This window comes from Streptomyces sp. NPDC057617 (assembly GCF_042800555.1).
Taxonomy (GTDB): Bacteria; Actinomycetota; Actinomycetes; order Streptomycetales; family Streptomycetaceae; genus Streptomyces.
Map to the genome: position 1 here is coordinate 679,734 of NZ_JBHVGV010000002.1, position 55,950 is coordinate 735,683.

At 70.1% G+C, this 55,950-nt stretch carries 52 protein-coding genes, 1 pseudogene and 1 riboswitch (2 of these 54 running past the window's edge); of the genes and pseudogenes, 25 read left to right on the forward strand and 28 right to left on the reverse strand.

Annotated elements, in window-relative coordinates; translation table 11 throughout:
* From ACFU9P_RS08605 to ACFU9P_RS08635, 7 genes and pseudogenes are all read left to right on the forward strand, one after another.
* A protein-coding gene (locus tag ACFU9P_RS08605; protein WP_046500410.1) for a sigma-70 family RNA polymerase sigma factor crosses the window boundary here: on the forward strand, positions 1-91 show its 3' portion. It extends 572 nt beyond the left edge of the window; the window shows 91 of its 663 coding nt (coding positions 573-663); the start codon falls outside the window, past its left edge; its stop codon occupies positions 89-91.
* A complete protein-coding gene (gene rsrA, locus ACFU9P_RS08610; protein WP_376381757.1) occupies positions 88-411 on the forward strand; it encodes a mycothiol system anti-sigma-R factor in 324 nt (107 codons plus the stop codon). The genes ACFU9P_RS08605 and rsrA overlap by 4 nt, the downstream gene beginning before the upstream one ends.
* A 187-nt stretch (positions 412-598) precedes the next feature.
* A pseudogene (locus ACFU9P_RS08615) lies at positions 599-1,954 on the forward strand (HD-GYP domain-containing protein); the annotation flags it as partial.
* Between the two features lie 452 nt (positions 1,955-2,406).
* Complete coding sequence (locus ACFU9P_RS08620; protein ID WP_384078386.1) at positions 2,407-3,699, forward strand: HD-GYP domain-containing protein; 1,293 nt, start codon at positions 2,407-2,409, stop codon at positions 3,697-3,699.
* Positions 3,700-3,809: 110 nt separating this feature from the next.
* On the forward strand, positions 3,810-4,814 hold the full coding sequence (locus ACFU9P_RS08625) for a tetratricopeptide repeat domain-containing protein (RefSeq protein WP_046499352.1): 1,005 nt from the start codon (positions 3,810-3,812) through the stop codon (positions 4,812-4,814).
* A 252-nt stretch (positions 4,815-5,066) separates the two neighbouring features.
* Positions 5,067-5,723, forward strand: a complete 657-nt coding sequence (gene def / locus ACFU9P_RS08630) for a peptide deformylase (protein WP_376381759.1) — start codon at positions 5,067-5,069, stop codon at positions 5,721-5,723.
* A gap of 147 nt (positions 5,724-5,870) precedes the next feature.
* A complete protein-coding gene (locus tag ACFU9P_RS08635) occupies positions 5,871-6,608 on the forward strand; it encodes a D-Ala-D-Ala carboxypeptidase family metallohydrolase (RefSeq protein WP_384078313.1) in 738 nt (245 codons plus the stop codon).
* A 51-nt stretch (positions 6,609-6,659) separates the two neighbouring features.
* Here the strand turns inward: ACFU9P_RS08635 and ACFU9P_RS08640 are convergent, their stop codons facing one another.
* A complete protein-coding gene (locus tag ACFU9P_RS08640) occupies positions 6,660-7,625 on the reverse strand; it encodes a GlxA family transcriptional regulator (RefSeq protein ID WP_376381763.1) in 966 nt (321 codons plus the stop codon).
* Between the two features lie 93 nt (positions 7,626-7,718).
* On the opposite strand from ACFU9P_RS08640, the gene ACFU9P_RS08645 reads away from it, so the two are divergent.
* Both ACFU9P_RS08645 and ACFU9P_RS08650 read left to right on the forward strand, forming a co-directional pair.
* On the forward strand, positions 7,719-7,973 hold the full coding sequence (locus ACFU9P_RS08645) for a hypothetical protein (RefSeq protein WP_384078314.1): 255 nt from the start codon (positions 7,719-7,721) through the stop codon (positions 7,971-7,973).
* A gap of 20 nt (positions 7,974-7,993) precedes the next feature.
* The gene (locus tag ACFU9P_RS08650; protein ID WP_384078315.1) at positions 7,994-9,220 is read left to right on the forward strand and encodes an FAD-dependent monooxygenase; all 1,227 of its coding nucleotides are present in this window, start codon (positions 7,994-7,996) and stop codon (positions 9,218-9,220) included.
* 4 nt (positions 9,221-9,224) lie between these two features.
* Here ACFU9P_RS08650 and ACFU9P_RS08655 read toward each other — a convergent pair whose 3' ends face one another.
* The 6 genes from ACFU9P_RS08655 to ACFU9P_RS08680 form a co-directional block, all read right to left on the reverse strand.
* On the reverse strand, positions 9,225-10,262 hold the full coding sequence (locus ACFU9P_RS08655) for a ribonucleotide-diphosphate reductase subunit beta (protein ID WP_384078316.1): 1,038 nt from the start codon (positions 10,260-10,262) through the stop codon (positions 9,225-9,227).
* Positions 10,263-12,725, reverse strand: a complete 2,463-nt coding sequence (locus tag ACFU9P_RS08660) for a ribonucleoside-diphosphate reductase subunit alpha (protein WP_384078317.1) — start codon at positions 12,723-12,725, stop codon at positions 10,263-10,265. It abuts the gene before it with no gap.
* Positions 12,726-12,869: 144 nt separating this feature from the next.
* A riboswitch (cobalamin riboswitch) is annotated at positions 12,870-13,012 on the reverse strand.
* A 35-nt stretch (positions 13,013-13,047) separates the two neighbouring features.
* Positions 13,048-13,584 (reverse strand): GNAT family N-acetyltransferase, encoded by a 537-nt coding sequence (locus ACFU9P_RS08665; RefSeq protein ID WP_384078318.1) that lies wholly within the window; start codon positions 13,582-13,584, stop codon positions 13,048-13,050.
* A gap of 92 nt (positions 13,585-13,676) precedes the next feature.
* Complete coding sequence (gene mctP, locus ACFU9P_RS08670; protein WP_384078319.1) at positions 13,677-15,308, reverse strand: monocarboxylate uptake permease MctP; 1,632 nt, start codon at positions 15,306-15,308, stop codon at positions 13,677-13,679.
* Positions 15,305-15,574 carry a DUF3311 domain-containing protein gene (locus tag ACFU9P_RS08675; RefSeq protein ID WP_376381884.1) on the reverse strand — a complete coding sequence of 90 codons (270 nt, stop codon included), beginning with the start codon at positions 15,572-15,574 and terminating at the stop codon, positions 15,305-15,307. The genes mctP and ACFU9P_RS08675 overlap by 4 nt, the downstream gene beginning before the upstream one ends.
* Before the next feature lie 170 nt (positions 15,575-15,744).
* A complete protein-coding gene (locus ACFU9P_RS08680; protein WP_376381886.1) occupies positions 15,745-16,527 on the reverse strand; it encodes a GntR family transcriptional regulator in 783 nt (260 codons plus the stop codon).
* Positions 16,528-16,816: 289 nt separating this feature from the next.
* Here ACFU9P_RS08680 and ACFU9P_RS08685 point away from each other — a divergent pair, with 289 nt between their 5' ends.
* The 4 genes from ACFU9P_RS08685 to ACFU9P_RS08700 all read left to right on the forward strand — a co-directional run bounded on the left by ACFU9P_RS08685 (position 16,817) and on the right by ACFU9P_RS08700 (position 21,682).
* A complete protein-coding gene (locus ACFU9P_RS08685) occupies positions 16,817-18,115 on the forward strand; it encodes a sugar ABC transporter substrate-binding protein (RefSeq protein WP_376381775.1) in 1,299 nt (432 codons plus the stop codon).
* Positions 18,116-18,258: 143 nt separating this feature from the next.
* Positions 18,259-19,254 (forward strand): carbohydrate ABC transporter permease, encoded by a 996-nt coding sequence (locus ACFU9P_RS08690; protein ID WP_384078320.1) that lies wholly within the window; start codon positions 18,259-18,261, stop codon positions 19,252-19,254.
* Positions 19,251-20,132: a carbohydrate ABC transporter permease gene (locus tag ACFU9P_RS08695; protein ID WP_384078321.1), complete on the forward strand. Its 882-nt coding sequence runs from the start codon at positions 19,251-19,253 to the stop codon at positions 20,130-20,132. Before ACFU9P_RS08690 ends, ACFU9P_RS08695 begins: the two co-directional genes overlap by 4 nt.
* An 8-nt stretch (positions 20,133-20,140) precedes the next feature.
* A complete protein-coding gene (locus tag ACFU9P_RS08700; RefSeq protein ID WP_376381780.1) occupies positions 20,141-21,682 on the forward strand; it encodes a glycoside hydrolase family 3 protein in 1,542 nt (513 codons plus the stop codon).
* 70 nt (positions 21,683-21,752) lie between these two features.
* Here ACFU9P_RS08700 and nagB read toward each other — a convergent pair whose 3' ends face one another.
* Positions 21,753-22,535 carry a glucosamine-6-phosphate deaminase gene (gene nagB / locus ACFU9P_RS08705; protein WP_384078322.1) on the reverse strand — a complete coding sequence of 261 codons (783 nt, stop codon included), beginning with the start codon at positions 22,533-22,535 and terminating at the stop codon, positions 21,753-21,755.
* A gap of 336 nt (positions 22,536-22,871) precedes the next feature.
* Between nagB and ACFU9P_RS08710 the strand changes: the two genes are divergently transcribed.
* A complete protein-coding gene (locus ACFU9P_RS08710) occupies positions 22,872-24,365 on the forward strand; it encodes a sensor histidine kinase (protein WP_376381888.1) in 1,494 nt (497 codons plus the stop codon).
* 213 nt (positions 24,366-24,578) lie between these two features.
* Here the strand turns inward: ACFU9P_RS08710 and ACFU9P_RS08715 are convergent, their stop codons facing one another.
* Both ACFU9P_RS08715 and ACFU9P_RS08720 read right to left on the reverse strand, forming a co-directional pair.
* Complete coding sequence (locus ACFU9P_RS08715; protein WP_004937597.1) at positions 24,579-24,836, reverse strand: WhiB family transcriptional regulator; 258 nt, start codon at positions 24,834-24,836, stop codon at positions 24,579-24,581.
* A 316-nt stretch (positions 24,837-25,152) separates the two neighbouring features.
* Entirely contained in the window at positions 25,153-26,121 is a 969-nt protein-coding gene (locus ACFU9P_RS08720) for a diacylglycerol/lipid kinase family protein (RefSeq protein WP_384078323.1), read from the reverse strand.
* 116 nt (positions 26,122-26,237) lie between these two features.
* Here ACFU9P_RS08720 and ACFU9P_RS08725 point away from each other — a divergent pair, with 116 nt between their 5' ends.
* Positions 26,238-26,669, forward strand: a complete 432-nt coding sequence (locus ACFU9P_RS08725) for a hypothetical protein (RefSeq protein ID WP_384078324.1) — start codon at positions 26,238-26,240, stop codon at positions 26,667-26,669.
* A gap of 132 nt (positions 26,670-26,801) precedes the next feature.
* Here the strand turns inward: ACFU9P_RS08725 and ACFU9P_RS08730 are convergent, their stop codons facing one another.
* The 3 genes from ACFU9P_RS08730 to ACFU9P_RS08740 form a co-directional block, all read right to left on the reverse strand.
* Positions 26,802-27,746: an RNA polymerase sigma factor SigF gene (locus tag ACFU9P_RS08730; RefSeq protein WP_376381890.1), complete on the reverse strand. Its 945-nt coding sequence runs from the start codon at positions 27,744-27,746 to the stop codon at positions 26,802-26,804.
* Positions 27,747-27,788: 42 nt separating this feature from the next.
* Positions 27,789-28,202, reverse strand: coding sequence for an anti-sigma regulatory factor (locus tag ACFU9P_RS08735; RefSeq protein ID WP_217306731.1), 414 nt, complete (start codon positions 28,200-28,202; stop codon positions 27,789-27,791).
* Positions 28,203-28,447: 245 nt separating this feature from the next.
* Positions 28,448-28,708 (reverse strand): UBP-type zinc finger domain-containing protein, encoded by a 261-nt coding sequence (locus tag ACFU9P_RS08740; RefSeq protein ID WP_376381788.1) that lies wholly within the window; start codon positions 28,706-28,708, stop codon positions 28,448-28,450.
* A gap of 35 nt (positions 28,709-28,743) precedes the next feature.
* Here ACFU9P_RS08740 and ACFU9P_RS08745 point away from each other — a divergent pair, with 35 nt between their 5' ends.
* Positions 28,744-30,354 carry a Na+/H+ antiporter gene (locus tag ACFU9P_RS08745; RefSeq protein ID WP_384078325.1) on the forward strand — a complete coding sequence of 537 codons (1,611 nt, stop codon included), beginning with the start codon at positions 28,744-28,746 and terminating at the stop codon, positions 30,352-30,354.
* A gap of 25 nt (positions 30,355-30,379) precedes the next feature.
* Here the strand turns inward: ACFU9P_RS08745 and ACFU9P_RS08750 are convergent, their stop codons facing one another.
* Both ACFU9P_RS08750 and ACFU9P_RS08755 read right to left on the reverse strand, forming a co-directional pair.
* A complete protein-coding gene (locus ACFU9P_RS08750; RefSeq protein ID WP_384078326.1) occupies positions 30,380-31,336 on the reverse strand; it encodes a 1-aminocyclopropane-1-carboxylate deaminase/D-cysteine desulfhydrase in 957 nt (318 codons plus the stop codon).
* A 37-nt stretch (positions 31,337-31,373) separates the two neighbouring features.
* A complete protein-coding gene (locus ACFU9P_RS08755; RefSeq protein WP_376381794.1) occupies positions 31,374-31,964 on the reverse strand; it encodes an N-acetylmuramoyl-L-alanine amidase in 591 nt (196 codons plus the stop codon).
* Positions 31,965-32,206: 242 nt separating this feature from the next.
* Here ACFU9P_RS08755 and ACFU9P_RS08760 point away from each other — a divergent pair, with 242 nt between their 5' ends.
* From ACFU9P_RS08760 to ACFU9P_RS08770, 3 genes are all read left to right on the forward strand, one after another.
* Positions 32,207-33,613, forward strand: a complete 1,407-nt coding sequence (locus ACFU9P_RS08760) for a family 2B encapsulin nanocompartment shell protein (RefSeq protein WP_376381796.1) — start codon at positions 32,207-32,209, stop codon at positions 33,611-33,613.
* Between the two features lie 143 nt (positions 33,614-33,756).
* The gene (locus ACFU9P_RS08765; protein ID WP_384078327.1) at positions 33,757-34,860 is read left to right on the forward strand and encodes a family 2 encapsulin nanocompartment cargo protein polyprenyl transferase; all 1,104 of its coding nucleotides are present in this window, start codon (positions 33,757-33,759) and stop codon (positions 34,858-34,860) included.
* A 365-nt stretch (positions 34,861-35,225) separates the two neighbouring features.
* Entirely contained in the window at positions 35,226-35,672 is a 447-nt protein-coding gene (locus tag ACFU9P_RS08770) for a DUF6304 family protein (RefSeq protein WP_376381800.1), read from the forward strand.
* 41 nt (positions 35,673-35,713) lie between these two features.
* On the opposite strand, the gene ACFU9P_RS08775 is transcribed toward ACFU9P_RS08770, so the two are convergent.
* Positions 35,714-36,385: a hypothetical protein gene (locus tag ACFU9P_RS08775; protein WP_376381802.1), complete on the reverse strand. Its 672-nt coding sequence runs from the start codon at positions 36,383-36,385 to the stop codon at positions 35,714-35,716.
* 112 nt (positions 36,386-36,497) lie between these two features.
* Positions 36,498-37,160 carry a snapalysin gene (gene snpA / locus ACFU9P_RS08780; RefSeq protein ID WP_376381804.1) on the reverse strand — a complete coding sequence of 221 codons (663 nt, stop codon included), beginning with the start codon at positions 37,158-37,160 and terminating at the stop codon, positions 36,498-36,500.
* A 202-nt stretch (positions 37,161-37,362) separates the two neighbouring features.
* Here snpA and ACFU9P_RS08785 point away from each other — a divergent pair, with 202 nt between their 5' ends.
* Entirely contained in the window at positions 37,363-38,334 is a 972-nt protein-coding gene (locus ACFU9P_RS08785) for a LysR family transcriptional regulator (RefSeq protein WP_376381806.1), read from the forward strand.
* Positions 38,335-38,768: 434 nt separating this feature from the next.
* Here ACFU9P_RS08785 and ACFU9P_RS08790 read toward each other — a convergent pair whose 3' ends face one another.
* Positions 38,769-41,801 (reverse strand): BTAD domain-containing putative transcriptional regulator, encoded by a 3,033-nt coding sequence (locus ACFU9P_RS08790; RefSeq protein ID WP_384078328.1) that lies wholly within the window; start codon positions 41,799-41,801, stop codon positions 38,769-38,771.
* 225 nt (positions 41,802-42,026) lie between these two features.
* Here ACFU9P_RS08790 and ACFU9P_RS08795 point away from each other — a divergent pair, with 225 nt between their 5' ends.
* Positions 42,027-44,507: an ATP-binding protein gene (locus ACFU9P_RS08795; RefSeq protein ID WP_384078329.1), complete on the forward strand. Its 2,481-nt coding sequence runs from the start codon at positions 42,027-42,029 to the stop codon at positions 44,505-44,507.
* Here ACFU9P_RS08795 and ACFU9P_RS08800 read toward each other — a convergent pair.
* From ACFU9P_RS08800 to ACFU9P_RS08825, 6 genes are all read right to left on the reverse strand, one after another.
* Complete coding sequence (locus tag ACFU9P_RS08800; RefSeq protein WP_384078330.1) at positions 44,431-44,832, reverse strand: hypothetical protein; 402 nt, start codon at positions 44,830-44,832, stop codon at positions 44,431-44,433. The two genes, ACFU9P_RS08795 and ACFU9P_RS08800, sit on opposite strands and share 77 nt — an antisense overlap.
* The gene (locus ACFU9P_RS08805; RefSeq protein WP_384078331.1) at positions 44,829-46,079 is read right to left on the reverse strand and encodes a hypothetical protein; all 1,251 of its coding nucleotides are present in this window, start codon (positions 46,077-46,079) and stop codon (positions 44,829-44,831) included. Before ACFU9P_RS08805 ends, ACFU9P_RS08800 begins: the two co-directional genes overlap by 4 nt.
* Before the next feature lie 128 nt (positions 46,080-46,207).
* Positions 46,208-46,786: a Clp protease N-terminal domain-containing protein gene (locus tag ACFU9P_RS08810; RefSeq protein ID WP_384078332.1), complete on the reverse strand. Its 579-nt coding sequence runs from the start codon at positions 46,784-46,786 to the stop codon at positions 46,208-46,210.
* On the reverse strand, positions 46,786-46,995 hold the full coding sequence (locus tag ACFU9P_RS08815; protein ID WP_376381818.1) for a helix-turn-helix domain-containing protein: 210 nt from the start codon (positions 46,993-46,995) through the stop codon (positions 46,786-46,788). The genes ACFU9P_RS08810 and ACFU9P_RS08815 overlap by 1 nt, the downstream gene beginning before the upstream one ends.
* Positions 46,996-47,055: 60 nt before the next feature.
* Positions 47,056-48,018 carry a zinc-binding dehydrogenase gene (locus ACFU9P_RS08820; protein ID WP_384078333.1) on the reverse strand — a complete coding sequence of 321 codons (963 nt, stop codon included), beginning with the start codon at positions 48,016-48,018 and terminating at the stop codon, positions 47,056-47,058.
* A 132-nt stretch (positions 48,019-48,150) separates the two neighbouring features.
* A complete protein-coding gene (locus ACFU9P_RS08825) occupies positions 48,151-49,410 on the reverse strand; it encodes an NADP-dependent malic enzyme (RefSeq protein WP_384078334.1) in 1,260 nt (419 codons plus the stop codon).
* 440 nt (positions 49,411-49,850) lie between these two features.
* On the opposite strand from ACFU9P_RS08825, the gene ACFU9P_RS08830 reads away from it, so the two are divergent.
* Genes ACFU9P_RS08830 through ACFU9P_RS08840 form a run of 3 tightly spaced genes read left to right on the forward strand, consistent with a single transcriptional unit; the run spans position 49,851 to position 52,639 of the window.
* Positions 49,851-50,834 carry an ABC transporter substrate-binding protein gene (locus tag ACFU9P_RS08830; RefSeq protein WP_384078335.1) on the forward strand — a complete coding sequence of 328 codons (984 nt, stop codon included), beginning with the start codon at positions 49,851-49,853 and terminating at the stop codon, positions 50,832-50,834.
* Between the two features lie 57 nt (positions 50,835-50,891).
* Positions 50,892-51,851, forward strand: coding sequence for an amino acid ABC transporter permease (locus ACFU9P_RS08835; protein WP_384078336.1), 960 nt, complete (start codon positions 50,892-50,894; stop codon positions 51,849-51,851).
* Entirely contained in the window at positions 51,848-52,639 is a 792-nt protein-coding gene (locus ACFU9P_RS08840; protein WP_384078337.1) for an amino acid ABC transporter ATP-binding protein, read from the forward strand. Before ACFU9P_RS08835 ends, ACFU9P_RS08840 begins: the two co-directional genes overlap by 4 nt.
* Positions 52,640-52,725: 86 nt before the next feature.
* Here ACFU9P_RS08840 and ACFU9P_RS08845 read toward each other — a convergent pair whose 3' ends face one another.
* The 3 genes from ACFU9P_RS08845 to ACFU9P_RS08855 form a co-directional block, all read right to left on the reverse strand.
* Positions 52,726-53,499, reverse strand: coding sequence for a hypothetical protein (locus ACFU9P_RS08845; protein ID WP_384078338.1), 774 nt, complete (start codon positions 53,497-53,499; stop codon positions 52,726-52,728).
* Positions 53,496-53,987 (reverse strand): SigE family RNA polymerase sigma factor, encoded by a 492-nt coding sequence (locus tag ACFU9P_RS08850; RefSeq protein ID WP_376381832.1) that lies wholly within the window; start codon positions 53,985-53,987, stop codon positions 53,496-53,498. The genes ACFU9P_RS08845 and ACFU9P_RS08850 overlap by 4 nt, the downstream gene beginning before the upstream one ends.
* 228 nt (positions 53,988-54,215) lie before the next feature.
* Positions 54,216-54,977 carry a class I SAM-dependent methyltransferase gene (locus ACFU9P_RS08855; protein ID WP_384078339.1) on the reverse strand — a complete coding sequence of 254 codons (762 nt, stop codon included), beginning with the start codon at positions 54,975-54,977 and terminating at the stop codon, positions 54,216-54,218.
* A gap of 148 nt (positions 54,978-55,125) precedes the next feature.
* On the opposite strand from ACFU9P_RS08855, the gene ACFU9P_RS08860 reads away from it, so the two are divergent.
* The gene (locus ACFU9P_RS08860) at positions 55,126-55,758 is read left to right on the forward strand and encodes a CGNR zinc finger domain-containing protein (protein ID WP_376381835.1); all 633 of its coding nucleotides are present in this window, start codon (positions 55,126-55,128) and stop codon (positions 55,756-55,758) included.
* Here ACFU9P_RS08860 and sodX read toward each other — a convergent pair.
* Positions 55,662-55,950, reverse strand: the 3' portion of a protein-coding gene (gene sodX, locus ACFU9P_RS08865; RefSeq protein ID WP_376381837.1) for a nickel-type superoxide dismutase maturation protease. The gene runs 140 nt beyond the window's last position; the window shows 289 of its 429 coding nt (coding positions 141-429); the start codon falls outside the window, past its right edge; it ends in the stop codon at positions 55,662-55,664. The two genes, ACFU9P_RS08860 and sodX, sit on opposite strands and share 97 nt — an antisense overlap.

Sequence of the window (55,950 nt, forward strand, 5' to 3'; positions counted from 1 at the left end):
CGGCATGCTGGAGGATTACGCCCGTGACCGCGGGCTCGTACCGGCGGGTGCGGGAGAGTCGTCGGACGATCGGAAAGGTTCGGACTCATGAGCTGCGGAGAGCCGCATGAGACGGATTGCGCCGAGGTTCTCGACCACCTCTACGAGTTCCTCGACCATGAAATGCCGGACAGCGACTGCGCCAAGTTCGAGGTGCACTTCGAGGAGTGCTCCCCGTGCCTGCAGAAGTACGGCCTTGAGCAGGCCGTGAAGAAGCTGGTCAAGAGGTGCTGCGGGCAGGACGACGTGCCGAGCGATCTGCGGGCCAAAGTCATGGGGCGGATCGATCTGATCAGGTCGGGACAGGCCGTACCGGACCATGACGTGCCGTCGCGGACGGGCGCGGACCTGCCGGGCGCCGCCGCGGAGTGACGAAGAAGTGCGCGAATGCGTGCACGAGCTGGAACATGCCCATAGAACGTGCGAGCGTGCCCAAGCCTCCCCGATAGCGGCTCCTGTCACCCAAAGGTGCTAATCGGTGGTATCGGGCCGCTCCTCGCCGTCCCGCTCGCTAGCCTGACCGTCTGTTTCGGGCCGGTACGGGAAGGGGCGGGGACGCGTGAGGGCCATACCGGGTGCGGCGCGCGCGTACATTCTGGTGGCCGTGCTGTGCGCCGGTGCGTGTGTACGGCCCGCGCTGAGCTCCGGCACTCCCTGGGCGGCGGTCGCGCTGCTCGCGCTGCTGTACGCCTTCTGCGAGACCCCCGCGCGCTGGCGGTTCCTGGGCTTCATGGGGGGCTCGGTCCATGGCGCCTCGCAGGTCGCGGCCGGGTCGTTCTTCCCCGTCCTCCTCGCCGCGGCCTTTCTGCTGCCTCCGTCGGCCGCCGCGCTGGTCGCGGTGCCGGGGGCGCTGTGCGGGCGGGTCGAGCGGCGCCCCAGGAGCGCCCGGCGGATCTGGCGCGCCGCGCAGCTCACCATCGCCACCTGGGCGGCGGCCCGGGCCCAGGCGCTGTTCGGCGGCCCGGTGGCGCTCGGCGGCGGCGGGTACGGGCTGACGCGGCCCGACTTCCCGTACGTCCTGCTGCCCGCGGCGGCCGCGACCCTCGCCTTCTGTCTGGCGCTGGCCATGCTGGACGGCGGCATCCTCGTCACCGCGGAACGCCTTCCCGCGCGTACGGCATGGCGCGGCCTGCTGCTGCGCTCCCTCGCCCCGTACGCCGCCCATGGTCTCGCCGGGCTGATGATGGCGGTCCTGTGGCGCAGTCCGTACGGGCCGATCTCCGCGCTCTTCGTCCTGCTGCCCATGTACATCTCGTGCTGGGTCTTCGCCCAGTACCACCGCGAGCGCGCTGCCCATCAGGCCACCATCAGGGCACTCGTCCAGGCGGTCGACATCAAGGACACCTATACGCGCGGGCACAGCGAGCGGGTGGGGCACGCGTCCGTGCTGATCGCCCATGAGCTGGGCATGGAGCCGAGGCGGATCGAGGTCCTCCGGTTCGCCGGGATCCTGCACGACGTGGGCAAGCTCGGCGTACCGACCCGGGTGCTGCGCAAGGACGGCCCGCTGACACCGGAGGAGCGCCGGGTGATCGAGCTGCACCCCGAGTACGGGCACGAGATGGTGCGCGGCATCGGCTTCCTGGGGGAGGCGCGGGCGGCGATCCTCCACCACCACGAGCGCCTCGACGGCACGGGCTACCCCTGCGGTCTCGAAGGCCGGCGGATCCCCGAGTTCGCGCGGGTGGTGGCCGTGGCCGACGCCTTCGACGCGATGACCTCGACGCGCTCGTACCGCAGGGGCCGTCCGGTGCCGGCCGCGCTGGCGGAGCTGGAACGGTGCGCGGGCACACAGTTCGACCCGGAGATGGTCCGGGCGCTGTCGAAGGCGCTGGACCGCCACGGCTGGTGCACGGAGGTGACGGCGGACGAGGAGTGCTGCCAGACGCCTCCGGCCCCGCACCCGGCGGAGGCCCCACCGAGCGAGGCCCGGGCTGCTTCGGGCCTGTCGACCCAGGCCGGACACCAGACCGCTTCGGGCCCGCCGGCCCGGGCCGCTTCGGACTCGCCGGGCCGGGCCGGGCACCAGACCGCTTCCGGTTCGTCGGCCCGGACCGCTTTGGACTTGCCGGGCCGAGCCGGGCAACAGGTCGCTTCGGGCCCGCAGGCCCAGGCCGGTTCGGGCCTGTCACCCCAGGCCGCGCACCAGGCCGCTTCCGGCCCGCCGGGCCGGGCCGAGGCCCAGGCTCTGGCCGGTCAGGCACAGGTCCCCAGCCAGGCCGCTCGTTCGGGCGAGGTCCCGGCGCAGGCCGCCGGCTCTTCCGACCCCGCCCAGGCCTCGCGCCGAAACGTCCCTCCCCGTGGGGCCCCGGCCCCCGGCCGGTCCGCCCGTGGAGGGCGGAGATGACCGCGGCCGCCGTCCGGGCGATGCCGGGGCCGGGGGCCGGGGCGGAAAAGCGGCCTGGGCACATCGGCTCCACGGCCGTGCTCGTCGGCGTGTACGGCACCGCCGCGGCCGTCACCGTCGCCGGGCTCGGACGGACCCTGTGGCAGGGCCTCAACGAGCCCCGCGCCGCCCTCGCCTTCGGCGCCCTCATCGCCATCGGCGAACTCGCCCGCTGGGGCGCCCCGCCCGGCGAGCGCGAGCCCGCGCCGCTCGGTGCCGCCGGGGCACTCGCGTACGCCCTGCTCGGCGAGAACGCCGGCCACCCGGCCACCCACGGAGTCCTCCAGACCGTCGCCGTCGTCGCCGCGGCCGGGCTCGCCGGCGCCGTACCGCATGTCGTCAGGGGCCGCGGTCCCGGCCTCGGCCACATGGCCAGGCGGATCCTCACCGTCGGCTTCGCCGCGGTCTGCTTCCAGCCCCTCTACAGCGCGGCCGACCTGCGCGAACGTTTCGGAACCGGCCCCGGCTACGCCGTACTGCTCCTCCTCCTGCTCGTCCTCACCGCCCTCTGCGACGCCGTACTGGCCGCCCTGATGGTGCGCGCCCGCACCCGCCATCCCTTCGGCCCCCTCCTCCGCGACGAACTGCGCGCGCTGCTCCACATCGGCTCCGCCGTCTGCGCCACCGGCGCGGTCATCGCCCTCGGTGTCGCGGTCGCGGGCCTCTGGGCGCTGCCCGTGTTCTGTGTGCCGCTGCTGCTGACCCAGCTCTCCTTCCGGCGTTACGCCGCCGTACGGACCACCTACCGCCAGACCATCGCCTCCCTCGCCCGGGCCACCGAGATCGCTGGATACACCCCCCACGGGCACGCCCGCAGGGTCGCCGAGCTGAGCCGCGCCGTCGGCCGTGAGCTGGGGCTCTCGGGACCCGAACTGACCGTCCTGGAGTACGCGGCCCTCATGCACGACATCGGACAGCTCTCCCTCGTCGACCCCGTGCCCGAGGGCGCCACCGCCCTGCTGCCGGTGGCCGAGCAGCGGCGCATCGCCCTGCTCGGCGGTGCGGTGGTCCGCCAGACCGGAGTGCCCGCCGCCGTCGCCGTCGTGGTGGAGCGGCAGGCCGATCCGTACCGGGAACAGCCGCTGCCCGCCCGGATTGTCCGCGCCGTCAATGCGTACGACGACCTGACCGGGGAATGTGGCAATGCGAGTGGCCCGCTCGGCGCGCTGGAGCGGCTCCGGCTCGGGACGGCGTACGACTACCAGCCCGAGGTGGTGGAATCCCTGGCGCGCGTGCTGTCCCGGGGAGGTCCGGCCGCAGGTGGGGCCGGGTAACCCATGGGTAATGAGCGGGCGTCCGACCGGGCATGGTTGGATGCGAAGAAGAGGGTGTCGAGGAAAAGGTGTCCGGGGGCACTGACCCGAGCGACCGGCAGGCGGGAATCGTGAGGATCTTCGGGAAGGTACGGCATCGGCCCTCCGCCTCGTGGCGGCAGGCCACCGACCGCGCGTTCACGCTGATCGGTGACGGCCGGTACGAGGACGCGGGCGCGCTGCTCACGCGCGCGGCGGATCTGGAGCCCTGGCTCTCGGAGTCCTGGTTCAATCTGGCCCTGCTGCACAAGTTCCGGCACGACTGGGAGCAGGCCCGCGCCGCCGGTCTGCGCGCCGTCGCCCTGCTGGACAAGGAGACCGGCGCCCCGGACTGGTGGAATGTCGGCATCGCCGCCACCGCGCTCCAGGACTGGCCGCTGGCCCGCCGCGCCTGGCAGGCGTACGGCCTGAAGGTGCCCGGCAATCCGCACAGCGTCGAGGCCAATGGCGAGCCGGAGGGCATGGAGCTGGGCAGCGCGGCCGTCCGCCTCTCGCCCGAGGGCGAGGCCGAGGTGGTCTGGGGCCGCAGGCTCGACCCGGCCAGGATCGAGGTGCTGTCGATCCCGCTGCCCTCGTCGGGGCGCCGCTGGGGCGAGGTCGTCCTGCACGACGGCGTGCCGAACGGCGAGCGTACGACCGCCGCGGGCCCGGACGGCGCCACCCGCGCCTACCCCGTCTTCGACGAGATCGAGCTGTGGGCGCCCTCGCCCGTACCCACCTGGGTCGTGCTGCTGGAGGCGGCGACCGAGGACGACAGGGACGCGCTGGAGCGGCTGGCCGCCGACGCCGGGTTCGCCGCGGAGGACTGGTCGTCCTCGGTACGGCTGCTCTGCCGGGCCTGTTCGGAGAGCCGGATGCCGAGCGCCGAGGGCGACGGCGAGCACCTCGATCCGCACGACCACAGCGAGCCGGGCCACCCGGGGCCGCTGGGGCACCGTACGGCGGGGGAGCTGTGGGCGCCGGAGCGCGAGTGCGGGATCGCCGCGCCGCCGGGGCTGGTGCGGGGCCTGCTCGACGGCTGGGTCGCGGACAGCCCGGACACCCGTGAGTGGCGCGATCTGGAAGAGGTCTGCTGAGCTCCGGCCGCCGACGGTGCGGTCGCCGGCCGCCTGTCGCGAGGCTGGTTGTCCACAGGCACGGATGTTCGTGAACGGACGATGTCCGGATATCCACAGGACGCCGCTGTCTCCGTATCCCTGCCCTTAGGCTGTACGGGCACATCGCACACAGCACGCGGACCGTTCGGGCAGCAGTCGTACGGACAGTAGTCGTGCGGGCAGTATCGGCGTGCAGGCAGCATCGGGTACCGAGGAAGGCGTACTGCGGACATGGCGCAGCAGGAGACGGACCAGCGGGTCGACAGCGGGACCTCCGTGGCGGAGACGGAGGACGGGTTCGTCGTGGACACGGAGGACACGGAGGCGCGCGAGCTGGCGCACCGCGAGCGCGGCACGGTCCGCCCGATCACCGTCGTCGGGAATCCGGTGCTCCACCGGGAGTGCAAGGACGTCACGGAGTTCGACGACAAGCTCGCCGCGCTGATCGACGACATGTTCGCCAGCCAGCGCGCCGCCGAGGGCGTGGGTCTGGCCGCCAACCAGATCGGGGTGGACCTCAAGGTCTTCGTCTACGACTGCCCGGACGACGACGGGGTGCGGCATGTCGGCGCGGTCTGCAACCCGGTGCTGGAGGAGCTGCCGCCCGAGGCCCGGCATCTCGACGACGCCAATGAGGGCTGCCTGTCCGTCCCGACGGCGTACGCGTCGCTGGCGCGCCCCGACGTCGCGGTGGTCCATGGCCAGGACGCCGAGGGCAAGCCGATCAAGGTGCGCGGCACCGGCTATTTCGCCCGCTGCCTCCAGCACGAGACGGACCACCTCTACGGCCGGCTGTACATCGACCGTCTGTCCAAGCGCGACCGCAAGGACGCGCTGCGGCAGATGGAGGAGAACACCCCGCGCTACGAGACCGTCCCGAACGACTGACCGTTCGCGCGGCCGACCGCTCGCGGAAACCTCACACGAAGATCGTCAGGAGGTCGTCAACCGGGCCAGGCGGGAGCCCGGTTGACGCGCGTCGACCCGTGCGCCACTCTCTGCGTACACCGCCCTCCAGCCTCACGAGGAGACGCAATGCTCCGACGCACCGCAAGACTCCTGGTCAGTCTTGTCATGACCATGTCCTTCGCCTGGGCCGGCACACTCGTCACCGCGGGTACGGCCCAGGCCGACGGCTGTTACACCTGGTCACGCACCCTCTCCCAGGGAGCCACCGGCGCCGATGTCACCCAGCTCCAGATCCGGGTCGCCGGCTACCCGGGCAGCGGCGCCGTACTCGCCATCGACGGCGAGTTCGGACCGGCGACCGCCGCGGCCGTCAAGCGCTTCCAGTCTGCGTACGGTCTGGCGTCCGACGGGGTCGCGGGCCCGGCCACCTTCACCAAGCTCTACTCCCTCCAGGACGACGACTGCACGCCGATCCACTTCAGCTACGCCGAGCTGAACACCTGCAACACCACCTGGGCGGGCGGCGCGGTGGACGCGGCCACCGCCAAGTCCAACGCCCTGCGCACGATGTGGAAGCTGGAGGCGATGCGCCACGCGCTCGGCGACCAGCCCCTCCGTGTCACCAGCGGATTCCGCTCGCAGGCCTGCAACAACGCGGTCGGCGGGGCGTCCAGCAGCCGCCATCTCTACGGTGACGCCGCCGACCTGGGCTCCGGACCGCACTCCCTGTGCACCCTGGCCCAGACGGCCCGTAACCACGGCTTCAACGGGATCCTCGGCCCGGGCTACCCGGACCACAACGACCACGCGCATGTTGACCACCGGCCGAGCCGCTTCTGGTCGGCGCCGAGCTGCGGCATCTGATCCCGGCCCGCCCGGCCGTATCAGCAGCACCAGCACCAGCGGTACGGGGCCTCACGCGGCGTGCGAGGGGCCCCGGAACGTACGCCGGTACGCGTTCGGGGTCGTCCCGAGCGTCCGCAGGAAGTGATGCCGCAGCCCGGCGGCGTTCCCGAACCCGGCGCGCCCCGCGACGCTGTCCACCGTCTCGTCCGTCGCCTCCAGCAACTCCTGTGCCAGCAGCACACGTTGGCGCAGCAGCCAGCGGTACGGAGTCGTCCCCGTCTCCTGCTGGAAGCGGCGGGCGAAGGTCCGCGGTGACATATGGGCCCGCGCGGCCAGCTGCTCGACGGTCATCTCCCGGTCGAGATGGCGCTCCATCCAGCCGAGGACCCCGCCGACCGTGTCGCACCGGTTCCTCGGCAGCGGCCGCTCGATGAACTGCGCCTGCCCGCCGTCCCGGTGCGGCGGCACGACCATCCGGCGCGCGATCGCGTTGGCGACCTCCGGCCCGTACTCCTCCCGTACGAGATGGAGGCAGGCGTCGATCCCGGCGGCGGTGCCGGCCGAGGTGACGACCGGGCCCTCGTCCACGTACAGCACATCCGGTTCGACGACCGCCCGCGGATAGGCGCGGGCCAGGTCCGCCGCATGCCTCCAGTGAACGGCGCACCGGCGGCCGTCCAGCAGCCCGGCGGCGCCGAGCACGAAAACCCCGGAACAGACGCTCAGCACCCGCGCGCCCCGGTCAACAGCGCGGCGCAGCGCGGCCAGCAGCTCAGGCGGGTAGTCGCGGTTCACATACGAGTCACCGGCCGGTACGGCGATGAGGTCGGCCTCCTCCAGCCGGTCGAGGCCGTGCATGTCGCCGAGCGTGAACCCGGCGTGGGACCGCAGCACGGGCCCCTCCGCGGAGACCACGGCGAAATCGGGGACGGGCAGGCCCTCGTCGCTCCGGTCGAGGCCGAAGACCTCGCAGAGAACGCCGAGTTCGAAGGGGTGCACACCGTCGAGCAGCACGACCGCGATGTTGTCCAGCATGGAATCCAGTGTGCCTCACGCATGGCAGTAATTCGATGGTTGATGACAGTCCTGCCACTGCTTGCGCCCGGGCGGAGCGACAACAGTGGGGGCATGGACATCTTCCTCACGGTTCTCGCCCTTATCGCCTTCTTTGTGCTGCTCGGTCTGCCGACGCTGGTCTGGCACCTCAGGGACCGGGCGATCGACGGCCAGCTCCGCCGGGCCGAGCGCGGGGAACGCCCGGAAAGTGCCGCGCGCGGGGCCGACGCACGGCGTGTGACCGGCGGACCGGCGTCCGTGGATCCCGCAGGGGTACATGTCGCACCTGCTACCCTTCGTCGCAAATCGATCACTTTGCGTCACTGAAGTCACCAAAGGGAGCGCGCGTGAAGGTCGCCTGCGTCGGTGGCGGGCCCGCCGGCCTGTACCTCTCGATCCTGATGAAGCGGCAGGACCCGTCCCACGAGATCACCGTCTACGAACGGAACCCGGCCGGGTCGACATACGGCTGGGGCGTGACCTACTGGGGCGGCCTCATCGACAAGCTCCACCGCCACGACCCCGAGTCCGCCCGCGCCATCCGGCAGAACTCGGTGCGCTGGAGCGACGGCGTCGCGCATGTCCGGGACTGCACGACCAGGCACCACGGCGACGAGGGGTTCGGCATCGGACGACGCCGACTGCTCGAACTCCTCGCCGAGCGGGCCGCATCCCTGGGCGTACGCGTCGAGTTCGAGCACCCCGTCGACGCCGCGGCCGGACCGCCCGAAGCCGACCTCGTCGTCGCCTGCGACGGGGTCGGCAGCGCGCTGCGCGAGCGCCACGCGGACCACTTCGGGACCGAGGCGGTGGCCGGGCGGAACATGTACATCTGGCTCGGCACCACCAAGGTCTTTGACTCCTTCACCTTCGGCTTCGTGGAGACCGCGCACGGCTGGATCTGGTGCTACGGCTACGGGTTCAGCGAGGAGCACAGCACCTGCATCGTCGAGTGCTCCCCGGCGACCTGGCAGGGCCTCGGCCTCCACCGGATGAACGAGGCCGACGGCCTGGCCCTGCTGGAGCGGCTCTTCGCCGGGCCGCTCGGCGGACACCGGCTGATCGGGCGGTCCCACGCCGATGGCAGCGCCCAGTGGCTGAACTTCCGTACGCTCACCAACCGGACCTGGCACCGCGGCAACCTCGTCCTGCTCGGCGACGCCGCGCACACCACGCACTACTCCATCGGCGCGGGCACCACACTCGCCCTGGAGGACGCCATCGCCCTGGCCACCGCCCTCGGTGACACCCTCGGCGACACCCGCGATCTCGCCCCGGCCCTGGCCCGCTACGAACGCGAGCGCAGATCGGCCCTCCTCCCCGTCCAGAGCGCGGCCCGCTACAGCGCGCAGTGGTACGAGAACCTCCCCCGCTACATCAACCTCGCCCCGGCCCACATGTTCGCCCTCCTGGGCCAGCGCCACTCCCCCCTGCTTCCGCACATCCCGCCCCAGCTCTACTACCGCATCGACAGAGCGGCGGGCCAGCTCGAACCCCTCCGCAAACTCAAACGCTGGCTGGGCCCCAGACTCGCCACCACCCTCCACCCCCGCTCCCCGTCAACCCGCAGCTAGCGGGTCAGAAGTCGTCGTCGAAGCCGACCGTGCCCTCCACCGCCGACTGATAGGCCGACGGGCGGCGTTCGAAGAAGTTGGTCAGCTCTTGGACGCCTTGCAACTCCATGAAGGAGAAGGGGTTCTCCGTGCCGTACAGCGGGGGGAAGCCCAGGCGCTGGAGGCGGTGGTCGGCCGTGCACTGGAGGTAGGCGCGCATGGAGTCGGTGTTCATGCCGGGGAGGCCCTCGCCGCAGAGGTCCTCGGCGAAGTGGAGTTCCGCCTCGACCGCCTCCTGGAGCATGGCCGTGACCTCGCGCTGAAGGGTGTCGTCGAACAGGTCCGGCTCCTCCTTGCGGACCGTGTCGACGACCTCGAAGGCGAAGTTCATATGCATCGTCTCGTCACGGAACACCCAGTTGGTGCCCGTGGCCGGGCCGTGCAGCAGGCCACGGGAGCGGAACCAGTAGACGTAGGCGAAGGCTCCGTAGAAGAACAGGCCCTCGATACAGGCCGCGAAGCAGATCAGATTGAGCAGGAAGCGGCGGCGGTCCGCGCGGGACTCCAGGCGGTCGAGCGTCTCGACCGAGTCGATCCAGCGGAAGCAGAACTCCGCCTTCTCACGGATCGACGGGATGTTCTCCACCGCCGCGAACGCCGCCGCGCGGTCGTCCGGATCGGGGAGATACGTGTCGAGGAGCGTCAGATAGAACTGGACGTGCACGGCCTCCTCGAAGAGCTGGCGGGAGAGATAGAGCCGCGCCTCGGGCGAGTTGATGTGCCGGTAGAGCGTCAGCACCAGATTGTTCGCCACGATCGAGTCGCCCGTCGCGAAGAACGCGACCAGCCGGCCGATCAGATGCCGCTCACCGGGGGAGAGTTTGGCGAGGTCGGCCACATCGGAGTGCAGATCGACCTCCTCGACCGTCCAGGTGTTCTTGATCGCGTCGCGGTAGCGCTCGTAGAAGTCCGGATAGCGCATGGGGCGCAGGGTCAGTTCGAAACCCGGGTCCAGCAGGTTCTTCGTCGTCATGTCCGTTGTCTCTGTTGTCTCCGTGGTCATTTACTGGCACGCCTCGCAGGACTCGGGGTTCTCCAGGGAGCAGGCCACGGCGTCCTCCGGCGTCGCCTGCGCGGGTACGGCCGCTCGGGCCGCCCCCGCCGCCCCCGCCGCGCCCGCCGCTCTCGCGATCCTGGTCGCCGGGCGCGAGCGCAGGTAGTACGTCGTCTTCAGCCCCTGCTTCCAGGCGTACGCGTACATCGAGCTGAGCTTCCCGATCGTCGGCGTCTCCAGGAACAGGTTCAGCGACTGGCTCTGGTCCAGATACGGCGTACGCGCCGCCGCCATGTCGATCAGCGCGCGCTGCGGGATCTCCCACGCCGTGCGGTACAGCGCGCGGATCTCCGCCGGGACCCCGGCGAGGCCCGCCACCGAGCCGTTCGACTCGCGCAGCGCCTCGCGCGAGTGCGCGTCCCAGGCGCCCAGCCTCTTCAGATCCGCCACCAGATACGAGTTGACCTGGAGGAACTCACCCGAGAGCGTCTCGCGCTTGAAGAGATTGGAGACCTGCGGCTCGATGCACTCGTACACCCCCGCGATCGACGCGATGGTGGCGGTCGGCGCGATCGCCAGGAGCAGCGCGTTGCGCATCCCGGTCGAGGCGATACGGGCGCGGAGCGCCGCCCAGCGCTCCGGCCAGGCCGGCTCCACGCCGTAGTGGTCGGGGTGCAGTACGCCGCGGGCGGCGCGGGTCCGGGACCAGGCGGGCAGCGGTCCTGAGCGCTCGGCGAGGTCGCAGGACGCCTCGTACGCGGCGAGCATGATCCGCTCGGCGATCCGTGTGGAGAGCGCGGCGGCCTCGGGGGAGTCGAAGGGGAGCCGCTTCTTGAAGAAGACGTCCTGGAGACCCATGACGCCCAGACCCACCGGCCGCCACTTCGCATTGGAGTTCCCGGCCTGCTCGGTCGGGTAGAAGTTGATGTCCACGACCCGGTCGAGGAAGGTCACGGCCGTACGGACGGTCTCGTCGAGCCGCTCCCAGTCGAACCCGTCGCCGGACGCACCCGGCGCGTCCCGCTCGCCCGGATCCAGCACGAACGCCCCCAGGTTCACCGAACCCAGGTTGCACACCGCAGTCTCGCCGTCGTCCGTCACCTCCAGGATCTCCGTACAGAGATTGGACGAGTGGACGACCGCGCCGGACTCGCCGGTCTGGTTGGCCGTACGGTTCGCCGCGTCCTTGAAGGTCATCCAGCCGTTGCCGGTCTGGGCGAGGGTGCGCATCATCCTGCCGTACAGCTCGCGCGCCGGGACGGTCCTGCGGGCCAGGCCCGCCGCCTCCGCGTCGCGGTAGGCCCCGTCGAACTCCTCGCCCCACAGATCGACCAGCTCCGGCACATCGGAGGGCGAGAACAGCGACCACATGCCGTCCGCCTCCACCCGGCGCATGAACTCGTCCGGGATCCAGTGCGCCAGATTGAGGTTGTGCGTACGCCTGGCGTCCTCGCCGGTGTTGTCGCGCAGCTCCAGGAACTCCTCCAGATCCGCGTGCCAGGTCTCCAGATACACACAGGCCGCGCCCTTGCGCCGGCCGCCCTGGTTGACCGCGGCGACCGAGGAGTCGAGGGTGCGGAGGAAAGGGACGATGCCGTTGGAGTGCCCGTTGGTGCCGCGGATCAGTGAACCGCGCGAGCGGACACGGGAGTACGGGATGCCGATGCCGCCCGCGTGCTTGGAGAGCCTGGCCACCTGGTGGTACCGCTCGTAGATCGAGTCCAGCTCGTCCAGCGGGGAGTCCAGCAGATAGCAGGACGACATCTGGGGGTGGCGCGTACCGGAGTTGAAGAGGGTCGGCGAGGACGGCAGATACTCCAGCCGGCTCATCAGCCCGTACAGCGCGGCGACTTCGTCCAGCGCCCGTGCCGACTCGTCCTCCGCGAGCCCGGCGGCCACCCGCAGCATGAAGTGCTGCGGGGTCTCGATCACCCGGCGGGTCAGCGGGTGCCTGAGCAGATAGCGGTCGTGGAGCGTACGCAGCCCGAAGTAGCCGAAGCGGTCGTCCGCCGCCGGATCGGCCAGCCGGTCGAGCCGGGCGGCGTGCAGCGCGACAAAACCGGCCGTACGGTCCGCGATCAGGCCCTCGCGGTGCCCGACCGCGACCGACGCCGAGAACGACACCGCGCCCTGGCCCGCCGCCTCCTCCACGATGGCGCGGGCGAGCAGCCGGGCGGCGAGCCGGGAGTACGACGGGTCCTCGGCGATCAGACCCGCGGCCGCCTCGATGGCGAGCCCGCGCAGCTCGGCCTCGTCCGACCGGGCGTTACGGCCCCGGAGTGCGGCGGCGGCCACTCTGCCGGGGTCGGCGTCGGGCAGATCGGCGGTCAGTTCGGCCAGGACCCGCAGCAGCGCGGCGCCCGGTCCGTCGGCCGCTTCACCGATTTGCCCGTCGGTCGGCCCGTCTGCGGGTCCATCAGGCCCGGTGGTTCCCGGAGCGGCTGCCGCCGGATCCGCTGGCGCGATGGTCACGTGGTGCTCTCCCTCGCTCGGCTCCGGGCCGGCGCGAGGGGATACGGGGGCGCGCACCGCCGTACCCCCGGGACCCGGGCAGCACGCGGCGCGGCGTCCACCGGCCCAACCGCGAGGCCCGGACGTCTCGGCGCCCGGATCGGCCGACCCGGACGCACCGTCGGCAGGCGCTCGGACTCGCGGGCACGGCAAAGCGCACCACAGCACACCGTTGCGGGACAGTTCCGGATTCGCACCGGATTCCCCTGCGTCGACAGCGAGGTCGAGCATACATCTGGTGGCTGGAAGCCGCACCACCCCCCAGATGTAGTGTCGGGTATGGTCAGCCGCCCCCGGGCGTACCACCGTCGGCGGCGCCGGGCAGGTCCAGGACATAGGCGAGCAGCGGGAGTTCCGGGAGCGGTTCCCAGTCCCGCTCGGGGGTCCTGACGAAGCCGAGGCGCTCATAGATCCGGTGGGCCTGCCGCATGGACGCCTGGGTCGAGAGGACCAGCCGTATACAGCCCTCCGTGTTCTGAGCGCGCGCCACACAGGCACGGACCAGGGCCTCGCCGACGCCTCTGCCCCGGGCCGCCCGGTCGACCGCCAGCATCCGGAACTCGGCCTCGCCGTCCTGCGCGATGTCCGCCCAGGGCCCGCCGGCCAGGACAACGGTGACCCCGCCCAGCACCGTCCCGTCCGGGTCCACGGCGGCCAGCACCTCCGCCTCGGCCGCCCGCGTGGCCACATCCCGCAGCGTGTACAGATACGGGTCGTCCTCACCGAAGTCCAGGTGCCCGTCCACCAGATACGCCCGCGCGGTGATCTCGCCGAGCCGCGCGTACTCCCCGGGCTCGGCCTCTCTGATCGTGAAGTCCATGCACCGAGTGTGCGCCATGGGTACGACAACGGGCCGCCGCGCCCTCCTCACCAGCGAGGAAGCCGCGGCGGCCCGGTCGGAACACGAGACCCTCAGTGCACCGGATCGCCCGAAGCCGCCTTCGCCGGCTCGACCCGTACCCCCGGATCCCCCGCGTCCGCCGTGTAGTCCGACGGGCTCGTCTCGTCCACGCCCTCGGGCGCCTTGACCGCCCGCATCACGAACGTCAGCACCACCGTCACCACCACATTCAGCACGAACGCCGTCAGACCGATGTAGCCGATCTCGTTGATCCCCGGGATCTCCGCCGACGATCCGCCGAAGTGCTTCTGGGTGGGGCTCGCGACCCCGTACGCCGCGGCCGTCCCGTACAGCATGCCGACGCCCCAGCCGACGAGCAGCGCCCAGCGGTGGAACCAGCGGGTGAACAGGCCGCCGACCAGGGCCGGCATCGTCTGGAGGATCCAGATTCCGCCCAGCAACTGGAAGTTGATCGCCACCGTCTTGTCCATGGACAGGACAAAGACCAGCGCGCCCACCTTCACCAGCAGCGAGACCACCTTCGAGACCTTGGTCTCCTGCGCCGGGGTCGCGTCCGGCCTGATGAAGTCCTTGTAGATATTGCGGGTGAAGAGATTCGCCGCGGCGATCGACATGATCGCGGCCGGCACCAGCGCGCCGATCCCGATGGCCGCGAAGGCCACGCCCGCGAACCAGGCCGGGAACATGTTCTCGAAGAGCTGCGGGATCGCCAACTGCCCGTTGTCCACCTTGATCCCGGCGGCGATCGCCATGAAGCCCAGCAGCGCCAGCAGCCCCAGCATCAGTGAATACAGCGGCAGGATCGTGGTGTTGCGCCGGATCACATCGCGGCTGCGGCTGGAGAGCGTCGCCGTGATGGAGTGCGGATACATGAAGAGCGCGAGCGCGGAGCCGAGCGCCAGGGTGGCATAGCCCCACTGCCCTGCGTCGCCCGGTACGAGCGCTCCGCGTGGCGCGCCCGTCGCCGGATTGGGCTGCGCGAACGCCTCGCCCGCCTTGGCGAAGATGTCGTCGAAACCGCCCAGTTTGATGGGGATGTAGATGATGGCCACCGCGATCACCAGATAGATCAGGGTGTCCTTCACAAAGGCGATCAGCGCGGGCGCGCGCAGCCCGGACGAGTAGGTGTACGCGGCGAGCACTCCGAAGGCGAGGAGCAGTGGCAGGTCCTTGATGAACCAGTTGGTGTTCTCACCGCCGCCGAGGCCCATCACATCGAGCACCGCCTGGATTCCCACCAGTTGGAGCGCGATGTACGGCATGGTCGCGAGGATGCCGGTGACCGCGACCGCCAGCGAGAGGCCCTTTGAGCCGAAGCGCCCCCGGACGAAGTCGGAGGTGGTGACGTACCCGTGCTTGTGCGAGACCGACCACAGCCGGGGCAGGAAGGTGAAGATCAGCGGGTAGACCAGGATGGTGTACGGCACGGCGAAGAAGCCGGCCGCGCCCGCCGCGTAGATCGCCGCCGGGACCGCCACGAAGGTGTACGCCGTATAGAGGTCGCCGCCGAGCAGGAACCAGGTGACCCAGGTGCCGAACGACCGGCCGCCCAGCCCCCATTCGTCCAGGCTGTGCTCGTTCTCGGCCTTGCGCCAGCGCGCGGCCAGGAAGCCCATGACCGTGACGGCCACGAAGAAGAGGATGAAGACGGTGAGCGCCACACCGTTCACGCCGTCGGTCATCGCGACGCACCTCCCGCACGGCCGCGCTGGTCACGCTGCCAGAGCTGGTACGCGATCATGGTCAGTCCGGTCGAGACCACCACCCAGGCCATCTGGTACCAGTAGAAGAACGGGATGCCGATGAAGACGGGTTCGGTCTTCGCGTACGAGCCGACCCAGAGCAGCGCCACAAAGGGCGCGACGAGGCAGAGCGCTATCACCACGCGCACGGGAGTGACTACTGGACGTCTGCTCGCCGCCGGCTTTTCTTCACGAACCTCTGACACTTCTGACACAGCGCATCCGTCCCCTCACTGATCGCCATTGATGAGCGCGAGGAAATCTACGGCAAAGGCATGAGAGGGGGTAGGGCCGAACACCGAGCAGCCTGCGCGAATGCGAAGGACCGGGGTACGAACGCGAAGGAACCGGACCCCGGTTGGTCAGGGCGAGCCGATCAGCGGGCGGGGCGCTTCAGGCGTGCCACGAACTTGTAGCGGTCGCCGCGGTAGACCGAGCGCACCCACTCCACCGGCTCTCCGGCGGCGTCGAGCGAGTGGCGCGAGAGCATCAGCATCGGCAGCCCCACATCCGTACCGAGCAGCCCGGCCTCGCGCGGAGTGGCCAGCGAGGTCTCGATGGTCTCCTCGGCCTCGGCGAGATGGACGTCGTACACCTCGGCCAACGCCGTGTAGAGAGAGGTGTACTTGACGAGCGAGCGGCGCAGGGCCGGGAAGCGCTTCGCCGAGAGATGCGTGGTCTCGATGGCCATCGGCTCACCGCTGGCCAGCCGCAGCCGTTCGATCCGCAGCACCCGCCCGCCGGTGGTGATGTCGAGCAGCCCGGCCAGGGTGTCGTCGGCCGTGACATAGCCGATGTCCAGGAGCTGGGAGGTCGGCTCCAGGCCCTGGGCGCGCATGTCCTCGGTGTACGAGGTGAGCTGGAGGGCCTGCGAGACCTTGGGCTTGGCGACGAACGTGCCCTTGCCCTGGATCCGTTCGAGCCTGCCCTCGACGACCAGCTCCTGGAGCGCCTGGCGCACGGTGGTGCGCGAGGTGTCGAACTCGGCGGCGAGCGTGCGCTCCGGCGGCACCGGGGTGCCGGGCGGCAGAGTCTCCGTCATATCGAGCAAGTGCCGCTTCAGTCGGTAATACTTGGGCACACGCGCCGTACGGGTGGGGGCCCCGCTCTCGGTCTCCGGACCGCTTCCGTTTCCGCTGCCGCCCCCGTCCGTGGCCATGGCCTGCCTTCCCGACTCCTGCGCTGCTGCCGTCACCGGCTCCTCCGTCTGTCGCGGCTCACATGGTGGCACGGTCCGGCCACGGGTCGTCGCCCTCCCTCAGGTGTCGGTCCGATAACGGACACGACTGCCCTTCTTATACACCCTTGACACCCCTAAAGGTCTAGGCCAAGCTCCCCGTACTGGTCTAAACCATTAAAGACCAGGTCCCAGCCCCAGCAGTACTCGTCGTACGTCTTCGCGTTCATCGCGGTGGGCAGGGGTTGCAGGCATCCCTGAGGAGGGTGGCGTGAAGCGCAAGCTCATCGCGGCGGTCGGCGTCGCGGGCATGATGGCCGGTCTTGCCGCATGTGGCTCGGAAGACAGCTCGGCGTCGAAGGATCCCAAGGACCGCAAGGAGACGCTCACCGTCTGGCTGATGTCGGACGCCCAGAGCACCTGGCCGGAGCTGGTCAAGAGCGTCAACGACCAGTTCAAGGCGAAGTACCCGAATGTCAAGGTCAACGTCCAGTACCAGCAGTGGGCGGACAAGGCCAAGAAGCTCGACGCGGCGCTCGCCGGCGACAAGTACCCCGATGTCGTCGAGCTGGGCAACACCGAGACGATGACGTACATCCTCAACGGCGCGCTCGGTGAGATCGACCCGGCCAAGTACGAGAACTCGGACACCTGGATCAAGGGTCTGAAGGACACCTGCACCTTCGAGGGCAAGCAGTTCTGCGTGCCCTACTACGCCGGTGCCCGCGTGGCGATCTACAACAAGGACATGTTCAAGGCCGCCACCGGCTCGGACGTACTGCCCTCCACCGAGGCCGAGCTGACCGCCGCGCTGGACAAGGTCGGCGACAAGTACGGCAAGGACAAGGCCTTCTCGCCGCTCTACCTGCCGGGCCGCTACTGGTACGCGGCGCTCTCGTACGTCGCGGCGTACGGCGGCAAGGTGGCCACGTACGACGAGGGCGCCAAGGAGTGGAAGGCCAGCCTCTCCACCCCCGAGGCCCAGAAGGGCATCCAGCACTTCGTCGACCTGGTGAACAAGTACAACCACGGCGACAAGACCAAGGACGAGGCGGACCACGCCAACGTCATGGCCAACGAGAAGACCGCGCTCCTGTACGGCAACGGCTGGGAGGCCGGCAGCGTCGTCGACTCCGCCGCGAACGGCAACCCGAAGCTGAAGGACAAGATCGGTACGGCCGGTATGCCCGGCCCCGACGGCAAGGCCCTGCCGTCCTTCATCGGCGGCTCCGACCTCGCCACCATCTCCAAGTCCAAGGTCCAGGACCTCGGCGAGGAGTGGATAGCGGCCTTCACCAGCGCCAAGTCGCAGGACGTCCTCGCCTCCAAGAACATCCTGCCGAACAACACCAAGCAGCTCGAACCGCTGAAGGCCAAGCCGGAGACCGCGCCGATCGCCAACGCCGTACCGGACGCCTGGTTCACCCCGATCGCCCCGGGCTGGACCGCCATCGAGAAGAAGGAAACCCTTGAGGTGATGCTGCTCGACATCATCAAGGGCAAGTCGGTGGCCGAGGCCACGAAGGCGGCCGACGCGGAGATCAACGAGCTGATCAACCAGGAGTCCTGACCAGGAGTCACGACCCGTTGATCGCCCGGTCCTGTCCGGCCCGCTGAGGCCGGCCGGACAGGACCCGCGGGGGGTGGCGGGCCCAACCATGGGCCCGGCGCCCCCCGTCCTCCGGTACCAGGTCCGAACGGAAGGCCAGCACAGTGAGTGCCGCCGACATGAAAGCAGCCGATCCGCCGGTAACCGTAGCGCGGGTCTCCGAAGGCAGCGGCCCTCGGCCGCCGAAGAGCGTGCCGCACAGACCGCGCAAGGCGGGCGCCCTGCTGCCGTACCTTCTGATAGCACCCGCGTTCGTCGCGATCGCCGCCGTCTTCGCCTGGCCCCTGGTCAAGACGGTCATCATGTCCTTCCAGGATGTCGGCCGGCGCGAACTCTGGACCGGGGACCCCGCTCCCTGGGTGGGCTTCGACCAGTTCACCAATATCCTCGGCGACGGCGAGTTCTGGGCCGTCGTCTGGCGGACCGTCATCTTCATGGTGGTCTGCGTGGTCGCCACCATGGGCATCGGCCTCGGCATCTCCATGCTGATGCAGCGCATGGACACCTGGGTACGGCTGCTGCTCACCGCCGCGCTGGTCGCCGCCTGGTCGATGCCCCTGCTGGTCGCGACCTCCATCTTCCGCTGGTTCGCCGACTCCGACTACGGCGTGCTGAACATGGTGCTGACCAAGTACCTCGGAGTGGACTCCCAGGGTCACAACTGGTTCCTGAACCCGGTCGAGGGCTTCCTCGTCATCGGCGCGGTCGTCGTCTGGGGCGCCATTCCCTTCGTAGCGGTCACGCTGTACGCGGCGCTCACCCAGGTCCCCCGGGAGCTGGAGGAGGCCGCGTCCCTCGACGGCGCGGGCCCGGCCGGGGTCTTCCGCTATGTGACCTGGCCGGTGATCAAGCCGGTCTTCCAGATGGTGGCCACCCTGTCCGTCCTGTGGGACTTCAATGTCTTCGGCCAGATCTTCCTGATCCGCGGCAACAAGCCCGAGCCGGAGTACACGGTCCTCGGCATCTACTCGTTCGAGAAGGCCTTCGAGTCCAACTCGTTCAGCCAGGGCGCGGCCATCTCCCTCATCACGGTCCTGCTGCTCTCCGGTGTCGCCGTGTACTACCTGCGCCAGCTGCTGAAGATCGGAGAGGTCGAGTGAGCGCCTCCACCCCCCAGGTCCGCCCCCAGGACGGTACGCAGGTCCTCCGCCCGGACCGCAAGAAGAACCGTATCGGCTACAACATCCTCGGCCTGGCCGTCTTCGTCCTCATGGCCTTCCCGGTCTACTGGCTGCTCATCAGCGCCCTGCGGCCCAACCATGAGATCCGCAGCTACGACCAGACCCTCTGGCCCTCGTCGCTCACCTTCGACAACTTCCGGCGGGCCGTCGAACAGCCCAACTTCGGCACGGCCATCCAGTCCAGCCTGATCGTCTGCGGGGTCGCCGTCCTCGGCGGCATGCTGCTCGCCACCATCGCCGCCTTCGCGATCGGCCGGTTCCGGTTCCGCGGCCGCAAGTTCTTCATGATCGTGCTGCTGACCGTCCAGCTCCTGCCGCCGACCGCGATGCTGATCCCCATCTACATCCAGCTCAACGACCTGGGCGGGCTGAACGAGTACTGGGGCGTCATCGTCATCTATCTGGTCTCGACCCTGCCGTTCGCGACCTGGATGATCCGCGGCTTCGTGATCAACATCCCGCCGGAGCTGGAGGAGTCCGCGATGGTGGACGGATGCAGCCGGATGGGCGCCTTCTGGCGCGTGACCTTCCCGCTGCTCGCCCCCGGTCTGGCCGCCGCCGCGATCTTCTCCCTGATCACCGCGTGGAACGAGTACCTCCTCGCCTATGTCGTCCTCCAGGACAACGAGAAGTACACGCTCAACGTGTGGCTGATGAACTTCACCACCTCGCGCGGTATCGACTACGGAGCGCTGATGGCCGCCTCGGTCCTGATCGCCATCCCGGTCGTGGCCTTCTTCCTCCTGGTGCAGAAATACATGGCAACCGGCCTCACCTCCGGTGCAGTGAAGGGTTGATGCCGCCGATGACCACGCTCGTAAGCAGTACGGACACCCTCACCCGCGACGCCCTCGCCGTGCTCCAGCCCGGCTTCCTCGGCACCACCGCCCCCGACTGGCTGCTGCGCCGCATCGGCGAGGGCCTCACCTCCGTGGGCCTCTTCGGCCGCAACATCGCCTCGCCCGGCCAGCTCTCCGCGCTCACCGCGCAGCTCAGGGCCGAGCGGGACGACGTCCTCGTCGCGATCGACGAGGAGGGCGGCGATGTGACCCGGCTTGAGGTCAGGCACGGCTCCTCCTTCCCCGGCAACCACGCCCTGGGCGCGGTCGACGATGTCGATCTGACCCGGCAGGTCGCCAGGGAGCTGGGCCGGCGGCTCGCCGAGTGCGGGGTCAACCTCAACTGGGCCCCCTCCGCCGACGTCAACTCCAACCGCGACAACCCCGTCATCGGGGTACGGTCCTTCGGCGCCGATCCCGCGCTGGTCGCCCGGCACACCGCCGCGTATGTCGAGGGTCTGCAGAGCGCCGGGGTCGCCGCCTGCACCAAGCACTTCCCCGGCCATGGCGACACCGCGGTCGACTCCCACCACGCGATGCCCCGTATCGACGTGGACTTGGACACAGTGCACGCCCGTGACCTGCTGCCTTTCCGCGCGGCCATCGCCGCGGGTTCCAAATGCGTCATGAGCGCACATATCCTGCTTCCCGCGCTCGACCCCAACCGGCCGGCCACCCTCAGCCCGCAGATCCTCACCGGACTGCTGCGCGAGGAGCTGGGCTTCGAGGGACTGATCGTCACCGACGGCATGGAGATGCAGGCCATCGCCTCGACGTACGGAATCGAGCGCGGCTCCGTCCTCGCGATCGCCGCCGGCGCCGACGCGATCTGTGTCGGCGGCGGCCTGGCGGACGAGGACACCGTACTGCTGCTGCGCGACGCCCTGGTCGCGGCGGTACGGACCGGTGAACTGCCCGAGGAGCGTCTGGCCGACGCCGCCGCGCGGGTGCGCGGTCTCGCCGGCTGGACACTGCGGGGCAGGGGGGCCGGGGGGACTTCCGAGCCGGGCGCGGACACACAGGAGGGGACCGCGCCCGGCACCGCGATCGGTCTGGTGGCGGCCCGCCGCGCCCTGCGGGTGACGGGGACGGCCAAGCCGCTCGACACCCCGCCCTATGTCGCCGCCTTCACCCCCGTCGCGAACATCGCCGTCGGGGACGAGACCCCGTGGGGTGTCGCGGCGGAGCTGGAACGGCTGCTCCCGGGTACGGAGACGGGCTCGTACAGCGGCGCGGGAATCGCGGGTACGGAGACGGACGCGCTGGTCACGCGGGTGCTGGCGGCGGCGGGTGACCGTACGGTCGTCGCGGTCGTACGGGATGTGCACCGGCACGCGTGGATGGCCGCGGCCCTGCGCGCGCTGCTCGCGGCGCGTCCGGAGACGGTCGTGGTGGAGATGGGGGTGAACGAGGCGGAGCCCTCGGGAGCCCTGCACATCGCCACGTACGGCGCGGCGAGGGTCTGCGGCCAGGCGGCGGCGGAAGTCATCACGGGCCGCGAAAGCTGAGCCCCCGCATCTCTGTCCTCAAGCGCCGGACGGGCTCGGTCGGCCCGTCCGGCGCTTGAGGATTCGCAGGTCAGATGCCCTGCCAGCTCGGCTTCGCCGAGAACGTGTCACGGAAGTACGGCGCCAGCTTCAGCTTCGACGCCGCCGCCTCGTCCACCACCACCGTCGCATGCGCGTGGAGCTGGAGCGCCGACGCCGGCACCACCGCCGCGAGCGGCCCCTCGACCGCCTGCGCCACCGCCTCTGCCTTGCCCTCACCGGTCGCGAGCAGCACCAGGTGCCGGGCCTCCAGGATCGTCCCGATGCCCTGGGTGATCACATGGTGCGGCACCTCCTCGGGGCGGTCGAAGAACCGCGCGTTGTCCGCCCGCGTCTGCCGCGTCAGCGTCTTGATCCGGGTGCGCGAGGCGAGCGAGGAGCAGGGCTCGTTGAACCCTATGTGCCCGTCCGTACCGATCCCGAGAAGCTGGAGATCGACCCCGCCGGCCTCGGCGAGCGCCCGGTCGTACGCGTCGCACGCCGCCTGGACGTCCTCGGCGGTGCCGTCCGGCCCCATGAAGGCGCTCTCCGGAAGCCCGAGCGGCTCGACGACCTGGCGCAGCACCACCGAGCGGTACGACTCGGGGTGCCCGGCGGGCAGTCCCACGTACTCGTCGAGCTGGGCGATCCGCGCGTGCGACGCGTCCACGGCACCGGAGCGGACCTTGGCCGTCAGGGCCTCGTAGATGGGCAGGGGGGTCGACCCCGTGGCCACGCCCAGCAGGGCGTCGGGCTTGCGGCGCAGCAGGGCGGCGATGCTCTCCGCGATGAGTTCGCCTCCAGCCGCCGCGTCCTGGACGATCACAACTTCCACGGTGGGTCCGCCGATCTGACTCAGTATCCGATGTGGTATAGACCAATCTAGCAGAGCCGCCACGAAATAGGCCCCGCATACGCATGGACAGCACGGAATGGTCTAGTCCACAATGACGCTGTAGAGCCTCCGCCCTCCCCGCACAGGAGGGTGGACCGAGGTACCGGCGCTCTCTGCCCTGACTGCGGCGGAACCTCTCCCACGGCCGTACGGGACCGCACACCCGCCGGCCGGGCTGCTCCGGGCTGCGGTGCCGGACGGGTTGAGGGTCCCGTCGCGGCGCCGCGGCCCGCGGGTGACGAGTGCGCCCCGGGTACGCTCGCCTGTGTGCCCTCCATGAACGACCTCGTACGACAGCACACGGCCCTCAGCGAGTCCGACCTCGAATGGCTGCATCTGCTGGTCTCGGAGTGGCAGCTGCTCTCCGATCTCTCCTTCGCCGACCTCGTCCTCTGGGTGCCCACCCGCGACGGCACCCGCTATGTGTCCGTCGCCCAGATGCGCCCCAACACCGGACCGACCTCCTACCAGGACGACATGGTCGGCCATCTTGTGCCCCGGGGCCGCAGGCCGCTGCTGGACGCCGCGCTGGACGAGGGCCGCATCGTCAGGGAAGGCGACCCCGAGTGGCGCGAGGAGGTGCCGGTACGGGTCGAGTCCATCCCCGTACGGCGCGACGGCCGTGTCCTCGGTGTCATCGCGCGCAACACCAATCTGCTCACCGTCCGCACCCCCAGCCGGCTGGAGCTGACCTATCTCCAGTCCGCCTCCGACCTGGCCCAGATGATCGCTGCCGGAACCTTTCCCTTCCCCGGCCAGCAGGTCGACATGGACGCATCACCGCGCGTCGGCGACGGGCTGATCAGGCTCGACGCCGAGGGCGTCGTCCAGTACGCCAGCCCCAACGCCCTCTCCGCGTACCACCGGCTCGGCCTCGCCTCCGACCTGGTCGGCCACCATCTCGGCAGGACCACCGACGAACTCGCCCCCGCGCGCGGCCCGGTGGACGAGGCGATGGTCCGGCTCGCCAGCGGTTACGCGCCCCGGGAGACCGAGGTCGAGGGCAGCGGCGGAGTCATCCAGCTCCGTGCGATCCCGCTCAAACCGAAGGGCACCCGCATCGGTTCGCTGGTGCTGCTCCGGGACGTCACCGAACTCCGGCGCCGCGAGCGCGAGTTGATCACCAAGGACGCCACCATCCGGGAGATCCACCACCGGGTGAAGAACAACCTCCAGACCGTCGCCGCGCTGCTGCGCCTCCAGGCCCGGCGGATGGACTCCGAGCAGGGCCGTGAGGCGCTCAACGAGGCCGTGCGGAGGGTCGGTTCGATCGCCATCGTGCATGAGACGCTGTCCCAGAATCTGGACGAGCGGGTGGAGTTCGACGACATCGCCGATCGGGTGCTTGCGATGGTCGCCGAGATCTCACCGGGCAAGATCGTCTGCCGCCGTACGGGACGGTTCGGCATCCTGGACGCCGAAGTGGCCACCCCGCTCTCGATGGTGCTCACCGAGATCATCCAGAACGCACTCGAACACGCCTTCGCCCCGGGAGAGCAGGGCCGGGTCGATGTGTCGGTGGTACGCAGTGGGGACTCGCGCAAACACCGCGGGGACAGCGCCCGTTCGGATGCCCGGCTGCTGATCACCGTCCAGGACGACGGGCGCGGTCTGCCCGAGGGGTTCGACCCGCACCGGTCCGGCAATCTGGGGCTCCAGATCGTAAGGACGCTGGTGGAGGGGGAGTTGGGCGGCGGCTTCGACATGGTGCCGGCGCCGGGTCGCGGCACCCGGGTCGCGCTCGACATCCCGGTCGAGCCGCAGAAGTAGCGGAAGTAGCGGAAGTAGCCGTAAGGATGGCGGACTTGGCGCCGCCGCATTGACGTGACACAGCAGCGAGCCCCGGACCGTGGTGACGGTCCGGGGCTCGGCTCGAAGCTCACTGTGCGATGCGCATCGGGGGGTACTGCGCGCTGCGGTTCGGGGGCGGGGCTATGCGTACACGCTGTACGCTCCGCCGGGCTGAGGCTCGTGCAGGGTGGTTCAGGCGGTCGCGTTACGCGCCCGGTTGCGAGCGGCGCGGCGCTTCATAGCGCGGCGCTCGTCCTCGCTGAGGCCACCCCAGACACCCGAGTCCTGGCCGGACTCGAGCGCCCACTGCAGGCACTGCTCCATAACGGGGCAGCGACGGCAGACGGCCTTGGCTTCCTCGATCTGCAGCAGCGCAGGACCGGTGTTGCCGATGGGGAAGAACAGCTCGGGGTCTTCCTCGCGGCAAACGGCGTTGTGACGCCAGTCCATGGCTGCTACCTCTCTTGGTATTACATGCAGATTGCTTGTGAATGTGAACGCTTTCACGAATCCCCCGACAAGGGAAGGGCCGACCGCCAGACGGACTGGTGTGGTCCTTGGAATGAGGAGGGGTTCTGGTTCTCAGAGAGGCCGATGGTGCGGGCCGTCCCGATCGCCAAGTAGAGATTCGCAAACCTCGGCGGCGGATACAACCCCTTCTGGAAAGTTTTTTTTGATTCCTCGGTGTCGACTAGGTCACAGCCGTACTTCCATGGGGTGGATCCCAGCCTAAACGTTCGAGTGAAAGGAGTTTAGGCCCTTCCACTCACACAATCACACGCAGTGCACGGCGTACGCCTGTGAACGTCACGCTCGTGCGCAGTCCGAGGTGGTCTCCGTCCATCTGCAATGGGAGGGGTGCCTTGGAATGCAAGGTGAAGTCCGTGAGATCATGAAGAGTCACCGCATGGCGTCCATGAGGGCCCCGATCGGGGCTCGACGTCAGCAGTTGAGTCGCGTATCTGGCCACCGCCGATGTCGACAATCTGGTCAGCCCGAGGATGTCCAGGGCCGCGTCGAAGGATGCCTCGGGAGACGCGTACAGCGGACGATTGCCCAGGTAGGTCCAGGGCGCGGTGTTGCAGACTATGGACAGGACGAGATCCTCGACCGGGTCCGCGCCGGGCCGCTCCAGAGTGATCAGACCCTGCCGCCGGTGCGGCTCCTCCAGGAACTGCCGTACGACCTGGCGCACATAGAGGGCGTGCGTCGACCGCTTTCCGCGCTCCCGCTGCTGTTCGACCCGGCCGATCACCCCGGCGTCGAAACCGAAACCCGCGCAGAAGGTGAACCAGCGCGCCGGCACCGCCTCGTCCTCGGTCCCGGGTGTCCCGGCCGCCAGTCCCAGACCGACCGTACGTTCGCTCCGCAGGGCCAGTGCGTCAAGGATGGCGCCCGTCGCCTCGACCGCGTCATTGGGCAGCCCGAGCGCGCGGGCGAAGACATTGGTCGAGCCGCCGGGGACCACCGCGAGACGCGGCAGCCGGTCCGGATCGGGGCCGTTGTGCAGCAGTCCGTTGACGACCTCGTTGACGGTGCCGTCCCCGCCGAGCGCCACGACCAGCTCGACATCGTCCGAGTCCGCGGCGCGTCTGCCCAGGTCACGGGCGTGACCGCGGTACTCGGTGGTCACCGCTTCCAGCTTCATCTCACTGGCCAGCGCGTGCATGAGGACATCGCGGGTGCGCGCACTGGTGGTGGTTGCTGCCGGGTTGACCACGAGAAGTGCGCGCATGTTCAGCAGATTACCGGCCGGGCGGCAATGGGTCGCCGCCGGGCGGACCGGACCTACCGGGCGGTACGGGACCGGGCTCCGGCCGTACGCGAAAGCGCTCTGGTTACGCTGCAGGGGTGAGCAGCAGCGAAGAGACCACCGCCCCCGCACCGGCCCCGCGCCCCGCGCGCCTGACCGCGGCGGCCGCCGTCTGCGGGCTCGAAGCCCTGGCCCTGGTCGTCGGCGGGGTGTATCTGCTGGTGATGGGCGTGCTCGGGCGGCCCGACCAGCCCGAGCAGGCGGAGATGGGGGGCATCACCCTGGCCGTGCTCGGGGTCATTCCGCTGCTCGCCGCCCGCGGACTGCTGCTGCGCCGCTCCTGGAGCCGGGGCCCCGCGCTGATCACCCAGATCATGGCGCTGCCGGTCGCCTGGACGCTGCTGCGCGCCACGGGCGCGCTGATCCCCGCCGGTATCGCGCTGGCGGTGGTCGCGGTGACGGGCCTGGTCCTGATCGTCAACCCGACGACGACGGAAGCCCTGGGCATCGGCCCGGCCCGCGACGCGTAGCCCGGCCCGCCTGGCCCGGCCCGCGACGCGTGGAAATCCGGCGGGCACGAAATGCCCCGGGTCGGCCTGGAACCCCCGTTGCATGAATGGGCCCGGCCGTTGTCTGCGGCCGGGCGTGCGGGACCGCCGCCGCTACTCCTCCACCAGCAGGCGCTCCCGGAGCTGCGCCAGGGTGCGGGCCAGCAGCCGCGAGACATGCATCTGCGAGATGCCGACCTCCTGCGCGATCTGCGACTGGGTCATATTGCCGAAGAACCGGAGCAGCAGGATCCGCTTCTCCCTGGGCGGCAGATCCTCCAGCAGCGGCTTGAGCGACTCCCGGTACTCGACGCCCTCCAGCGCCTCGTCCTCCGCGCCCAGCGTGTCCGCCACCGCCGGGGACTCGTCGTCCGTGTCCGGGACGTCCAGCGACAGCGTGGAGTACGCGTTGGCCGACTCCAGCCCCTCCAGGACCTCTTCCTCCGAGATCCCCAGCCGCTCCGCCAGTTCATGGACCGTGGGCGAACGGCCGTGCTGCTGCGACAGCTCGGCCGTGGCCGTCGTCAGGGCGAGCCGCAGCTCCTGGAGCCGGCGCGGTACCCGTACCGCCCAGCCCTTGTCCCGGAAGTGCCGCTTGATCTCCCCGACCACCGTCGGTGTCGCGTACGTCGAGAACTCGACACCGCGCTCCGGGTCGAAGCGGTCCACCGACTTGATCAGGCCGATCGTCGCGACCTGCGTCAGATCGTCCAGCGGCTCCCCGCGGTTGCGGAACCGTCTCGCCAGATGCTCGACCAGGGGCAGATGCATCCGCACCAGTTGATTGCGGAGGTCCGCCCGCTCGGGCGAGCCGTCGGGCAGCTTGCGCAGCTCGACGAACATCGCCCGCGCACCGCTGCGGTCATGTGGATCGTGGTGCTTGTCGTTGTTCTGCTCGCTCATAAAGGCCGCCCGCTCTGCCTGCGCCTGCTCCGCCGCGGCCGTCTGGCCGTCAAGTCCGTCCTCCGGGTGGGGACGGGCCTGCTGCTCCGGGATGCCCGCGGGGGCGAGCACCAGCTCCTCCGGAGCTTCGTGCCCTCCCCGCGGCTCCCGTGGGATGCGCCCCTCGTCACGCACCGGACCGTCCCCGTTCCTCGTTCTTCACGCCGGCCCGGGTCCCGCGCCGCGCTGTTTGTAGAGGCTGATGGTGACCGTACGGTCCTCCGCCACCGTCGAGTCGACCTTGCCCGCCAGTGCCGAGAGCACCGTCCAGGCGAAGGTGTCACGCTCCGGCGCCCGCCCGTCCGTGGTGGGCGCCGAGACGGTCACTTCGAGCGCGTCCTCGACAAGACGGAAGACGCAACTGAGAACGGAGCCCGGTACGGCCTGCTGGAGCAGGATCGCGCAGGCCTCGTCCACCGCGATACGCAGGTCCTCGATCTCGTCGAGGGTGAAGTCCAAGCGTGCGGCGAGGCCGGCCGTGGCCGTACGCAGCACGGACAGGTAGGCACCCGCAGCGGGCAGCCGGACTTCCACGAAGTCCTCGGTCCCGGGCTCGCCTGCGATCTGGGACACCCTCACCTCCAAGGTGGCACAAGCTCTTCAGGGCTCCGGAACGGGGGATGTCCCGGAGCCTCGCGGTACGTAGTCGGTACGTAGCCGGTCTGGACTGGCGACGCTATCGCGATCCATGGTGCCGTGTCGCCGGGGACCCCCGTCCGGCGACTGTCACTCATGGTAAGCATATGAGCACGGAAAGTGGCTAGTGGTCTGCCGCCCTCAATTCCGAGCAGCCGGGGGAGGGTTGACGTACCCAGCCGTCAGACGATCGAACCGTCTGCATAGCACCACCGCCAGCTCTCACCGGGTTCGAAGCTCCGCATCACCGCGTGCCCCGTCTCCTTGAAGTGTCGTGTGGCGTGCTGATAAGGGGAGGAATCGCAGCAGCCCACCTGTCCGCAGACCAGGCAGAGCCGCAACTGGACGGGATGGCCGCCGACCGCGAGGCACGCCCCGCAGGTCTCGCCCCGCGGGGCGGGCTCGGGGCGGGGCAGTTCCGCGATGTGGGGGCACTCACTCATGATGACCAGGTTACGACGCGTGTGAGGACGGTGGGATGGACGTATTGCCCCTGGTCGCGCTGGTGGCGGGGAGCGCGGCGATCGCGGGTGCCGCGCGCAGGACACCGGTGGCGGCGCCGCTGCTGCTGGTGACGGTCGGGCTGATCGCCTCGTATGTGCCGGGTGTACCCGCGTACACGCTCGATCCGCACATCGTGCTGCCGCTGCTGCTGCCGCCCCTGCTGTACACGGCCGCGGTGGACAGTTCGTATCTCGATCTGCGTGCGAACATCCGGCCCGTCGCGCTGCTCTCGGTCGGCTATGTCCTCTTCGCCACCGTCGCGGTGGGCTGGCTCGCCTATCTGCTGGTGCCCGATCTGCCGCTGACCGCCGCGCTGGTGCTGGGCGCGGTGGTCGCGCCGCCGGACGCGGTGGCGGCCACGGCCATCGCCCGCAGACTGCGCCTGCCGAGCCGGATCACCACCATCCTCCAGGGCGAGTCGCTGGTGAACGACGCCACCGCGATCACCGCGTTCAAGGTGGCGCTGGCCGCGGCGGTCGGCGCGGGCGCGAGCTGGTCGGGCGGGATGGGGGAGTTCGCGCTGGCGTCGCTCGGCGGGGTCGGGGTCGGCCTGGTGCTGATGGTGCCGCTGCACTGGCTCCGTACGCATCTCACCGAGCCCCTCCTCCAGAACACCCTCTCCCTGCTCATCCCGTTCGTCGCCTACGCGCTGGCCGAACAGGCGGGTGCGTCGGGGGTGCTGGCCGTCGTGGTGGTCGCGCTCTATCTGGGGCACCGCTCCTGGCAGGTGGACTTCGCGACCCGGATCCAGGAGCACGCGGTGTGGAAGATGGTCGCGTTCATCCTGGAGTCGGCGGTCTTCGCCCTGATCGGGCTCCAGTTGCCGTTCGTGCTGGAGGGGCTCGGGGAGTACGGGGTCGGGGAGTCGCTCGTCTACGCGGTCGGGGTGTTCGTGGCCGTGGTGGTGGTCCGCTTCGTCTGGGTCTATCCGGCGACATTCCTGCCTCGCGCGATGTTCCGGGGGATCAAGGAGCGCGAGCCGGAGACCAACTGGACCTCGCCGCTGATCGTCGGCTGGGCGGGGATGCGGGGTGTGGTGTCGCTGGCGATCGCCTTCTCGATCCCGCTGGCGCTGGACGACGGCAGGCCGTTCCCGGGGCGCAATCTCGTACTGTTCCTGACCTTCACGACGGTGATCGGCACCCTGGTCGTGCAGGGGCTCACCCTGCCGGTGCTGATCCGGCTGCTGATCCGGCTACGGCAGCTGCCCGCCCGCGACCGGCAGGCCGAGACCCTGGCCGAGGCGCAGGCCCAGAGCGAGGCCTCGGCGGCGGCGGAGCGGCGGCTCGAAGAGCTGCTGGCCGACGAGCGCAACGCACTGCCCGAACCGCTGGCACAGCGGCTCCGCGCGGTCCTGGAGCGCCGCCGCAACGCGGTCTGGGAGCGGCTCGGGGCGGTCAACGAGGTGACGGGGGAGTCGGCGGACGACACCTACCGGCGGCTGTCGGGCGAAATGATCGAGACGGAGCGCTCGGTCTTCGTGGAGCTGCGGGACCGACGGCGGATCGACGACGAAATGATGCGGACGCTGCTGCGCAGACTGGACCTGGAAGAGGCGGCGGCGTACCGCGAGACGGAGGACTGAGCCGGTCCGGCAGGGGGTTCTGTCCTCAATCGCCGGACGGGCCGGATTCTGGCCCAGCCGCCGGCTCCGGCGACCCCGTGATCACCGCCACCACCGCCGACCCCCGAGCAAACGCCCCCTCCTCCGCCAAGACACCAAGTCCATACAGCATTTTGGCGACATAGAGACGTTCCACCGCCAGCCCGTGCCGCTCCCCGAAGTCCCCCGCGAACGCCTCGGCCTCCGGAGCCGTACGCGCGAAACCCCCGCCGTGGAACCGGTCGTCGAGGCTCCACCGCCCCGCCGGCCCGCCGAACGCCGCGCGCTGGAGGTCCCGTATCTCCCGCTCCAGAAACCCGCCCCGCAGCACCGGGAACCCCACCGCGTGCTGCCCCGGACCCAGCCCGGCGGCCAGCCCGGCCAGCGTCCCTCCCGTACCGCAGGCGACCGCCACGGTCTCCGCCTCGCCGCGCAGCTCACGGCCGAGGTCCGCGCATCCCCGTACGGCGAGCGCGTTGCTGCCGCCCTCCGGTACGACGTACACCGAGCCGGGATCGAGCCCCTCCCGGGCGAGCAGTCCGGCCACAACGGAGGGGTCTGTTTTACGGCGGTACGCCGCGCGGTCGATGAAGACCAGCCGCATCCCGTCGGCCGCGCACCGGGCGAGCGACGGGTTGAGCGGCCGGCCGGCCAGCTCCTCGCCCCGTACGACACCGACCGTGCCGAAACCCAGCAGCCGCCCGGCCGCCGCCGTCGCGCGCAGATGGTTCGAGTACGCGCCGCCGAAGGTCAGCAGGGTGCGCCGGCCCCCGGCCGCGGCGGCCCGCAGATTCGGCACCAGCTTGCGCCACTTGTTGCCCGGCAGCTCGGGGTGGATCAGATCCTCGCGCTTGAGCAGCAGCCGTACGCCGTGCCGGGCGAAGCGCTCGTCCTCGGCCGGCAGCAGCGGCGACGGGAGCCGTGGCCGCAGTACGCCGGGATCGAGCGCTTCGTAAGAGGTCACCCGCCCATTGTCGGGTCCGTGGCCAGGGACTGCCGCGTCAGGCCAGACGGTCGTGCACCCGGGCCCGTAACGACGCCATCGTGAAGCCCCGCGGATCGACCTTGCCCGGCTGCCACTCCCGGTGCCCGATCACCGAGGCCGCGCTCCAGCCGTGATGCCGGCAGACCGCCGCCGCTGCCCGTTCGATCGCCTCCAACTGGGCGGCGGGCCAGGGATCCTCGCCGTCGCCGAGGTTCTCGCACTCGAAGCCGTAGAAGTAGCGGTTGCCGTCGGTGTTGGCCTCGCGCTCCTTCGGCAGCCGCCGCTCCGCGATCACCGCGCGCAGGACGTCGACATCGCCCAGCCCCGCGTGATTGACCCTGCCGTACCCGACGAGATGGACCGAGCCGTCCTTGGCGATCACACCGTGGCACAGGGGCCCCGGCAAGGCGGTATGGCCGTTCTTGCACAGCCGTACGGTGGCGTCGGTGCCCCGGGTGACGGTGTGATGGATGACCACCCCGTGGACCGGCCCCCAGGGCCCCTTGTGGTCCCGGTTGTGGGTGCGCCAGTCGCCGACTTCGACGACCGTGAGGCCCTCGCTCGTGAGCGCGTCGAGAAAACGTCCCGCGGACATGGGTCGGGCCATGGCCGACTCCCCTCTGGTTGGCGAACGGAATGTCCCGTACCGCGCTTGTTACCCGAACCCCCTTGTCCCTACTGGCCGTTCGGACCGTGTGCGAGCCGATCAGGACACCCGGTCGGGACGTGGGAGAGCCCTGTGCCCCGTTGACGCTGATCCAGTCCCACTCGTTTGTGTAATGGCGCACCCACGCACCGTGCTGGAAGCTTTCTGCTTGCAGGTCAGCACATGATCGAGAGGGAGACTTCATGTCGGTTGGTGACGAGGTCCGCGCGGTACAGCCGCCGGCCCAGCAGAGTCTGGGAACGGCAGCCGCCCGGAACCTGGCGACCACCACCAAATCGGTACCGCAGATGCAGGAGATCACCTCCAGGTGGCTGCTGCGGATGCTGCCGTGGGTCCAAGTGCAGGGCGGTACCTACCGGGTGAACCGCCGGCTCAGTTACGCGGTCGGTGACGGACGCGTCACCTTCGTACAGACCGGGGACCGGGTCGCGGTCGTCCCGGCGGAGCTGGGGGAGCTGCCGGCGCTGCGCGCGTACGGCAACGAAGGGGTGCTCGCCGAGCTGGCGCGCCGCTGCGAGCAGCGGGAGTTCGCGGCGGGCGAGACCCTGGCCGTCTCCGGGGACCCCGCTGACCAGGTCTTTCTGCTGGCGCACGGCAGGGTCGAGAAGACCCGCCAGGGGCCGTACGGAGACGACGCCGTGCTCGAAGTGCTCGCGGACGGCGCGTACTTCGGGGACCAGGCCCTGGTGGACGGGGAGGCCACCTGGGGATACACCGCACGCGCGGCGACGGCGTGCACGGTCCTGGTGCTGAGCAGGAGCGACGTACTGAACCTCGCCGACCGCGAGGAGACGCTCCGTACCCATCTGGACGCGCTCGCCTTCGTACCGCGCCAGCGCACCAACAAGTACGGCGAGGCCGAGATCGACCTCTCGGCGGGCCATGTCGGCGAGGCGGTCGTACCGCACACCTTCGTGGACTACGACGCGTCGCCGCGCGAGTACGAACTGAGCGTCGCGCAGACCGTGCTGAAGGTGCACAGCAGGGTCGCGGACCTCTACAACCAGCCGATGAACCAGACCGAGCAGCAGCTGCGGCTCACGGTCGAGGCGCTGAGGGAGCGCCAGGAGCACGAGCTGATCAACAACCGCGAGTTCGGGCTGCTGCACAACTGCGACTACGGACAGCGGCTCCAGCCGCACGACGGCGGGCCCAGCCCGGACGACATGGACGAGCTGCTCTCGCGCCGCCGGGGATCCAAGCTGTTCCTCGCGCATCCGCGGGCCATCGCCGCCTTCGGGCGCGAGTGCAACAGGCGCGGGATCTACCCGGACAGTGTGGAGGTCGCGGGCCACCATGTGCCCGCGTGGCGCGGAGTGCCGATCTTCCCCTCGAACAAGATCCCGATCTCCGACGCCAGGACGACCTCGATCATCTGTATGCGTACGGGCGAGGCCGAGCAGGGGGTCGTCGGGCTCCAGCAGAGCGGTATCCCGGACGAGATCGAGCCGAGCATGTCGGTCCGCTTCATGGGCATCGACGAGCAGGCGATCATCTCGTACCTGGTCACGGCGTACTACTCGGCGGCGGTGCTGGTGCCGGACGCGCTCGGGGTGCTGGAGAACGTGGAAGTGGGGCGCCGGAGGTGAGGTGAGAGCCCGGGCTGGTCGGCCGTGCTGTTCGTATGCGTATGTGCGGATACGCGGCCGGTCCGCCCGGGCGCCGGGCACCGGCAGCAGGTGCCCGGCCTCCGGTCCCCATCGGTCCCCCCACGCCACACGCCACAGAGGAAGTGACCGTGACCATGATCAGCACGGATGCAGCCATCGGGAGCGGTGCCTGCGGGGTGCCCTCCCGGAGTGACGAGGACACCGCGGCCGAGGGCCATGAGGCCGTCGCCCTCCTGGAGCGCACCCGCACCGCCGTCCATCCCGAACTGCGCTCCACCGTCGAGTCGTTGCCCGTACCGCTGCGGCGGATCGCGATGTACCACTTCGGCTGGGAGCACGCCGACGGAACGCCCGCCTCCGGGCGGGCCGGGAAGTCGATCAGACCCGCACTCGTCCTCGCGGCCGCCCGGTCCCTCGGCGGCGACCCGGAGCAGGCCGTACGGGCGGCCGTGGCCGTGGAGCTGGCGCACAACTTCACCCTGCTCCACGATGATGTGATCGACGAGGACCCGACCCGGCGGCACCGCGCCACCGCCTGGACGGTCTTCGGCACCCCGGACGCGATCGTCGCGGGCGACGCCATGATGTCTCTCGCCCTGCGGCTGCTCGCCGAGGACCCGCACCCGGCGTCCGCCACCGCCTCGGCGCGGCTCGCGGCCTGCGTCATCGAGCTGTGCGCGGGCCAGCAGGCGGACTGCGCCTTCGAGCGGCGCGATCCGCACGATGTCTCGCTGGACGAGTGCGTCGCCATGGCGACCGCCAAGACGGGCGCGCTGCTGGGCACTTCGTGCGCGCTGGGCGCGCTGTACGCGGGCGCGGGGGAGGAGGAGGTCGCCGCGCTGGACGCCTTCGGCCGGGAGGCGGGGCTCGCGTTCCAGCTCATCGACGACCTGATCGGGATCTGGGGGGACCCGGACCGTACGGGCAAACCGGCGGGCGCCGATCTCGTCGCGCACAAGAAGTCCCTGCCGGTGGTCGCGGCCCTGTCCTCGGGCACCCCGGCGGCCGAGGAGCTGGCCGAGCTGTACCGGGCGCCGATGGACGCCGACGCGGTTCGGCGCGCGACGGCCGCTGTTGAGCGGGCGGGCGGGCGCGACTGGGCACAGCAGCAGGCGGCGGACCGGATGTCCCGGGCGGTCCACCAGCTCTCGCGGGCGGTGCCGGATCTGGCGGCGGCGGGGGATCTGCTGGCGCTGGCGGAGTTCGTGACGCGGCGTACGAGGTGAGGCCGTGCGGGGCGTAGGGGGGTGCATGGGGTGTACGGGGCATGCGAGAGGTCGTGGTCGTATGGAGGCGAGCGGCGGGCGCGGCCGGCGGTTGTATGAACGGCTCGGGTTCGCGTTCATGGGCATGACGGCCGACCCGTCCGACGCGCCGCACACCTGGCCCATGTGGCCTGAATCCGCCGGAAGTTGACCGTACGCCGGTGGTTCGGGCCGTCCGTACGGCCAGCGGGGGCCTTCAGGAGGGGCATGCCCCGCCTTCGGAAGGGGCCTGTCTGTCCGGAAGCATGGGGTACTTGTCCGGAAGTACGGCAGGAAGCGGTGACCCGTGCTGCGGAGGAAGATCGGCTAGCGCTACAGTCCGCGCCATGACAGCGGAGTCGACGGACACATGGGCGGGTTGGTACCGGGACCGCCAGGGGGCGGAAGCGATCACCCTCACCGCGGGTGGGCGGCAAGTGCGCACCCGAATAAGGGGAGTTGAGTACGAAGGGGCGGATTTCGCCACGCTGGAGCCGGTGGGCGCCGGCGAGGCCCTGTCGTCGTGCGTCATGGAGTGGGACATCCCGCTGCCGGTCGGCTCGGGCGGTACGGTCCAGCAGGCCACGCTGAGCTGCCTCCTGGCACTCGGCGAGCGGGGCCCCGAGGCGCCGGTCGGCCGCGGCCCGGAACTGAGCCTGACCCTCCACTTCGGCGGCGCGGCCTACGCGTCGGGCATCTCCGGCGGCGGCTTCGAAGAGGCCCTGGACCGCATCCGCCGCCAGCTCCCGGAGGGCATGGAGCTGGGCGGCAAGTCCTTGGTGGGAGCGGCCTGAGGGGAAGTTCGGGGCCTGAGGACGGCCCCGACCTCTCCCCCTCAGCCCTCCGGCTGCGCCGCCCGCTCCTCGATCCAGCCGCTGTCCACCGCCGGGTTGTCGTCGTGGAGGACGAACTCCTCCTCGATGTCTACCGGTTGGAAGCCGGCCGTGATCAGCCCGTCCAGCAGCGCGTCGAGCCGGGCGCGGGCCGTCGGGCGGCCGACACCGCGGGCACGCTGTGTCACAAAGCGTTCCTGGACGCCACCTGACAGCACCCGTCGCGCATTGCGTGAGATGTGCGCGGAGTGCCTTTCCACGACCGCGGCCAGCCGCTGTGTGTCGTACGGGATCGGCAGCCGCAGCTTGATGTGGTGCTCGAAGTGGCAGTGTGCGGGCAGCGCCGCCGCCTCCGCGTCGGTCTGTGGCACCCCCGAGTTCCAGGGCGCGGCCTCGGTCTTCGTCCGTACGACGGTGAATCCGGCCCGCGCCAGCTCGTCTGCGCACCGCTCGGCGGCGCGCCGCTGCTGGTCGAGGCTGCCCGAACCGCGCAGGGTGAGCATCGGCTGCGAGGGCGTGCGGCCGCGGTCCAGAACGATATGGGTGAGTTTGAGGCCGCGCGCGGCGGCCCACTCGGCGAGCGCGGCGACTGTGCCCGGCCGGTCGGCCCGTACCGTCACATGGGTCTCGAACTCGCCCTCGATGGCCCGGCCGGTATCCGTACTGAAGTCCACCGGCCGACGTTACCAAGGGGGACACGGGCAGGGGCGCCCCTTGCCGCGGTTGCCGCGGTTCGGAGCGCCCCTGTCGTACGTGTTGCGCTGTGCGGGTGCGATACGGTCGGGGTCAGGAGACCTTGGCCATGGCGGCGGCGAGGCCGTTCACCCAGAGCTGGTTGACCCGGGCCCGCTCGGCCGCGTTCGGCTGGGCGTTCTGGCACGACGTACCGGGGCCGCCGCCCGACATCAGCTCGCTGCACGGACCGGAGTAGTGGTCCGGCAGGCCGAGCACATGCCCGGTCTCGTGCGCGGTGACGCGGGTGGAGTTGTACTGCTGGTTCTGCGCGTAGTCCAGGAAGATGTATCCCCGGCCGTGCCCGTCGGTGCTCGCGTACGAGCCGCGCGGGTCATTTCCCTCGCGGTACGTGAAGTCGGCGTTGCTGCCGGCCTGGAGCTTCACATTGGTGACGGCGCTGTTCCAGATCGAGGTGCTGCTGGCTATCTGGCTGGCGAAGCGCGGCGCGGCCGACGCGTTGTAGACCACGGTGACGGCCTGGACGCCCGGGTTCGCGGCACGCTTCTCGGCGACCGACTTCAGGACCGCGTCGAAGAACGCCTTCGTGCCCGCGGCCTCCGCCTTCGAGCCCTCGAAAGCGGCGTACGAACCGGTCTCCGCGGGTGCGGAGGTACCGGTGCCGGCGGCGGTGGCCGTGGGTGCGACACTGAACGCGGTCGCGAATGCCAGACCAATTCCACAGATTGCGGAAATCGCCGTCTTGGGGTGCTTCATGTGGGGGGCTCCCTACTCGTCCGATGAACGGGTTCGGTAGGCAAGAGTCTCGGGGAGCCGGTCCCTGTGGGGATGATGTCAATTCCCGATAACACGAGAGCATCACCCGGACGTCACCCTGGCCGACTTTCGGCGAATGCGGCGTCAATTACTGCGATTTGGGCACCTGGTGCGGCTCAGAGGGCCGCTCTACTCTCAGGGCATGGAGCTGGAGGTGAGACACTTGCGTGCCCTGTGCGCCATTGCCGATACCGGCAGTCTGCACAAAGCGGCCAGGCAACTCGGCATGAGCCAGCCGTCCTTGACGACCCAGTTACGGCGTATCGAGAACTCCCTCGGCGCGGAGCTGTTCTCGCGCGAACGCACCGGCTGCCGGCCCACCCCGCTGGGCCGCTCCGTGGTGAGCCGGGCCCGGCCGCTGGTCTCGGGGATGGCCGCGCTGGTCGCCGAGGCTCGGGCGGCGGCGGACCGGGTCGGCGGGCCGCGGCTGCGGATCGGCTCCACCGCGAGCCGCGCCCTGGTCGGCTGGCTGCGCCGCCTCAGGAACCGGCTGCCCGGTACGGACATCTCGCTCCACATGGACGTCTCCGCCAACGCCCTGCTGCGGACGGTCGCCGCCGGCCAGCTCGATGTCGCCTTCGTACACGAGGTGGAGGGCTGCCCGCTCACCGTTCCGGAGGGGCTGGAAACCCGCGTACTGGTCGAGCGGGAACCGCAGTTCATCTCCATGTCCCGCGACCACCCGGCGGCGGCCAGCCCGGTGGTGGAACTCACGGACCTCGCCGGGGACCGCTGGATGGTCGACCCGACGGTGGACGGCGAATGGGACGGACTGCGCCGCGTCCTGAACGCGGCCGGCCTCAACCCGCCGGTCCTGCACGGGGATTACATGACGGCCGCGTCTCTGATAGCCGTCGGCGAAGCGGTCGCCCCCTGCCAGCCGACCTCCCGCCCCCGCGACGACATGGCCATAAGACCCCTCCGCGACGACCCCCTCGCAGTCCGCCTCCTCCTCTTCTCCCGCCCGGTCCCCATCACCGGAGAAACCTCCATAGGCGCCCAGGTCTACCCGGATTTGGCGGAGGCGTACCGAGAGGCGGCGCTGGAGGCGACCCCGTACCGCCACTGGCTGACGCGCAATAAGAGCCCGCTGCTGGATGTCCTGGCGGTGTAGCGACGTACGACAAGGGGCCAGGTCCATAAGGGTATGGACCCGGCCCCGCGTGTTTCGGAGATCCCGAAAGGCTCTATCAGACGTTGGACGCTATTCGTGTCGGGCCGTGCTGGCTGTCGGCGAGAGTGTCCGTGGCCCTCTGAGCCGACGGAATGCAGATAAGGATTGCGAGTGCGGCCATCGCGAGCGCTGTGCCCAGGGCGATCGCGTTGTACTTCTTGCACATGTTCGAGGGTGTTCCTACCTGTCGTGAACCTGATCAGAAAAGCATGTGTTCACCCATGGGAGTTGCGTGCCGCACACGTGTCGGAGCAACAACCGGTGGTGTTGCATGATCCTACGCGAATCTTTCCGGGCGTGCGTCGGCCCCCCCTGGTGGTTGCGCCTTCAAGCAAAGTGCTTCGACTGAACGCAATGCGCGGGCACCCGCGTCCCTACGACTCCCGCAAGCGCTCCGTCGAACCCGTCCCGACGCGCAGTCTCTTCAACTCGTCGGCCGCCTCCGCCGCTTCCTTCGGCGCGCCGATGCGGCTCGCCAAAACGAAGGCTGCCTCCAGATGCTCCGCCGCAGAATCGACTTCGCCGAGCCGGTGCTCCGCCACTCCCAACCCCCGGTGGGCCTGCACCTCTTCGTGTGCCGCGCCGATCCCACGGGCCAGGTCGAGTGCGCGCCGGTGATGCGCCGCCGCCTCTGCGAATTTGCCGACCGTCAGGTATGCGGCACCCATCCGGTAGAGCGTGATGGAGGCGTTCCGGCGGTCTCCGAGGCGGTCGAATGTACGCAGCGCTTGACCGTATATTTCCAGTATTTTGCTCAGCCCGACCGCCGTATCCATGGTATTGGCCAGATTGACCTGAGCAATCGCGTGTTCCGATGGGCTCCCTGTGGTGGCGATGAGATCGAGGGATTCCCTCAGGAAACGGGACGCGGATTCCCTGTCCCCTTTTTCTGCGAAAAGATCGGAAAGGTTGTTCAATACATGCGACTCTTGACGGGTGTCTCCGACGTCACGGAACCGGATGAGCGAGGACCGGAACAATCTCTCCGACTCCCCGTGGTTTCCCAGGTAAAGCTGGGTGATTCCCAGATTGTTCTCCGAGCGGGCGATCAGCCAGGCATCGCCGGTGCGTCTTCGCAGTGCCAGCGCGGTGTTCTGGAAGGACAGGGCCTCCTCCAGCCGCCCACGGTTCCAGCACAGCACGCCCAGGAGATGGTGCACCTCGGCCTCTGCCGTCGCGTCACCGAGCGCGCTCGCCACCTCCAGCGCGCGCTCTCCGCAGGCGCGGGCCTGCTCGTAGTCGCCCGAGTGCGACAGCACCGCACCCAGGTCGACCAGCGCGTACACCTCCGCCCGACGGTCGCCCGTCGCGCGCCAGTGGTCGGCGGCCGGTCCGTGCATCTGCCGGGCCACTCCCCAGTAGCCCTCGTCGTCGAGGAACCCCGCCAAGGCATGTGCGAGCAGGGCGGCCTGCCGCGGTCTGCCGTGGATACGGGCCTGGCGCTCGGCGGCGACGAGGCCCGCGCGTTCCTGGGCAAGCCAGTTCTTGGCGGCCTGGGCGTCGCTCCACACCGGGAGTTGCCATGACGGCGAGTCCTGCGGGATGTCGAGCCGGGGGCGCCGGGGATGGGTCAGTTGCGTCGCGAGGCGCACTGCCTGCACATAAAAATCGATGACTCGCCGGACCGCCAGATCGCCGTCGCTCACCAGATCCTCGGCGGTCGTGAGGGTACGGGCGAACTCGCCGACGAGATCGTGAAAGCGGTACCGGTCCGGCGCCGGTTCCTGCAAGAGGTGCGCGTCCAGAAGTCCTTCGAGGAGCCTCTCGGCGGAATCGAGATGATGCCCCGTCAGGGCCGCTGCGGCATGCGGGCCGAAATCGGGACCGAGATGGAGGCTCAGCAGCCGGAAGGCTCTCTGCTCGTCCTCGGTGAGAGTGCGGTACGACATGGCGAACGCTCGTGCGACTTCCCGGTACCCGTCGCGTATTTCCCCCAGCCGCCCGGGCTCCCGGGACAGTCTCTGGATGAGATGCGATGTGGTCCAGGAAGGGCGGGAAGCCAGGCGTCCTGCCGCGATTTCCACGGCAAGGGGAAGGTGTCCGCACAAGCGGACGATTTCAAAGACCTCTTCTCGGTCTTCTGTTCGATCCTCGCCCACGAGTTGACGGAAAAGAGCGACGGCGTCCGCTGCCGGAAGCACATCCAGAAAGAGCGAACGCACACCGGGCAGACCTGTCAGCCGGCGCCGGCTGGTGATGATGATCAGCGAGGGGGATGTGCCCGGGAGAAGTGGGCGAAGCTGCTCCGCGTCCACCGCGTCGTCGAGAATGATGACCGCGCGGCGGTCACCGAGCAAAGTACGCCACAGAGCGATCAGTTCATCGGTGTCGTCGGATATCGCCGAGGCGGAAACGCCGAAGATACGGAGCAGAGTGGCGAGGGCGGTGTGCGGGCTCAATGCTCGCTGCCGGGCGGAATGTGCCCCCAGATCAATGTGTATGAGGCCGTCCGGAAAATTCGGAGCCAGGCGCCGCGCGAAGTGCAGCGCGAGCAGGGATTTGCCGACCCCCGCCATTCCCGAGATGGTCTGCAAGGCGATGACCGCGCCGTCTGCCGGGGATTTCTGGAGAGCCTCCAATTCCCGCTGTCTGCCGACCAGTTCGCCATGGCTCGGCAGCGTGTTCGGGGCCCCTTTGGAAGGCGCTCGTCGGCCGAGCAGATCCGCGACAGGGGCCTGATTCAGAATGAGCCGGTGAATTCGGGAGAGCGACTGGCCGGGGCTCGCGCCGAGTTCCTCTCTCAGCCGCCGCCGTACGGACTCGTACGTACGAAGGGCCTCCGCCTGACGGTCGCCGGCGTAATGTGCGACGACGAGTTTGCTCGCGATGTGCTCATTGGTGGGGTGCTGTTCGAGCAGTGAGGTCAAGTCCGGTATCAGTTCGGCGAAGTGGCCCATGTGGAGTTCGATGTCGATCCGGGTGAGCGTCGCCGCCAGCCGCTTCTCCGCGAGGTTGGTACGAACGCTCTCCGCCCAGTCGCCGGGGAGGCCGGAGAGCGGTTCACCCCGCCACAGGCCGTCCGCCCGCCGGAGCAGATCCAGCGCCTGAGGGTCGTCACCGCTGTCGGACAGTGAACGGGCCTGGGTCACCAGCCGTTGGAAATGGTGTGCGTCCACCGTCTCGGGGCGCACGTTCAGCGTGTAGGCGTGCGCCTGGTGTGCCACATGATCCTGGCCCGAGCCGGTGCGGATCGTCCGCCTGATCCGCGCCGCGTACGAGTGGAGGCTCGCCCGCGGCTTGGCCGGCGGATCGTCGTTCCAGACCCGGCTGGTCAGCAGGTCGAGGGAGACCGGCCGGCCGGCATCCATGGCGAGCGCCGCCAGAACGAGCGCGCGCTTTGCGGTGCCGAGCGGATGAATCTGCCCGTCCACGTGCAGTTCGACGGGCCCCAGGATCAGAATTTTCACCAGCCGCCCCAATCGCGGCCCGCTTTCGCCGCCGCCGTAAAGGATGGCACGGTGCCAACGTCATCAGAAGATGGCATGGCAGTCGCGCATCCGGCTTGGCTCAATCGTTCTCTTCAGGGAAATGTTTGGCCTGTAGTGGCTTCGAGATGGGTAAATCCCAGGCCACATGAGCGCGTCTCACCCCGCCTGGGGGCAACGGGGAAGGTGGCGGAAATGGAACCGGTCATGGCTGTGGAGCTGGCGACCGCTCTGGCCGCGGCAAGCGGCAATCCGGAGTTATGGCAGGCACTTGCCGAGATGGTGCGAAGGACCATGGGACCGGTGTCGGAGACACTCCTGCGGGAATGGGCCGTGGCCGGGGGAGCGCGGGAATCGCCGGAGCGATTCCGCGTACTGGCCGAGGCACTCGCAGGTCAGGCAGCGGGCTCGCCGCAGCTCACACGAGATCTGCGGTTGTGGATCTCGACGGCCACGATGTCCGGGAATGCGGACGCGAGCACGGGCGCGAGCACGGGCGCGAGTGCGCAGACGAGTGTGGACGCGAGTGTGGGCAACGCCATCAAGGGAAGCGCCACGATCGGCGGTCCCGTTGTGCAGGCAGGCCGGATTCACGGGGGAGTGCACTTCCACACGTCACCTGCACAGGAAGCCGCCGGGCCCACTGTCACACCGCAACAACTCCTCCCGGTGTCACAGCACTTCACCGGCCGTGGCACGGAACTCGCCGCTTTGAACAGGCTCATGGGACGCTCCGGGAGCAGCCCCGTACTGACCGTGATCAGCGGGCCCGCAGGGGTCGGGAAGACCGCGCTGACGTCCCGTTGGCTGGGCAGCCGGGTGGCGGATTTTCCGGACGGACAGTTGTACGCGGACTTACGCGGTCACTCCGGCGACGCGGATCCCGCCGGCCCCGGTGAGATCCTCGGCCAGTTCCTCAGGGCGCTCGGCGCGGCGCAGATACCGGCCGCCCTTGGCGAGCAGGCCGCGCTGTGGCGTTCGTACACGGCGGGCCTCCGACTGGCCGTGATGTTGGACAACGCTGTCAGCGCCGCCCAGGTACGGCCTCTGCTGACGGGCGCGCCGGGCAGCCTGGTCGCGGTGACCAGCAGGGCGCGGCTGACGGGCCTGGCGGTCGACGGCGCCACCTTCTTCCAGCTCGGTGTCATGTCCCCCGACAGCTCGCTGGAGCTGCTCAGCCGCCGGGTCGGCGCCGACCGGGTGCAACGCGAGCCCGAAGCGGCCCGGCGCGTGGCCGAGTTGTGCGCCGGGCTGCCGCTGGCGGTGTCCGTGGCGGCGGCCCGGATGGCGGTGCGGCCGCGGCAGCCGCTGGCGGCCATGGCGGGAGCGCTGGGCAGGGGCGGCGCGAGCAGGCTGGAGACGCTGCGGGTCGACGGGACACAGGCCGTGGACGCCGCGCTCGACGAGTCGTACCGTCTCCTGCCGCCCGACCTCGCGCGCGGCTACCGGTATCTCGGGCTGCCCCCGGTCTCCGTGTTCAACGGCCCGGTTGCCGCCGCGGCCTGCGCGGTGCCGCCCGAGGAGGCGGGCCGGATGCTCGACGAACTGGCCGAGGTGAATCTGCTGGAGGACCTGGGTCCCGACACCGGCACCGGGCTCGACCGCTACCGCTTCCACGACCTGACCAGGGCCCACGCGGGCCGGTTGGCAGCCAGGGAGGAGGGCCCCACCGACCGGCGGGACACCGTACGCCGAGTCGTGGACCTCTACCTCGCCAACGCCACGGCCGCCGAGGCCCTGCTCTCACCGAGCCACCGCACCATGAGCCGCGACTACGACTTTCGGCCCGATCAGCCGCCGCCCTTCGACGGGCCGTCAGGGGCACTGGCGTGGCTGGACACCGAGACGCCGCATCTCATGGCGGCGCTGCGGACGTCCGTCGACCACCGCTGGGACACCACGGTGTGGCAACTCGCGGACGCGCTCTGGCCGTTGTTCCTCAGGCTGCGCCCGTACGACCTGTGGATCGAGGCGTACGAGGCCGGCCTGGCCGCTGCCGAGCGGCTTGGGGACCGGCCGGCCGTGAGCCGGATGCTCACCTCCGGTGGTACGGGCCTGCGCAACGCGGGCCGCCACGACGATGCGCTCCGGTGGTTCGCGCAGGCCAGGGACGGCGCCCGGCGGGACGGCGATATACGTGCCGAGGCCCAGGCCCTGCACGGTCTCGGTCAGACGAACCGGCTCGCCGAACGGCTGACGGAGGCCGCGGAATTCTTCGGCCAGGCACTCGAACTGCGCGAAACGATCGGCTACCGGCGCGGCGAGGCACTGACCAGGCTCTGCCTCGGCGATGTAGCCCTGGCCGCGGGCCGCCCCGAGCAGGCCCTCACCTTCCTCGCACAGGCACGGGCCGATCTGCTGGCCGAGCACGATGCCTACGACGCCGCCCGCGCGCTGGCCTTCCTCGGGCGTGCCCATGCCGGAGCGGGCAGCGGTGACCACGAGCTGGCCGAGCGGCATCTGGTCCAGGCCCTCGACGAGTTCGAGGCGACGGGGTCGCGCCACTGGCAGGGGCGGGTGCTGGAGATGCTCGGCGAGACCGCCGAGGAACACCGGGACAAGGCGAGAGCCAGGGACTGGTACGAACAGTCCCTGGCCCGTTACACAGCGGTCAGCAAGGACGACGCGGCTCGTCTGGAAGGTCGGCTGCGGCGGCTTGACGGTCGTGGTGATGGCTCAGGGCTCTGACCACCGCCGGATAGAGCAGAGAGGCGAGGCACGCGCAGCACCGGCGCGGAGACGCGTCGGGGACCGGGAGCGTCACCGCCCGGTCCGCGGCGCGGACGGCCGCCCAGCAGCCGCCGCCCTCGTACCGTACGAGCGTCAGGAGGCAGCCCGGGTAGTCCAGCAGGGTCCGCCCGGCCAGGTCTCGCGCCTCGGCGGACGTACGTTCACGGCTGGCGTACAGCACATCGGCGCACTGACGCCATGCTTCCGCCGCGCCCCCGTCGAGGTCGACGGTCAGATGCCCGTCGGCGGCGCACGCTCCCTTGGTCTCCTTCCATACGCTCATGCCGGCACCCCCGTGGCGTCGGCGCCGGGCTCCAGGCCCAGCGGCAGAGGCAGTGGCAGCGGCTGGGTCGCCGGCTGGAACGCGGGCTGGCCCAGCCCCAGGATCCGGTAGATCAGCCGCCGCATCCGCCGGTTGAAACGTCCCGGCTCCGAGGAGATCCGGGCCGCGATCCGTTCGTACTCCTCGTCCGGGCGCTCGGCCGCCGCGTAGGCGAGCTGTTCCGCCAGCGGATGGGACGGGGAGAGCGAGGGAGCGATCCGTGCCAGCTCGGCTCCCGGGGAAGCCGCGTTGACATCCCGCTCGGGGAAGCGCGCCAGCAGGATCGCCGCCCTGGTCAGGGTGGAGTACAGGGTGACGGAGCCATGGTCGCCGATCACCCAGTCCGCCGCGATCAGCGGAGCACGCCAGTCGGCGTCCGGAGCGATGACCGCGATACCACGCCGCCGGAAGGCGGACAGCCAGGCGCCAACCTGCCAGTCGCCATGTCCGGCGGCGACGTTCGGGTGCACCGTCACGGCGATCCGGTACTCCTCGCGCGGAAGCTCCGTCAGCAGCCTGGGCAGCAGGGCGTCCAGCCGGTTGAAGGACGAACCGAGCCCCCAGGTGCAGGGGACCAGGATCAGCTTCTGCCCGGGCAGTACGCCCAGCGCCGTACGGTACCGCTCACGCAGCGGCAGGCTCGCGGCGATACGGTCATGGGAGGCATCGCCCACCACCTCGGCCACCGGCAGCGCCTCCGGGCACCAGCGTTCGAGCGTGGCGAGGTCCTCGCGATGGGCCAGGGCGAACGCCTTCGGTACGACTTTCCCGTCCCACATCAGATACTTGCGCCCGATACCGCTGACGGTCCGCGGTTCCCCGGGCGTGCGGTCGTCGGACGGCCGCGACAGTTTCATATGCCCGACCCCGTGCGGCATACGGATCAGCGGGGCACGGACCTGCTCCATCCCCTGCGACCCCGCCGCCAGCGCGAGGTCGAACTCGGTTCGTACCGCCTCCTCCCAGGGCAGCAACGTGCTCCCCACATCCCGGAGCGCCCGCGCGGCTCCCCCGTTGAACGCGTGCGGTGCGATGGTGAACACCACCTGGATCCGCAGATCGGACTCCAGCAACGGCAGCAACTCCCGCAGCCGCTGCGCGTACACCTCGGTGTGCGCGATGATCAGCGCCCTCTTGCACCCGGCCAGTGTCAGCCACTGACCGGGCTCCGTACGTGCGGGACCCATGGGCCCCTTCACATCCGTCATCAATTCCCCCGACGTACCTTCTCGGACCTTTCGAGCCCGAGATGCCCGCCGAACCAGGCGGAAGTCTTGCCGAGGGCTTGCAGAAACCTTGCACGGCCGGTGCCGGGGGCTGAGCCAGAGCCGAAGCGTCAGCCCGTGGCCGGAAGCGTGCCCGGGGTGCCGAACATCGTTCGTTCCAGGGTTGTGTACGTCGCGCCGTGGTCCGCCAGGACCTCCGATACGACGCCCGGGCGTGCCGACAGGGCCAGCAGGATGTGTTCGTCGCCGATGTGGCGGTCGCCGCGGCCCACCGCGATGCGCAGGGACCTCTCCAGGACCCCCTTCGCGCCCGGGGTGAGGCCCCGGTGGCCGGGCCACCAGCGCTTCGGGCGGCCGGCCGGCGCGCCCGCTCGCATGGCGCCCTCGCCGTGTGTCTCCTCGACCTTGGAGACGATCCGGCCGACATCGATGCCGATACCGGCCAGCGCGTCCGCGTCCGCCTTGGTCAGGCCGCCGTGCCTGCGGGCGTCGGCCAGGGCCTGTTGGACGGCGGGGCGGCGGTCCCGTATGCCGAGCGCGGCGAACGCGAAGGACGCCCGCGTACCCTCCTGGTCGAGCAGCGCGAGCAGCATGTGCTCCTCGGTGATCTTGTCCGCCGCCATGCGCTCGGAGTGGCCGACCGCCCCGGTGACCACACCTCGGGCGCCCTCGGTGAACCGTTCGAACATCACTGCCTCCCGTGCTTCTTGTGCGCGGCCTGCCGGCTGACGCCCAGCACATCCGCGATCTCCTGCCACGACCAGCCCTGTTCGCGGGCGCTGCGCACCTGTACGGATTCGAGCCGTTCCAGCAGCAGCCGCAGCGCGGCGACCGCTCTCAGCCCGACCCTGGGGTCGCGGTCGCCCGCCCGTTCGGCGAGATCCGTTGCTTCGGTCATGGCGTCAATCTACGTTGACAAGTGGGAGATGTCAACCAAAGTTGACACGTGCGGGAGTGCTTACGGCTTCAGCACCACCTTCCCGAACAGCTCGCCCCCCGCCATCCTCGCGAACCCCTCCCGCGCCCGGTCCAGCGGCAGCACCTCGTCGATCACCGGCCGCACCCCCTTCGCCGCGCAGAACGCCAGCAGGTCCTCCAGCTCGTCCTTGGACCCCATCGTCGAGCCGACGACCCGCAGCTCCAGGAAGAAGATCCGGGTCAGTTCGGCGTGGGCCGGCCGGTCGCCGCTCGTGGCGCCCGAGATCACCAGCGTGCCGCCGCGCCGCAGGCACTTGATCGAGTGCGACCAGGTCGCCGCGCCGACCGTCTCGATGACCGCGTCCACCCGCCCCGGCAGCCGCGCGCCCGGCTCGAACGCCTCCAGCGCGCCCAGCTCGACCGCCCGCGCCCGCTTCGCCGCGTCGCGGCTCGTCGCGTACACCCGCAGCCCCGCCGCGCTGCCGAGGACGATCGCGGCGGTCGCGACCCCGCCGCCCGCGCCCTGTACGAGGACCGAATCGCCGGGCCGCACACCGGCGTTGGTGAACAGCATCCGGTACGCGGTGAGCCAGGCGGTCGGCAGACAGGCGGCCTCCTCGAAGCTCAGCTCGGGCGGCTTGGGCAGGACGTTCCAGACGGGTACGGTGACCCGCTCGGCGAAGGTGCCCTGGTACCGCTCGGTGAGGATCGAACCGGTCTCGCGCGGTCCGACCCCATGGCCGGTCTGCCCGATGACGGAGTGGACGACGACCTCGTTGCCGTCCTCGTCGAGCCCTGCCGCGTCGCAGCCGAGGATCATCGGGAGCTTGTCCTCGGCCAGCCCCACCCCGCGCAGCGACCAGAGGTCGTGGTGGTTGAGGGACGCGGCCTTCACCGTGACGGTGGTCCAGCCGGGCCGCGCCTCGGGGGCCGGACGCTCGCCCAGCTCAAGGCCGTTGAGGGGGTCATTGAAGTCGGTACGCGCTGCGTAGGCGGCAAACATGCCTCCGACCCTAGGCCCTGTCCGGGTGTACGGCAGGGGCCGTGTCGTACCCCCCGCTCACGAGCAAGGGGTACGACACGGCCCGTACGAATCCGAAACCGAAGCCGAAGCCGAAACCGAAGCCCGGAGGCCTCAGCGCCGCGCCACGCCCTCCGCCCGCGCCGCCGCGGCCACCGCCGCCGTCACCGCCGGGGCGACCCGCTCGTCGAACGGCGACGGGATCACATAGTCCGCGGACAGCTCGTCACCGACGACATCCGCCAGCGCGTTCGCCGCCGCGATCTTCATGCCCTCGGTGATACGGGACGCCCGGACCTGGAGCGCCCCCGCGAAGATCCCCGGGAAGGCCAGCACATTGTTGACCTGGTTCGGGTAGTCGCTCCGCCCGGTCGCCACCACCGACGCGTACGGGCGCGCGATGTCCGGGTGGACCTCGGGGGTCGGGTTGGCCATCGCGAAGACGAACGCGCCAGGCGCCATCGACGCGATCGCCGGCTCCGGCACCGTACCCCCGGACACGCCGATGAAGACATCCGCGCCGGACAGCGCGGACTCCAGCGAGCCGGAGAGCCTGGCCCGGTTGGTGAGCATGGCCAGTTCGCGCTTGACCTCGCTCAGATCGCCGCGGTCCGGGCTGACGATGCCCTTGCGGTCGGCCACCGCGACATCGCCGATCCCTGCCGCCAGCAGGAACTTGGCGATCGCGACACCCGCCGCGCCCGCGCCCGAGATGACCGCGCGCAGTTCGCCCAGCTCGCGCTTGGTCAGCCTGGCCGCGTTGCGCAGCGCGGCCAGCGTCACCACGGCCGTGCCGTGCTGGTCGTCGTGGAAGACGGGAATGTCCAGCCGCTCCTGGAGCTTGCGCTCGATCTCGAAGCAGCGCGGCGCCGAGATGTCCTCCAGGTTGACCCCGCCGAAGGAGGGTGCGAGCCGTACGACGGTCTCCACGATCTCGTCGATGTCGGTGGTGGCGAGCGCGAGCGGCACCGCGTCGACGCCCCCGAACTGCTTGAACAGGATCGCCTTGCCCTCCATCACGGGGAGCGAGGCCTCCGGTCCGATGTCGCCCAGGCCGAGCACCGCCGTACCGTCCGTCACGACGGCGACGACCTGCGACTTCCAGGTGTAGTCGTGCACCAGGTCGGGCTGCTCGGCGATCGCGCTGCACACCGTGGCGACACCGGGTGTGTACGCGAGGGACAGGTCGTCCTTGTCGCGGACCGGGACGGTCGCCCGGATGGCCATCTTGCCGCCGCGGTGCAGCGCGAAGGCCGGATGGAAGGCCGGGTCGGCCGCGGCGGCTTCGGTACTGTCCGGGCCGCTCTCTCCGGGCCGTCCGCTCTGCCCGCCGGTGGCGCTGTCGCTGCGAGGATTGACGATCTCCGCTGCCATGTGTTGGTGACCCCTTACGTCTTTCATCAGTTGAGGGTGGCCACTCCTGGTTGAGGAGGGGTGGGTGGGCACCGCGTCCGTGGCCCGCACGGCGGCCGGCCCGCCTTGCGGGACGGCCGTGCGGGGGTACGTACGGTCGCGCGGGCGCGCCGCACACGCGCCCTGAGCCCCGGATGAGGGGTTAATCGTCCTTCGTGTCCGGCAGACCTCCGCGCTCGGGCCGGGGGAAGGCAGGGAGAAGGCAGTCCAACAGAAGGTCCGGTCTTGAGGTACCGCCATGTTGGGGGTGGGGGGTTTCCCGTTATCCGATTTTGACATGCCCGGCCCCCTGAATGGGCCCGTCCGAATGGCAAGATGCCCTAATCACAATCGGTCGCGCCACTCGAAGACGCGTGCTCGGCCACTTGGCAGCTTCCCTCATTAGCCGGAGGACTCCGATCATGACCGCACGCACCCACTGTCCTACGACCGCGCGCGCCTCCCGTCGTACCGCCGCGAGGTCCCGGATCGCCGCAGCGGGCGCGATCGCGGTCGCGGGCACCCTGCTGCTGACCGCCTGCGGGGACCAGACGGACAGCGGCAACGAGGGCGCGAAGACCTCCGAGGCCTCCAAGGCCCCGCTCTTCGACCAGCTTCCCAAGGCCGTCCAGGACAAGGGTGTGATCAAGGTCGGCTCGGACATCGCGTATCCGCCGATCGAGTTCAAGGACGAGTCCGGCAAGACGGTCGGTTTCGACCCGGATCTGGCGGACGCGATGGGCAAGCTGCTCGGGGTGAAGTTCGAGTTCGAGAACGGCACCTTCGACACCCTGCTGACGGGTCTGCGCTCCAAGCGGTACGACATCGCGATGTCGGCCATGACGGACACCAAGGACCGGCAGAACGGTGTGGACGGCGACACCGGCAAGAAGGTCGGCGAGGGCGTCGACTTCGTGGACTACTTCACCGCGGGTGTCTCGATCTACACCAAGAAGGGTGACGACAAGGGCATCGCCGCCTGGTCCGACCTCTGCGGCAAGAAGATGGTCGTCCAGCGCAACACCGTCTCGCACGACCTGGCCAAGGCCGAGGACAAGAAGTGCAAGGCGGCCGGCAAGGGCGGGATCGGGCTGGAGGCGTTCGACAACGACCTGGAGGCGCAGACCCGGCTCCGCGCGGGCGGCGCCGACGCGGGCGCCAGCGACTTCCCGGTCGCGGCGTACGCGGTGAAGACCTCGGGCGGCGGCAATGACTTCCAGCTCGTCGGCGAGCAGGTGGAGGCCGCTCCGTACGGTATCGCCGTGGCCAAGGGCAACGACCTGTCGAAGGCGCTCCAGGCCGCCCTGAACGAGGTCATCAAGAACGGTGAGTACGGCAAGATCGTCGCCAAGTGGGGTGTCGAGGCGGGCGCGGTCACGGAGGCCAAGCTCAACGGCGGATCCTGAACCGGTCGGTCCGTGGTCGGTGCGCAGCCGGTCCGAAGGCTCTGAAAGGCGACATCCGTGACGGTTGACATCCACAAGTCGGACGGCCCCCAGGACGGCGGCGGCCCGTCCGCCGCGGCGGCGACCGCCGCACCGGAGTCCATCAAGGCGATTCCGGTGCGGCACTACGGGCGGTACGTGTCCGCGCTGATCGCGATCGGCGTACTCGTCGCGCTCGTCTACGCCTTCGCGCAGGGCGATGTGAACTGGGGCGCCCTCCCCGACTACTTCTTCGACGACCAGATACTGACCGGCGTCTGGAACACCGTGGTGATCACGGTGCTGGCGATGCTGCTCGGGGTGGTGCTGGGCATCGTCCTGGCGGTGATGCGGCTGTCGAAGAACCCGGTGACCTCCGCCATCGCGTGGTTCTACATCTGGTTCTTCCGCGGCACGCCGGTGTACGTGCAACTCCTTGTCTGGTTCAACCTGGGCATCGTCTTCGAGTACATCAACCTCGGGCCGATCTACAAGGACGAGTGGTCCTCGTTCATGACCCCGTTCCTCTGCGCGCTGCTGGGGCTCGGGCTCAACGAGGCCGCGTACATGGCCGAAATCTGCCGGGCCGGCCTCCAGTCGGTCGACGAGGGCCAGACCGAGGCGGCGCACGCGCTGGGCATGAGCCACGCCAAGACGCTGCGCCGGATCGTCGTACCGCAGGCGATGCGGGTGATCGTGCCGCCCACGGGCAACGAGGTCATCAACATGCTCAAGACCTCGTCGCTGGCGGTGGCCGTGCAGTACACGGAGCTGCTGCGCGCGACCCAGAACGTGTCGCAGACGTCGGGCGCGACGGTCGAGATGCTCTTCCTCGCCGCGGTCTGGTACATGATCCTGACCTCGGTGCTCAGCATCGGCCAGTACTACCTGGAGCGGTACTACGCGCGTGGCTCCAGCCGCAGCCTGCCGGCGACCCCGTTCCAGCGCGTCCGCGCGAATCTGCTCTCCTTCCGCCGCCCCAAGGGAGGCATCGCATGACCGCGAGCACGACGGCTACGACGGGCACGACCCCGATGGTGCGGGCCGAGGGCGTCCACAAGTCCTTCGGCGCGGCCCATATCCTCAAGGGCATCGATCTGGAGGTCGCGCCCCGCGAGGTCTTCTGTCTGATCGGCCCGTCCGGCTCGGGCAAGTCGACCTTCCTGCGGTGCATCAACCACCTGGAGAAGATCAACGCGGGCCGGCTGTCGGTCGACGGCGAGCTGGTCGGCTACCGCCAGAAGGGCGACAAGCTGTACGAGCTGAAGGACAGCGAGGTCGCCAGGAAGCGCCGGGACATCGGCATGGTCTTCCAGCGCTTCAATCTCTTCCCGCACATGACGGCGATGGAGAACATCATCGAGGCGCCGGTCCAGGTCGCCGGCGAGACCAGGGCCGTGGCCCGCGCCCGCGCCGAACGGCTGCTGGACCGGGTCGGCCTCGCCGACAAGGCCGCCAGTTACCCCTCGCAGCTCTCCGGCGGGCAGCAGCAGCGCGTGGCGATCGCCCGGGCGCTGGCGATGGAGCCGAAGCTGATGCTCTTCGACGAGCCCACCTCGGCGCTCGACCCGGAGTTGGTGGGCGACGTCCTGGACGTGATGCGCGATCTGGCCCAGGACGGGATGACGATGATCGTGGTCACCCACGAGATGGGCTTCGCCCGCGAGGTGGGTGACGCGCTGGTGTTCATGGACGACGGTGTGGTCGTCGAGTCGGGCCACCCCCGCGAGGTCCTGACGAACCCGCGGCACGAGAGGACGAAGTCGTTCCTGTCGAAGGTGCTGTGACGACGCCGTAGCGGGGCGGCTTTCAGCGAAGGGGCGGTTACGGGCCGCGGTTACGGGCTCGTACCCGCCCCTTCGCCCCCGTACGTTCAGCGCTTCAGCAGTTCCGGGCGCAGCAGCAGGTCACGAAGCTGGGACAGCGTGAGCGGAACGGTTTTGAGCGGCCGGGCACGCTCGGGCCCGGGAACCCTGGTCTGCATGTACACCTCAAGTGTCCGTCCGGCATCCAGAATGAGCAAACCCATCAGTCTGATGCCACTCCACGACGGGGAGCCGAATCCCTTTCCCCCCGGCCAGAAGACCAGCGTCCGGCCGTTCGGCAGCTTCTCGATGGTGCAGTCCGGGTTCTGCTGCCTCCCCTGCGCGTCCTGGACGCACAGATCGCCTTTCTCCTCCACGACCCGGAACGCCGCGCTGTCGCGGACGGCGACCGTGAGAACGCCCGTACCGCCGTCACGGCTCACCGTGTAGGTCCCGTCGAGTGGTCCCGAGCCGGGTAGCGGCGGGACCGGCTTCGACGGCTGTTTGGCGTTCGCCGGGCCGAAGTACTGGCGCACCGTGCCGATGTCGCGCGGCAGCAGTTCCGCGAGCCGCTTCGACTTGGCGGTCTGCTTGCCCACGGCGGCCGGGGCGATGGCGACCGATTCCCTGCCGTCGTGCTCCGCGAGCGCCACCGGCCCGAGTACGGCGCCGACCGCGACCGCGGCCACCGCGAGGCCGGTCACCGCGGCACGACGGCGCCACCGCACCCGGGACGCCCGGGCGAAAATCTTCTCGCTGCCCCCGCCCGGCGGGGGCGTGACCTCGTCCACGGCGCGCTCCAGCAACTCCCTGACCCGCACCTCCTCGGCGTTCACGTTCATACGAATTCCTCCCGCATCTCGGCGCGCAGCGCCGCCAGCCCCCTGGCCGTATGGCTCTTGACCGTGTTCGCCCGCATGCCGAGCAGGTCGGCCGTGGCCTCGACGTCGAGGTCCTCCCAGTAGCGCAGCACCAGAACGGCGCGCTGCTTGGGGGTCAGCCGCGCGAGCGCGGCACGCACCATGAGGCCCGTGTCGGAGTCGTTCTGCTCCCCCGGCCGGTCGGGCAGTTCGCCGTACGGCTGCTCGCGCCGCCAGAAGCGGCGGCGGCCGGCGATGAAGGTATTGACGAGGGTCTTGCGTGCGTATGCCTCGATATTTTCGAGATGCCGCAGCCGGCGGCTCCCGAGCACGACCTTCACCAGCGTGCTCTGGACCAGATCTTCCGCCTCTTCGCGGTTCCCGCAGAGCAGATAGGCACTGCGGAACAGCGCCGTGCGTCTTCCTTCGACGAAGGCGTACAAAGCGCCTTCGTCATTGGTCCGCGTCATCCCCGTCCCTCTCCCAGGCCCGCGCAGCACGGGCCGTCCCACCCTTACAGTGCGGTGGGACGGGCCTGTGGTTGCGGAAGGGTACGGAGTATCGCTCGCACCGCGTACGGAAAGAGCGCTCGCACCGCGTACGGAAAGAGCGGTCGCACCGCGTACGGAACGAGCGAGAGGCGGTACGGACAGTTGGTCCCTACCGCCTCGTCAAGCTCATCAATCGTCCCCTCGGGGTCACTTCAGTGCGAGGACGACCGTGTCGGAGGGGGAGGCCCAGACCGGGCGGGTCTCGGTGAAGCCGGACTCGCGCAGGGTGCGCATGTGCCACTCCGCGGAAGGTGTGTCGCCGTCGGCGTGTTCCCCGTAGATCGCGAACCGCTCGGCGGTCGGCGCGGCGAGGACGGGGTCCTTGGCCGCCAGGTCCCACCAGTCGGACCAGTCGAGGGCGCCCGCGGCCTTGGCGCGGTCCATGGCGGCGTGCCGGTGGGCGCGCTCGGCGGCGTTGATCCGGGGGGTGCCGGGGTCGGTCATGTGGTCGGCGTTCATCAGGACGCCGCCGTCCTTGACGAGCCCGGCGAGCTGCCCGTACAGCGTGGTCAGCGGTCCGACGGGCAGCCAGTGCAGCGCGGTGGCGGTGAGGACTGCGTCGTACGAACCGTACGGCAGCAGCCGTGTCCAGCCAGGGTCCGCGAGGTCCGCGGTCACGAAGCTCACGCGCCCGTCGCCGGCGAAGTAGCCGCGGGCGATGGCGAGAAGGGCGGGGTCGAGGTCGACGCCGGTACTGGTGGCGGCGGGGAACCGGCGGAGCAGCCGGTCCGTGATACTTCCCGTACCGCACGCGAGGTCGAGAACCCTCGGCTCGGGGCCCACCACCGCCTCGACCATGTCCAGCATCACCCGGAAGCGTTCCTCTCGGTCCGGCATGTACCACTCCTGCTGCCGGTCCCAGCTCTCCTGCCAGGCGCGCCAGTCGGTGCCGGCTGCCGTCTCGGTCATGACCCTCTCCTCCGTAACACGCGCACAGTCCGTGACACGCACGCGACCCGTAATACCCTAGTGGCATATATAGCCATTACACCGATGCCCAACCCGACCCTAGTGCCCCGGCCGGCCGTGGCACTAGACCCGTTTGTAAGGACTCTCAGTGGAACTGGCCTCTTACTCGGACTCCGCCGTACGCCTGGTCAACACCGAGGAGCCGGCCCGCGGCACGGACGCCCTGACCTCGGTCGAGGCCGTACGCGCCCTGTTCGGCGCCGGCTCCCAGGCGGCGGCGCGGCGCGCCACCGAGGCGGACATCACCCGCTTCCGCTCGGTACGGGCCCGGCTGCGCGCGGTCTTCACCGCCGCCGACGAGGGCGAGGCCACCCGGGCGGTGGATCTGCTCAACTCACTGCTGCTGGAGTTCCCGGTCAGCCCGCAGATCTCCGGCCATGACTACCTCGACGACGAGGGCCGGCCACGCTGGCACATGCACCTCGCGGACCACCCCTCCAACGCGACGGCGGGGTACGCGGCGACCGCCGCGATGGGCCTCGCGTTCCATCTCACGGAGTACGGGGTCGACCGGCTGGGCCTGTGCCAGGCGGCACCGTGCCGCAACGCCTATCTCGACACCTCCACCAACCGGTCGCGCCGCTACTGCTCCGACCGCTGCGCGACCCGCGCCAATGTCGCCGCCTACCGGGCCCGCAAACGCCTGGAGACCGAACGCTCGGGCAGCACCGGCCGTACCGCGCAGAGCAGCCAGGAGACCACCGCCCGCACCGACCGCTGACCGCCCAGCGGCCGGTACCTGGCCCTGACCCGGCCCAGCAGCAGCTCCTCGGGCACGGTGCCGAAGACCCGGCTGTCGCCCTCGGCCCCGGGATTGTCCCCGAGCACCCACCAGCCGCCGTCACGCCGCTCCGCCAGCCGCTTCACAATGAGCAGATCCTGCTGCAGCGGGTGTTTCAGCACCGCCACATCG

Bases quoted from the DNA above. Each gene is read 5' to 3' on its own strand.
- ACFU9P_RS08745 (WP_384078325.1), top strand. From the start codon at position 28,744: ATGGACGTATTGCCCCTGGTCGCGCTGGTGGCGGGGAGCGCGGCGATC.
- ACFU9P_RS08820 (WP_384078333.1), bottom strand. From the start codon at position 48,018: ATGTTTGCCGCCTACGCAGCGCGTACCGACTTCAATGACCCCCTCAAC.
- ACFU9P_RS08640 (WP_376381763.1), bottom strand. From the start codon at position 7,625: ATGCTGGACAACATCGCGGTCGTGCTGCTCGACGGTGTGCACCCCTTC.
- ACFU9P_RS08770 (WP_376381800.1), top strand. From the start codon at position 35,226: ATGACAGCGGAGTCGACGGACACATGGGCGGGTTGGTACCGGGACCGC.
- ACFU9P_RS08755 (WP_376381794.1), bottom strand. From the start codon at position 31,964: ATGGCCCGACCCATGTCCGCGGGACGTTTTCTCGACGCGCTCACGAGC.
- ACFU9P_RS08655 (WP_384078316.1), bottom strand. From the start codon at position 10,262: ATGACCACGGAGACAACAGAGACAACGGACATGACGACGAAGAACCTG.
- ACFU9P_RS08760 (WP_376381796.1), top strand. From the start codon at position 32,207: ATGTCGGTTGGTGACGAGGTCCGCGCGGTACAGCCGCCGGCCCAGCAG.
- ACFU9P_RS08855 (WP_384078339.1), bottom strand. From the start codon at position 54,977: ATGACCGAGACGGCAGCCGGCACCGACTGGCGCGCCTGGCAGGAGAGC.
- ACFU9P_RS08795 (WP_384078329.1), top strand. From the start codon at position 42,027: ATGGCTGTGGAGCTGGCGACCGCTCTGGCCGCGGCAAGCGGCAATCCG.
- ACFU9P_RS08815 (WP_376381818.1), bottom strand. From the start codon at position 46,995: ATGACCGAAGCAACGGATCTCGCCGAACGGGCGGGCGACCGCGACCCC.
- ACFU9P_RS08740 (WP_376381788.1), bottom strand. From the start codon at position 28,708: ATGAGTGAGTGCCCCCACATCGCGGAACTGCCCCGCCCCGAGCCCGCC.
- ACFU9P_RS08635 (WP_384078313.1), top strand. From the start codon at position 5,871: ATGCTCCGACGCACCGCAAGACTCCTGGTCAGTCTTGTCATGACCATG.
- ACFU9P_RS08850 (WP_376381832.1), bottom strand. From the start codon at position 53,987: ATGACGCGGACCAATGACGAAGGCGCTTTGTACGCCTTCGTCGAAGGA.
- ACFU9P_RS08665 (WP_384078318.1), bottom strand. From the start codon at position 13,584: ATGGACTTCACGATCAGAGAGGCCGAGCCCGGGGAGTACGCGCGGCTC.
- mctP (WP_384078319.1), bottom strand. From the start codon at position 15,308: ATGACCGACGGCGTGAACGGTGTGGCGCTCACCGTCTTCATCCTCTTC.
- ACFU9P_RS08715 (WP_004937597.1), bottom strand. From the start codon at position 24,836: ATGGACTGGCGTCACAACGCCGTTTGCCGCGAGGAAGACCCCGAGCTG.
- ACFU9P_RS08845 (WP_384078338.1), bottom strand. From the start codon at position 53,499: ATGAACGTGAACGCCGAGGAGGTGCGGGTCAGGGAGTTGCTGGAGCGC.
- ACFU9P_RS08825 (WP_384078334.1), bottom strand. From the start codon at position 49,410: ATGGCAGCGGAGATCGTCAATCCTCGCAGCGACAGCGCCACCGGCGGG.
- ACFU9P_RS08785 (WP_376381806.1), top strand. From the start codon at position 37,363: ATGGAGCTGGAGGTGAGACACTTGCGTGCCCTGTGCGCCATTGCCGAT.
- ACFU9P_RS08830 (WP_384078335.1), top strand. From the start codon at position 49,851: ATGACCGCACGCACCCACTGTCCTACGACCGCGCGCGCCTCCCGTCGT.
- snpA (WP_376381804.1), bottom strand. From the start codon at position 37,160: ATGAAGCACCCCAAGACGGCGATTTCCGCAATCTGTGGAATTGGTCTG.
- ACFU9P_RS08840 (WP_384078337.1), top strand. From the start codon at position 51,848: ATGACCGCGAGCACGACGGCTACGACGGGCACGACCCCGATGGTGCGG.
- ACFU9P_RS08620 (WP_384078386.1), top strand. From the start codon at position 2,407: ATGCCGGGGCCGGGGGCCGGGGCGGAAAAGCGGCCTGGGCACATCGGC.
- ACFU9P_RS08680 (WP_376381886.1), bottom strand. From the start codon at position 16,527: ATGGCCACGGACGGGGGCGGCAGCGGAAACGGAAGCGGTCCGGAGACC.
- rsrA (WP_376381757.1), top strand. From the start codon at position 88: ATGAGCTGCGGAGAGCCGCATGAGACGGATTGCGCCGAGGTTCTCGAC.
- ACFU9P_RS08720 (WP_384078323.1), bottom strand. From the start codon at position 26,121: ATGCGCGCACTTCTCGTGGTCAACCCGGCAGCAACCACCACCAGTGCG.
- ACFU9P_RS08800 (WP_384078330.1), bottom strand. From the start codon at position 44,832: ATGAGCGTATGGAAGGAGACCAAGGGAGCGTGCGCCGCCGACGGGCAT.
- ACFU9P_RS08645 (WP_384078314.1), top strand. From the start codon at position 7,719: ATGGACATCTTCCTCACGGTTCTCGCCCTTATCGCCTTCTTTGTGCTG.
- ACFU9P_RS08805 (WP_384078331.1), bottom strand. From the start codon at position 46,079: ATGACGGATGTGAAGGGGCCCATGGGTCCCGCACGTACGGAGCCCGGT.
- ACFU9P_RS08710 (WP_376381888.1), top strand. From the start codon at position 22,872: ATGAACGACCTCGTACGACAGCACACGGCCCTCAGCGAGTCCGACCTC.
- def (WP_376381759.1), top strand. From the start codon at position 5,067: ATGGCGCAGCAGGAGACGGACCAGCGGGTCGACAGCGGGACCTCCGTG.
- ACFU9P_RS08700 (WP_376381780.1), top strand. From the start codon at position 20,141: ATGACCACGCTCGTAAGCAGTACGGACACCCTCACCCGCGACGCCCTC.
- ACFU9P_RS08810 (WP_384078332.1), bottom strand. From the start codon at position 46,786: ATGTTCGAACGGTTCACCGAGGGCGCCCGAGGTGTGGTCACCGGGGCG.